The sequence below is a fragment of the Streptomyces sp. ID05-26A genome, assembly GCF_033794685.1.
Classification (GTDB): Bacteria; Actinomycetota; Actinomycetes; order Mycobacteriales; family Pseudonocardiaceae; genus Lentzea.
Genome location: NZ_JARAYZ010000002.1, coordinates 1 through 57,256, shown reverse-complemented (window position 1 = coordinate 57,256; position 57,256 = coordinate 1). Strand labels below are relative to the sequence as shown.

54 protein-coding genes and 2 pseudogenes (1 of these 56 cut by a window edge) are annotated in these 57,256 nt (G+C 70.3%); 34 read left to right on the top strand and 22 right to left on the bottom strand.

Annotation, left to right across the window (positions count from 1 at the left end):
* The 3 genes in view from PV646_RS15975 to PV646_RS15965 are tightly spaced (at most 4 nt apart) and all read left to right on the top strand, a layout consistent with a single transcriptional unit that may run on beyond the window.
* On the top strand, positions 1 to 479 hold the end of the coding sequence (locus tag PV646_RS15975) for an SLC13 family permease (RefSeq protein ID WP_500342522.1). It extends 907 nt beyond the left edge of the window; the window shows 479 of its 1,386 coding nt (coding positions 908-1,386); the start codon falls outside the window, past its left edge; the stop codon is at positions 477 to 479.
* Between the two features lie 4 nt (positions 480 to 483).
* Positions 484 to 1,890, top strand: a complete 1,407-nt coding sequence (locus tag PV646_RS15970; RefSeq protein WP_500342520.1) for an acyl-CoA synthetase — start codon at positions 484 to 486, stop codon at positions 1,888 to 1,890.
* On the top strand, positions 1,874 to 3,241 hold the full coding sequence (locus tag PV646_RS15965; protein WP_500342518.1) for a carboxyl transferase domain-containing protein: 1,368 nt from the start codon (positions 1,874 to 1,876) through the stop codon (positions 3,239 to 3,241). Before PV646_RS15970 ends, PV646_RS15965 begins: the two co-directional genes overlap by 17 nt.
* On the opposite strand, the gene PV646_RS15960 is transcribed toward PV646_RS15965, so the two are convergent.
* From PV646_RS15960 to PV646_RS15940, 5 genes are read right to left on the bottom strand one after another with little or no spacing between them, the layout of a single operon-like run.
* Entirely contained in the window at positions 3,223 to 3,387 is a 165-nt protein-coding gene (locus PV646_RS15960; protein ID WP_500342517.1) for a hypothetical protein, read from the bottom strand. The two genes, PV646_RS15965 and PV646_RS15960, sit on opposite strands and share 19 nt — an antisense overlap.
* A gap of 16 nt (positions 3,388 to 3,403) precedes the next feature.
* Entirely contained in the window at positions 3,404 to 3,706 is a 303-nt protein-coding gene (locus tag PV646_RS15955) for a hypothetical protein (protein WP_500342516.1), read from the bottom strand.
* Positions 3,703 to 4,881, bottom strand: coding sequence for a cation:proton antiporter (locus tag PV646_RS15950; RefSeq protein ID WP_500342515.1), 1,179 nt, complete (start codon positions 4,879 to 4,881; stop codon positions 3,703 to 3,705). Before PV646_RS15950 ends, PV646_RS15955 begins: the two co-directional genes overlap by 4 nt.
* Positions 4,882 to 4,885: 4 nt before the next feature.
* Complete coding sequence (locus tag PV646_RS15945; RefSeq protein WP_500342514.1) at positions 4,886 to 5,359, bottom strand: cation:proton antiporter regulatory subunit; 474 nt, start codon at positions 5,357 to 5,359, stop codon at positions 4,886 to 4,888.
* 9 nt (positions 5,360 to 5,368) lie between these two features.
* Entirely contained in the window at positions 5,369 to 6,016 is a 648-nt protein-coding gene (locus tag PV646_RS15940; RefSeq protein WP_500342512.1) for a response regulator, read from the bottom strand.
* Positions 6,017 to 6,181: 165 nt separating this feature from the next.
* Between PV646_RS15940 and PV646_RS15935 the strand changes: the two genes are divergently transcribed.
* Positions 6,182 to 7,363, top strand: coding sequence for an RNA-guided endonuclease InsQ/TnpB family protein (locus PV646_RS15935; protein ID WP_500342510.1), 1,182 nt, complete (start codon positions 6,182 to 6,184; stop codon positions 7,361 to 7,363).
* Between the two features lie 28 nt (positions 7,364 to 7,391).
* On the opposite strand, the gene PV646_RS15930 is transcribed toward PV646_RS15935, so the two are convergent.
* Positions 7,392 to 8,342: a HAMP domain-containing sensor histidine kinase gene (locus tag PV646_RS15930; protein ID WP_500345015.1), complete on the bottom strand. Its 951-nt coding sequence runs from the start codon at positions 8,340 to 8,342 to the stop codon at positions 7,392 to 7,394.
* 400 nt (positions 8,343 to 8,742) lie between these two features.
* On the opposite strand from PV646_RS15930, the gene PV646_RS15925 reads away from it, so the two are divergent.
* Positions 8,743 to 8,904, top strand: coding sequence for a hypothetical protein (locus PV646_RS15925; protein WP_500342509.1), 162 nt, complete (start codon positions 8,743 to 8,745; stop codon positions 8,902 to 8,904).
* Here the strand turns inward: PV646_RS15925 and PV646_RS15920 are convergent.
* Positions 8,882 to 9,535 (bottom strand): winged helix-turn-helix transcriptional regulator, encoded by a 654-nt coding sequence (locus tag PV646_RS15920; protein WP_500342508.1) that lies wholly within the window; start codon positions 9,533 to 9,535, stop codon positions 8,882 to 8,884. The genes PV646_RS15925 and PV646_RS15920 overlap by 23 nt on opposite strands.
* Positions 9,536 to 9,654: 119 nt before the next feature.
* Here PV646_RS15920 and PV646_RS15915 point away from each other — a divergent pair, with 119 nt between their 5' ends.
* Entirely contained in the window at positions 9,655 to 10,872 is a 1,218-nt protein-coding gene (locus PV646_RS15915; protein ID WP_500342506.1) for an MFS transporter, read from the top strand.
* On the opposite strand, the gene PV646_RS15910 is transcribed toward PV646_RS15915, so the two are convergent.
* Positions 10,859 to 11,440 (bottom strand): helix-turn-helix domain-containing protein, encoded by a 582-nt coding sequence (locus PV646_RS15910; RefSeq protein WP_500342504.1) that lies wholly within the window; start codon positions 11,438 to 11,440, stop codon positions 10,859 to 10,861. The two genes, PV646_RS15915 and PV646_RS15910, sit on opposite strands and share 14 nt — an antisense overlap.
* A gap of 67 nt (positions 11,441 to 11,507) precedes the next feature.
* Here PV646_RS15910 and PV646_RS15905 point away from each other — a divergent pair, with 67 nt between their 5' ends.
* Positions 11,508 to 12,458: an alpha/beta fold hydrolase gene (locus PV646_RS15905; RefSeq protein ID WP_500342502.1), complete on the top strand. Its 951-nt coding sequence runs from the start codon at positions 11,508 to 11,510 to the stop codon at positions 12,456 to 12,458.
* On the opposite strand, the gene PV646_RS15900 is transcribed toward PV646_RS15905, so the two are convergent.
* The 5 genes from PV646_RS15900 to PV646_RS15880 form a co-directional block, all read right to left on the bottom strand.
* The gene (locus PV646_RS15900) at positions 12,448 to 13,920 is read right to left on the bottom strand and encodes an amidase (protein ID WP_500342501.1); all 1,473 of its coding nucleotides are present in this window, start codon (positions 13,918 to 13,920) and stop codon (positions 12,448 to 12,450) included. The genes PV646_RS15905 and PV646_RS15900 overlap by 11 nt on opposite strands.
* 4 nt (positions 13,921 to 13,924) lie before the next feature.
* Positions 13,925 to 14,776: an alpha/beta fold hydrolase gene (locus PV646_RS15895; protein WP_500342500.1), complete on the bottom strand. Its 852-nt coding sequence runs from the start codon at positions 14,774 to 14,776 to the stop codon at positions 13,925 to 13,927.
* An 11-nt stretch (positions 14,777 to 14,787) separates the two neighbouring features.
* Positions 14,788 to 16,179: an amidase gene (locus PV646_RS15890; RefSeq protein ID WP_500342498.1), complete on the bottom strand. Its 1,392-nt coding sequence runs from the start codon at positions 16,177 to 16,179 to the stop codon at positions 14,788 to 14,790.
* Entirely contained in the window at positions 16,176 to 16,751 is a 576-nt protein-coding gene (locus PV646_RS15885) for a TetR/AcrR family transcriptional regulator (RefSeq protein WP_500342497.1), read from the bottom strand. The genes PV646_RS15890 and PV646_RS15885 overlap by 4 nt, the downstream gene beginning before the upstream one ends.
* Before the next feature lie 195 nt (positions 16,752 to 16,946).
* Positions 16,947 to 17,876 carry a patatin-like phospholipase family protein gene (locus PV646_RS15880; protein ID WP_500342496.1) on the bottom strand — a complete coding sequence of 310 codons (930 nt, stop codon included), beginning with the start codon at positions 17,874 to 17,876 and terminating at the stop codon, positions 16,947 to 16,949.
* Between the two features lie 217 nt (positions 17,877 to 18,093).
* Here PV646_RS15880 and PV646_RS15875 point away from each other — a divergent pair, with 217 nt between their 5' ends.
* From PV646_RS15875 to PV646_RS15860, 4 genes are read left to right on the top strand one after another with little or no spacing between them, the layout of a single operon-like run.
* On the top strand, positions 18,094 to 19,704 hold the full coding sequence (locus tag PV646_RS15875) for an ABC-F family ATP-binding cassette domain-containing protein (RefSeq protein WP_500342494.1): 1,611 nt from the start codon (positions 18,094 to 18,096) through the stop codon (positions 19,702 to 19,704).
* Positions 19,697 to 21,289 (top strand): ABC-F family ATP-binding cassette domain-containing protein, encoded by a 1,593-nt coding sequence (locus PV646_RS15870; RefSeq protein WP_500342492.1) that lies wholly within the window; start codon positions 19,697 to 19,699, stop codon positions 21,287 to 21,289. Before PV646_RS15875 ends, PV646_RS15870 begins: the two co-directional genes overlap by 8 nt.
* Positions 21,290 to 21,296: 7 nt before the next feature.
* A complete protein-coding gene (locus PV646_RS15865) occupies positions 21,297 to 22,142 on the top strand; it encodes a hypothetical protein (RefSeq protein ID WP_500342489.1) in 846 nt (281 codons plus the stop codon).
* 48 nt (positions 22,143 to 22,190) lie between these two features.
* Complete coding sequence (locus PV646_RS15860; RefSeq protein WP_500342488.1) at positions 22,191 to 22,940, top strand: DUF899 family protein; 750 nt, start codon at positions 22,191 to 22,193, stop codon at positions 22,938 to 22,940.
* Here PV646_RS15860 and PV646_RS15855 read toward each other — a convergent pair whose 3' ends face one another.
* Positions 22,941 to 23,504: a class I SAM-dependent methyltransferase gene (locus PV646_RS15855; RefSeq protein ID WP_500342486.1), complete on the bottom strand. Its 564-nt coding sequence runs from the start codon at positions 23,502 to 23,504 to the stop codon at positions 22,941 to 22,943. It lies immediately after the preceding gene.
* Positions 23,461 to 23,679: a hypothetical protein gene (locus PV646_RS15850; protein ID WP_500342482.1), complete on the bottom strand. Its 219-nt coding sequence runs from the start codon at positions 23,677 to 23,679 to the stop codon at positions 23,461 to 23,463. Before PV646_RS15850 ends, PV646_RS15855 begins: the two co-directional genes overlap by 44 nt.
* A 109-nt stretch (positions 23,680 to 23,788) precedes the next feature.
* On the opposite strand from PV646_RS15850, the pseudogene PV646_RS15845 reads away from it, so the two are divergent.
* The 4 genes and pseudogenes from PV646_RS15845 to PV646_RS15830 all read left to right on the top strand — a co-directional run.
* A pseudogene (locus PV646_RS15845) lies at positions 23,789 to 24,010 on the top strand (hypothetical protein); the annotation flags it as partial.
* 97 nt (positions 24,011 to 24,107) lie between these two features.
* On the top strand, positions 24,108 to 25,424 hold the full coding sequence (locus PV646_RS15840; RefSeq protein WP_500342479.1) for a cytochrome P450: 1,317 nt from the start codon (positions 24,108 to 24,110) through the stop codon (positions 25,422 to 25,424).
* A gap of 111 nt (positions 25,425 to 25,535) precedes the next feature.
* The gene (gene tnpB, locus PV646_RS15835; RefSeq protein WP_500342476.1) at positions 25,536 to 26,888 is read left to right on the top strand and encodes an IS607 family element RNA-guided endonuclease TnpB; all 1,353 of its coding nucleotides are present in this window, start codon (positions 25,536 to 25,538) and stop codon (positions 26,886 to 26,888) included.
* A 159-nt stretch (positions 26,889 to 27,047) separates the two neighbouring features.
* The gene (locus PV646_RS15830; RefSeq protein WP_500342474.1) at positions 27,048 to 27,974 is read left to right on the top strand and encodes a hypothetical protein; all 927 of its coding nucleotides are present in this window, start codon (positions 27,048 to 27,050) and stop codon (positions 27,972 to 27,974) included.
* Between the two features lie 49 nt (positions 27,975 to 28,023).
* Here PV646_RS15830 and PV646_RS15825 read toward each other — a convergent pair whose 3' ends face one another.
* Positions 28,024 to 30,501: an FtsX-like permease family protein gene (locus tag PV646_RS15825; protein WP_500342473.1), complete on the bottom strand. Its 2,478-nt coding sequence runs from the start codon at positions 30,499 to 30,501 to the stop codon at positions 28,024 to 28,026.
* Between the two features lie 3 nt (positions 30,502 to 30,504).
* Entirely contained in the window at positions 30,505 to 31,236 is a 732-nt protein-coding gene (locus PV646_RS15820) for an ABC transporter ATP-binding protein (protein ID WP_500342470.1), read from the bottom strand.
* A gap of 234 nt (positions 31,237 to 31,470) precedes the next feature.
* On the opposite strand from PV646_RS15820, the gene PV646_RS15815 reads away from it, so the two are divergent.
* From PV646_RS15815 to menC, 12 genes are read left to right on the top strand one after another with little or no spacing between them, the layout of a single operon-like run.
* Positions 31,471 to 32,847 (top strand): serine hydrolase domain-containing protein, encoded by a 1,377-nt coding sequence (locus PV646_RS15815; protein ID WP_500342468.1) that lies wholly within the window; start codon positions 31,471 to 31,473, stop codon positions 32,845 to 32,847.
* Positions 32,844 to 33,695: a serine hydrolase gene (locus PV646_RS15810; protein ID WP_500342466.1), complete on the top strand. Its 852-nt coding sequence runs from the start codon at positions 32,844 to 32,846 to the stop codon at positions 33,693 to 33,695. The genes PV646_RS15815 and PV646_RS15810 overlap by 4 nt, the downstream gene beginning before the upstream one ends.
* Positions 33,692 to 35,260, top strand: coding sequence for an ABC transporter substrate-binding protein (locus PV646_RS15805; RefSeq protein WP_500342464.1), 1,569 nt, complete (start codon positions 33,692 to 33,694; stop codon positions 35,258 to 35,260). The genes PV646_RS15810 and PV646_RS15805 overlap by 4 nt, the downstream gene beginning before the upstream one ends.
* A complete protein-coding gene (locus tag PV646_RS15800) occupies positions 35,257 to 36,204 on the top strand; it encodes an ABC transporter permease (RefSeq protein ID WP_500342463.1) in 948 nt (315 codons plus the stop codon). The genes PV646_RS15805 and PV646_RS15800 overlap by 4 nt, the downstream gene beginning before the upstream one ends.
* Entirely contained in the window at positions 36,204 to 36,380 is a 177-nt protein-coding gene (locus tag PV646_RS15795) for a hypothetical protein (protein WP_500342462.1), read from the top strand. The genes PV646_RS15800 and PV646_RS15795 overlap by 1 nt, the downstream gene beginning before the upstream one ends.
* Positions 36,368 to 38,194, top strand: a complete 1,827-nt coding sequence (locus PV646_RS15790) for a dipeptide/oligopeptide/nickel ABC transporter permease/ATP-binding protein (protein WP_500342461.1) — start codon at positions 36,368 to 36,370, stop codon at positions 38,192 to 38,194. Before PV646_RS15795 ends, PV646_RS15790 begins: the two co-directional genes overlap by 13 nt.
* Positions 38,191 to 38,898, top strand: a complete 708-nt coding sequence (locus PV646_RS15785; RefSeq protein ID WP_500342459.1) for an ABC transporter ATP-binding protein — start codon at positions 38,191 to 38,193, stop codon at positions 38,896 to 38,898. The genes PV646_RS15790 and PV646_RS15785 overlap by 4 nt, the downstream gene beginning before the upstream one ends.
* Entirely contained in the window at positions 38,895 to 39,926 is a 1,032-nt protein-coding gene (locus PV646_RS15780) for a dipeptidase (RefSeq protein ID WP_500342457.1), read from the top strand. Before PV646_RS15785 ends, PV646_RS15780 begins: the two co-directional genes overlap by 4 nt.
* Complete coding sequence (locus tag PV646_RS15775; RefSeq protein ID WP_500342455.1) at positions 39,923 to 43,144, top strand: LpqB family beta-propeller domain-containing protein; 3,222 nt, start codon at positions 39,923 to 39,925, stop codon at positions 43,142 to 43,144. The genes PV646_RS15780 and PV646_RS15775 overlap by 4 nt, the downstream gene beginning before the upstream one ends.
* Positions 43,141 to 44,205 (top strand): M20 family metallopeptidase, encoded by a 1,065-nt coding sequence (locus tag PV646_RS15770; protein WP_500342453.1) that lies wholly within the window; start codon positions 43,141 to 43,143, stop codon positions 44,203 to 44,205. Before PV646_RS15775 ends, PV646_RS15770 begins: the two co-directional genes overlap by 4 nt.
* The gene (locus tag PV646_RS15765) at positions 44,202 to 44,999 is read left to right on the top strand and encodes a GNAT family N-acetyltransferase (protein ID WP_500342452.1); all 798 of its coding nucleotides are present in this window, start codon (positions 44,202 to 44,204) and stop codon (positions 44,997 to 44,999) included. Before PV646_RS15770 ends, PV646_RS15765 begins: the two co-directional genes overlap by 4 nt.
* Positions 44,996 to 46,096 carry an o-succinylbenzoate synthase gene (menC, locus tag PV646_RS15760; RefSeq protein WP_500342450.1) on the top strand — a complete coding sequence of 367 codons (1,101 nt, stop codon included), beginning with the start codon at positions 44,996 to 44,998 and terminating at the stop codon, positions 46,094 to 46,096. Before PV646_RS15765 ends, menC begins: the two co-directional genes overlap by 4 nt.
* Before the next feature lie 212 nt (positions 46,097 to 46,308).
* Here the strand turns inward: menC and PV646_RS15755 are convergent, their stop codons facing one another.
* Positions 46,309 to 47,628, bottom strand: coding sequence for a glycosyltransferase (locus PV646_RS15755; RefSeq protein WP_500342448.1), 1,320 nt, complete (start codon positions 47,626 to 47,628; stop codon positions 46,309 to 46,311).
* A 196-nt stretch (positions 47,629 to 47,824) separates the two neighbouring features.
* On the opposite strand from PV646_RS15755, the gene PV646_RS15750 reads away from it, so the two are divergent.
* Positions 47,825 to 49,447, top strand: coding sequence for a glycosyltransferase family 4 protein (locus PV646_RS15750; protein ID WP_500342447.1), 1,623 nt, complete (start codon positions 47,825 to 47,827; stop codon positions 49,445 to 49,447).
* Here PV646_RS15750 and PV646_RS15745 read toward each other — a convergent pair.
* A complete protein-coding gene (locus PV646_RS15745; protein WP_500342446.1) occupies positions 49,439 to 49,819 on the bottom strand; it encodes an NAD(P)-binding protein in 381 nt (126 codons plus the stop codon). The genes PV646_RS15750 and PV646_RS15745 overlap by 9 nt on opposite strands.
* Entirely contained in the window at positions 49,816 to 50,127 is a 312-nt protein-coding gene (locus PV646_RS15740; protein ID WP_500342445.1) for a DUF3099 domain-containing protein, read from the bottom strand. Before PV646_RS15740 ends, PV646_RS15745 begins: the two co-directional genes overlap by 4 nt.
* A 158-nt stretch (positions 50,128 to 50,285) precedes the next feature.
* On the opposite strand from PV646_RS15740, the gene PV646_RS15735 reads away from it, so the two are divergent.
* The 3 genes from PV646_RS15735 (at position 50,286) to PV646_RS15725 (ending at position 52,183) form a co-directional block, all read left to right on the top strand.
* A complete protein-coding gene (locus PV646_RS15735) occupies positions 50,286 to 50,828 on the top strand; it encodes a hypothetical protein (RefSeq protein WP_500342444.1) in 543 nt (180 codons plus the stop codon).
* A 103-nt stretch (positions 50,829 to 50,931) separates the two neighbouring features.
* Positions 50,932 to 51,516 carry an RNA polymerase sigma factor gene (locus tag PV646_RS15730; protein ID WP_500342442.1) on the top strand — a complete coding sequence of 195 codons (585 nt, stop codon included), beginning with the start codon at positions 50,932 to 50,934 and terminating at the stop codon, positions 51,514 to 51,516.
* On the top strand, positions 51,503 to 52,183 hold the full coding sequence (locus PV646_RS15725; protein ID WP_500342440.1) for an anti-sigma factor domain-containing protein: 681 nt from the start codon (positions 51,503 to 51,505) through the stop codon (positions 52,181 to 52,183). The genes PV646_RS15730 and PV646_RS15725 overlap by 14 nt, the downstream gene beginning before the upstream one ends.
* A gap of 106 nt (positions 52,184 to 52,289) precedes the next feature.
* Here PV646_RS15725 and PV646_RS15720 read toward each other — a convergent pair whose 3' ends face one another.
* Positions 52,290 to 52,508 carry a ricin-type beta-trefoil lectin domain protein gene (locus PV646_RS15720; RefSeq protein WP_500342438.1) on the bottom strand — a complete coding sequence of 73 codons (219 nt, stop codon included), beginning with the start codon at positions 52,506 to 52,508 and terminating at the stop codon, positions 52,290 to 52,292.
* A 191-nt stretch (positions 52,509 to 52,699) separates the two neighbouring features.
* Entirely contained in the window at positions 52,700 to 53,068 is a 369-nt protein-coding gene (locus PV646_RS15715; RefSeq protein ID WP_500342437.1) for a hypothetical protein, read from the bottom strand.
* An 868-nt stretch (positions 53,069 to 53,936) separates the two neighbouring features.
* Between PV646_RS15715 and PV646_RS15710 the strand changes: the two genes are divergently transcribed.
* The 3 genes and pseudogenes from PV646_RS15710 to PV646_RS15700 form a co-directional block, all read left to right on the top strand.
* Positions 53,937 to 55,316, top strand: coding sequence for a TIGR01777 family oxidoreductase (locus PV646_RS15710; RefSeq protein WP_500342435.1), 1,380 nt, complete (start codon positions 53,937 to 53,939; stop codon positions 55,314 to 55,316).
* Positions 55,317 to 56,099: 783 nt separating this feature from the next.
* Positions 56,100 to 56,408: pseudogene (locus tag PV646_RS15705) on the top strand (DUF3099 domain-containing protein).
* Positions 56,409 to 56,559: 151 nt separating this feature from the next.
* On the top strand, positions 56,560 to 57,256 hold a 697-nt coding region (locus PV646_RS15700; protein WP_500342434.1), incomplete at its 3' end, for a cytochrome b.

Genomic DNA, 57,256 nt, shown 5'->3' with positions numbered 1-57,256 from the left:
TGTGGCCAGAGACCTCGAAGCAGGCGATCAACCAGATCACCTGGCCGACCGTGCTGCTGATCTGCGGCATCCTCACCTACGTCGCCGTGCTGCAGACGATGGGCACGATCAAGTGGGCGGGCGACTCGGTGGCCGGTGTCGGCGCTCCCCTGCTCGCCGCCCTGCTGATCTGCTACATCGGCGCGATCGTCTCGGCGTTCGCCTCGTCGGTCGGCATCATGGGCGCGTTGATCCCGCTGGCCGTGCCGTTCCTGCTGCAGGGTGAGGTCAGTGCGATCGGCTTGATCGCGGCTCTGGCGGTGTCGGCGACCGTGGTCGACGTGAGTCCGTTCTCCACCAACGGCGCCCTGGTGCTGGCCGGCGCGCAGGACGTCGACCGCGACAAGTTCTTCAAGCAACTGATGGTCTACGGCGGGATCATGGTCGCGGCAGCGCCGCCGCTGGTGTGGCTCGCCCTCGTCGTCCCGGGAATCTGGTGAGTCCATGTTCGCCTTGCAGTCCGACCGCGTCGCCCTCCGCTTCGGCGACCGCAGCCTCACCCACGCCGAACTCGCTGCCTGCGCCGGTGCCCTGGCGCAGCAGCTGTCCGGCCTCCCCCGAGTCGCGGTGTGGGCGACGCCCTCACTGGAGACCTGCGTCGCGGTGGTCGCCGCCCTGCTCGCCGGGGTGCCCGCCGTGCCGCTCAACCCCAAGGTCGGTGAACGCGAACTCGCGCACATCGTCGCCGACAGCGCTCCCGCGAACGTCCTCGCCGCGCCCGGGGTCGCGCTTCCGGCGGGCCTGGACTCCGTGCCACGCCGGGACGTCACACTCGACGGGGGTGGTGCCGAGCCGTTCGCCGAACCGGGCGACGAGGCTCCCGCGCTGATCGTCTACACCTCCGGCACGACCGGGGCGCCGAAGGGCGTCGTGCTGCCGCGCCGTGCGATCACGTCCACTCTGGACGCCGTCGCCCAGGCCTGGGAGTGGACCTCGGAGGACGTGCTGGTGCACGCGTTGCCGTTGTTCCACGTGCACGGGCTGATCCTCGGCGTGCTCGGTCCGTTGCGACGCGGCGGCACCGTGCACCACCTGGGCAAGTTCTCCACCGACGCCATCACGGCGGCGCTGGCCGACGACGCGACGATGATGTTCGGCGTCCCGACCATGTACCACCGCATCGCGGAGGAGGTCGGGCTGGACGGCGATCTCGCCCTCCAGCTGAGCAGCGCACGGCTGCTGGTGTCGGGTTCGGCGGCGTTGCCGGTGCGCGACCACGAACGGATCGCCGCCGCGACAGGGCAGCGCGTCGTCGAGCGGTACGGCATGACCGAGACCCTGATGAACACCAGTGTCCGCGCGGACGGCGACCGCAGGCCTGGCGCGGTCGGCCTGCCGCTGCCGGGCGTCGAGGTGCGGCTGGTCGACGACGCCGGTCTGACGCTGGACGACGCCGGCGCGATCGGCGAGATCCAGGTGCGCGGCCCGAACCTCTTCACCGAGTACCTCAACCGGCCCGACGCCACCGCGGAGGCGTTCGCGGACGGCTGGTTCCGCACCGGGGACGTGGGCACGCGCGACGAGGACGGTTACTACCGCATCGTCGGGCGCAAGGCCACGGACATCATCAAGAGCGGCGGGTACAAGATCGGCGCGGGTGAGATCGAGAACGCCCTGCTGGAACACCCCGCAGTGAAGGAGGTGGCGGTGACCGGCGAGCCCGACGACGACCTGGGCGAGCGGATCGTCGCCTGGGTGGTGCCCGCCGGTGCCGAACCCTCCTCCTCCGAACTCGCGGACCACGTGGCCCGCCTGCTCACGCCGCACAAGCGGCCTCGGGTGGTGCGGTTCGTGGAGTCGTTGCCGCGCAACGACATGGGCAAGGTGATGAAGCGTGCCCTGCGGACGTGAGGCGGCCCGCGACCTGATCGGGAGGCTGGCGTCGTCGTTCGCGGAGCTGCCGGGCGAGCCGCTGTCCGAAGTGGACGGTTCGCCTCGGTGGCCCGGCACCGACGGGCCGCTGGGCTGGGCCGGCTACGACGACCAGCTCTCCCGCGCAGCGGCGCTGACGGGCGAACACGAGTCCGTCGTGTGCGGCACCGCCCGCATCGGAGAGGTGAGCGCGGTCGTGGTCGCGTTCGAGTTCGGCTTCCTCGGCGGCTCGCTGGGCACCCGCACGGGCGCCCGCATCGAGCAGGCCTTCGTCCACGCCCGCGAGCACCGGCTGCCGGTCGTGTCGCTGGTCGCGACGGGCGGCAGCCGCATGCAGGAGGGCACGCTCGCATTGATGCAGCTGCCCCGGATCGCGCGTCAGATCACGCTGACGCGCGCCGCCGGGCTGCCGCACGTCGCCGTGCTGCGCGATCCCACCACCGGCGGCGGCTGGGCGACCCTGGGCGCGGGTGCCGACGTCGTGCTGGGGCTGCGCGGCGCTCAGGTCGGGTTCGCCGGGTCACGGGTGCGGCCGCCGGGGTACTCGGTGACGCAGCAGTTCGCGGCCGGTCTGGTCGACCAGTTGCTGCCGTCCGACGAACTGCGCGACAGGCTGGGACGCTGGCTGCGGCTGCTCACCACCCCCGGTGACACCGCTGAGGTGCCGGGAGCGCTGGGGCAGGCGACGGTGCCGGCGACGGGCTGGGACGCGGTGGTGAACGCTCGCGCGCTGGGGCGGCCGCGTGCGAAGCAGTACCTCCAGGCCTACTTCGACTGGCACGAGCCGATCAACGGCGACCGCGCCGGTGGCGTCGATCCCGGTGTGCTGTGCGGGTTCGGGCAACGCGGCGGCCGGACCGTCGCCTACGCGGCGCAGTGCGGCACGGCCACGCGACCGGCCGGGTTCCGGACGGCGGCACGGCTCGTGCGGCTGGCGGACCGGCTGGGGATCCCGGTGCTGACGCTCGTCGACACACCGGGCGCGGCCAACGACGCGGCCGCCGAGAAGGCCGGGGTGGGTGCGGCGATCGCCGACATGTTCACCGCGATCGCCGAGGTGAGCGTGCCGGTGACGACGCTGCTGATCGGTGAGGGCGGGTCCGGTGGCGCGCTGGCGTTCGCCGCACCGGATCGGCTGTGGGTGACGCCGGACAGCTATCTCGCGGTGATCTCACCGGAGCTGGCGGCCGCGATCCTCAAGCGGGAGCCGGGACAGGCGCGGCAGACGGCCGGCGAGTTGCGGTTGCGGCCGCAGGACCTGGTCGAGCTGGGCGTGGCGCAGGGGATCGCCCAGCTCGACCAGTCCGCCGATCAAGCCACAGCGATGTAGAGAAACGCCAGAAGCGAACTCGGGACGCAGATCGTCACGAGCCCGACGACGCCGTAGAACGGCTCTTTCTTCTGGACCATCGCGGCCAGTGCGGCGATGCCGATGGCGATGGACGCGATGAGCAGCACAAGGACGACGTACGACATGGAAGGTCCTCAAGGGTCAGGGGTGTGTGGAGTCGGATGCCGCCCTGTGCGGCGGTGCCCGGCTCGACCGGTGACCTTCAGTCGCTGTCTCGACGCTCTGGGCGGCGGCCACCACGACCACGGCCCGTCCCCGGGGTGTGCGGGGACCGGTCGCCGCGCCGGCCAACGCCCAGCAGGCGTCCGGAGACCCCGTGGTGTGCACGTGGACGGCCGAGACCGGGGCGTTGAGCCCCGATCCCGGCTGGTCGGCGGTGGTGTCGCGGGTGCTCGTGCCGACGAACGCCAGCAGCAGGGCCAGCAGGAGCGCCGGCCACCTCACTGAGTGACTGCCTGCTTGCGTCGCAGGAAGAACTCGCCGACCGGTTCCACGAAACGCGCCGCGATCGGGCCGATGATCGCCATCAGCAGCACGTACGCGGTGGCGAGCGCGGCCAGTTGCTCGTTGACGTGCCCGGAGGCGACGGCGAGACCGGCGATGACGATCGAGAACTCGCCTCTCGCGACCAGAGCCGCACCCGTTCTGGCCCGGCCCATCAGTCCGATGCCCTGGCGGCGTGCCGCCCACCAGCCCGTCGCCACCTTCGTGGCCGTCGTGATGACGGCCAGCAGCACGGCCATGCCCAGCACCGGCGGGATCGAGCGCGGGTCGGTGTTCAGGCCGAACACCACGAAGAACATCGCGGCGAACAGGTCTCGCAACGGTTCCAGCAGGCGCGTCGCGTTCTCGGCCGTCGAGCCCGAGATCGCGATGCCGAGCAGGAACGCCCCGACCGCGGCGGACACCTGCAGTTCCGAGGCGATGCCGGCGACGAGCAGCGCGGAGCCGAGGAGCTTGAGCAGGAACACCTCGTGGTCGGGGCTGTCCACGATGGCCGAGATGAACCGGCCGTACTTCAGCGCCACCACGAGCACGATGGTGATCGCGAGCAGCGAGATGCCGACGGACGTGAGCCCGCCCCAGAAGCTGACGCCCGCGAGCACGGCGGTGAGCACCGGCAGGTAGACCGCCATCGCCAGGTCCTCGAAGACCAGCACCGAGAGGATCACCGGCGTCTCGCGGTTGCCCAGGCGGCCGAGGTCACCGAGGACCTTGGCGATGATGCCGGACGACGAGATGTACGTGACGCCCGCCATCGCGAGCGCGCCGACCATGCCCCAGCCGAGCATCAGCGCGACGATCGCGCCGGGTGCCGCGTTGAGCACGATGTCGAGGACACCGGCCATCCACGACTTCTTCAGGCCGGTGGTGAGCTCCGATGCCGAGTATTCGAGTCCCAGCAGGAGAAGCAGCAGCACCACGCCGATCTCGCTGGCGAGGTGCGTGAAGTTCTCGATGCCGTGCAACGGGATGAGGCCGCCGGAGCCGAACGCGAGGCCACCGACCAGGTAGAGCGGGATCGGCGAGATGCCGAACTTCCAGGCGACGCGGCCGAGCAGTCCCAGTCCGAAGAAGACCGCGCCCAGTTGGATGAGCGCGATCGTGGTGTCGTGCACTGGTTCAGCCGCCCGTCAGGATGTCCGCGGCGGCATCGAGGCCCTCCGCGGTGCCGACGACGACCGCGAGGTCGCCGTTCTCGAACAGGAAGTCGGGACCGGGTGACGGGTGCGCGTTGCCCGCGCGCACGACCGCGACGATGGACGCGCCGGTGCGGGTGCGCAGCGCCGTGTCGCCGAGCGTGCGCGTCGAGAACGCCGTGACCGGCAGCTGACGGGTCGTGATCCCGGTGATGTCGGCGTGCTGCCGGGCGAGCTTCGAGACGAGCTGCGGCGCCCCGAGCAGCCCGGCCAGCGTGCCCGCCTCCTCCGGCGTGAGCGGGATCGACGCGGCGGTCGTGTCGGGATCGTCCTGTTTGGACATGATCAGCTCGAACTTGCCGTCGCGGTAGGAGATCACGCCGATCCGGCGGCCGGAACGGATGGAGAAGTCCTGCCTGACCCCTATGCCGGGCAGGGGCGTCACTTCGACGTTCACTCGAGTGTCCTAGGGTTCGATGAGCCCGGCGCGGATCGCGTACCGGGTGAGTTCGAGGCGGTCCTTGAGCCCGAGTTTCTGCAGCAGGTTGGCCCGGTGCCGCTCGACGGTCTTGACGCTGATCACGAGCATGTCCGCGATCTCCTTGGAGGAGTGGCCCTCCGCGACCAGCTTGAGGATCTCCTCCTCGCGATCGGTGATCGCCTTGGCCGGGAAGCCACCGCCCTCCTTGGCGCGGTCGAGGTAGTTGCGGATCAGGGAGTTCACCGCGCCGGGGTAGAGGAACGGCTCGCCGCGCATGGCACTGCGGCACGCCTCCACCAGGTCGCGGTCGGCGACGGACTTCAGCACGTACCCGGACGCGCCGGCCTTGAGCGCCTCGAAGAAGTACTGCTCGTTGTCGTACATCGTGAGGATCAGGATGCGGAGGTCCGGTTGCAGCCGGGACAGCTCCCGCGCGGCCTGCAGCCCGGTCAGCCGGGGCATGGCGATGTCGAGGATCGCCAGGTCCGGCTTGTCCTGCTTGGCCCTGCTGATCGCCTCCGCGCCGTCGCCGGCCTCGCCGACGACCTCGAGGTCGGGTTCGTTGTCGAGGATCATCCGAACGCCGCGGCGGACGAGCGCGTGGTCGTCCGCGAGCAGGATGCGCACGGTCATCTGAAGTCCTTCGAGTAGATCCTGTCCTTCAGGGTAGGAAGGAATCGGACCGCTATGGAGCAGAGCGGGTAGAAGTAGTTGTTTTGTTGCCTGAGCGAAGCTGTGCGTCACCAGCTGCATTCTGTTCCACAGTGGACTGATAGTTTGTGTGCTGTGTGTGGGCAGGTGAGGCGGGCGTTCAAGTTTCGCTTCTATCCAACTGAAGCACAGGCTGTGGAGTTGTCGCGCACGTTCGGTTGTGTCCGCACGGTGTACAACCTGGCGTTGCAGGCTCGCTCCGAAGCGTGGGCGCAGCGTCGGGAACGGGTTGGCTACGAGGCCACGTCGACGTTGCTGACCGCCTGGAAGCGCACCGAGGAGTTGGCGTTTCTGTGCGAGGTGTCGTCGGTGCCGTTGCAGCAGGCGTTGCGGCATCTGCAAGCGGGGTTCGGCAACTTCTGGGCGAAGCGTGCCCGCTACCCTAGGTTCAAGTCGCGGAAGAAGTCGCGCGCTTCGGCGGAGTACACACGCTCGGCGTTCCGCTGGCGTGATGGGACGCTGACACTCGCGAAGATGGCCGAGCCGCTGGACATCCGCTGGTCGAGGTCGTTGCCCGAAGGGGCGAGGCCCTCGACGGTGACCGTGTCGCGGGATGCGGCAGGGCGTTGGTTCGTGTCCCTGCTGTGCAAGGACCCGAGCGCGACATCGATGCCCGCCAGCGATGCGGTGGTGGGCATCGATGTCGGTCTCGACCACCTGCTGGTGCTGTCGACCGGGGAGAAGATCGGCAATCCCCGGCACGAACGCCATGACCGGGAACGCTTGGTCAAGGCACAGCGGGCCCTGTGCCGCAAGCAGAAGGGCAGCAACAACCGGGCCAAGGCTCGCGTCAAGGTCGCCCGCGTGCACGCCCGGATCACCGACCGGCGCACCGATTTCCTGCACAAGGTCACCACTCGGCTCGTGCGTGAGAACCAAACGCTCGTGATCGAGGATCTGGCCGTGTCGAACATGGTCGGCAACCGTCGCCTGGCTCGTGCGATCAGCGATGCGGGCTGGCGGCAGTTCCGGCAATTTCTGGAGTACAAGGCGGCCTGGTACGGGCGGGACGTGGTCGTAGTGGATCGCTGGTTCCCGTCGTCCAAGCTGTGCTCCGCATGCGGCACGATCGCAGCAGCGATGCCGTTGCACGTGCGCACGTGGACCTGTGGCTGTGGAGCGCCCCATGACCGGGACGTGAACGCGGCACGCAACATTCTGGCCGCCGGGCTGGCGGTGTCGGTCTGTGGAGTCGATGTAAGACCTCAACGGAACCCTCCGGGCGGGCAGTCGGTGACGAAGCAGAAAACCCTGCGGCGCGAGCCGTAGGAATCTCCCTCGTTTACGAGGGGAGAAGTCAATCGCTCTCCCCCTTCGCCTTGACGGTCAGTCTGACCTCGGTGCCGGTCGTCGTCGGACCCACTGCGAGGTCGGCCCCGACCAGCAGCGCGCGTTCCCGCATCCCCCGGATGCCCGCGCCCTCCTGGCTGTCGCCGATCCCCCGGCCGTTGTCGCGCAGTCGTAGCTCCACTTCGGACGTTCTGGACGTCAGGCTGAGTTCGATCTCGTCGGCGTTCGCGTGCCGGACGGTGTTGGTGAGCCCTTCCTGCGCGACGCGGTAGACGACCAGTTCGGTCTCGGCGTCCAGCGCGGGCAGGTTCTTGTCGAACTTGCGCTTGATCGTGAGCCCGGCCGGTTCGCCGATCTCCCTGGTGAGCGCCTTGAGCGCGCTGACCAGCCCCAGCTCTTCGAGCACCCCGGGCCGGAGCCTGCGCGCGATCCGGCGGATCTCGTCCAGCGTGCTGCGCGTGGTCTCCTGCACCTGGTGCAGTTCCTCGCGGGTCTCCTGCGGCGACTGGTCCGCAACCCGCTTGAGACTGAGCAACACCGCCGTCAGCGACTGCCCGACCTCGTCGTGCAACTCCTGCGCCACCCGCCGCCGCTCCGACTCCTGAGCGGACAGCGCGATGGCCGAGCTGTACCCGCGCTCGGTCTCGAGCCGGTCGATCATGCTGTTGAACGTGGTGATCAGCTCGGCGATCTCCCCGTGCCCGGTGGCCTGCAGGCGCGGCCCGGGCTTGAGCAGGTCGATGGTGGTCATGGCCCGCGTCAGCCTGCCCAGCGGCGCCAGCCCCACCCGGATGAGCACGGCGTTGGCGATCAGCATCACCACCAGCCCGGCAGCCAGCACCACGACCTCGCGCAACGGCGCCGGCGTCGACACCGTCGCGGGCCCGAACACGAGCAACATGGCCGCGATGACCAGGACCAGGGCGTTGAGCAGGAAGATCCGCCCGAACAACGACACGCGCGCCGCCTCTCCGTGATCACTTCCCGCCACGCCTGCGAGGCTGACGGGCGAGGGCGCCACGTGTCCATCCGTGGCAACACCCATGTTCGCGGGGTTGGGGTGGGTGTGCCGGTCGGCGGGGTGCGGGAGGGGCCGGGGTGGGGATGGTCACGCCGGGTGGAGTGACGTGGGTCTCCGGGGCGGTGGCGGGTGGCGGGTGCCGGGGCGGTGGCGGGTGCCGGGGCAGCGGCGAGTGGCGTGGCGGTGGCCCAGGGCGTGCGGAGGTAGGGCTGACACTCACGACCGGCGCACATCAGCGGCCGGACCCCGCCCACGTTGGGTGCCGTGACGGATCGCCAACCCGGACAAAGCGGACGCACGATGGAGTCTGACGCCCTCGACCCCCAGGAGGCGCCCGATGACCCCCACGCCCACCCGCCGCCGCACCCGCACGTGGCCGTTCCACCTGGTCGCGCTGACCCTGGTAGCCGCCGGGCTGCTGATCCCGCACGCCCTGCTGATCGCCGCCGGCCTGATCCTGTCGGGCGCGGTCGAGCTCAGCCCACGCGTGGAACGGTGAACACCCGCAGGAACGTGCCGAGCAGCTTCCGGTCGCCGCTCAGTTCGACCTCGCCGTCCCGCATCGCCCCGACGATCGCGCGGTAGGACGACAGCACGCCGTCCTCCAGTGACACGGTGACGGTCAGGTCGGGCCCGGCCGGGGCGGGGCCGAGGCCCGTGAGCAGCGAACCGTCGTCCAGCACCGCGTGCACCACCACGTCGCGCACGTGGATCTCCCACGACGCCGTCATGCCGACCGCTTCCAAAGGCTGGAAGACGGCGCGCAGGTTCAGCACCATGCCTTCCGGCGTGACCACGTCGCCCTCCTGCGGTTCGCCCAGTTGTGTCGCGCCCCAGCGGGCCAGCGACAGCAGGGCCGGCTCCAGCGACTGACCCACCGGGGTCAGGGCGTAGACGACGCCGCGCGCGGGCGCGGGGGCCACCTGGCGTTCGACGATGCCTGCCTGTTCCAGCTCCTTGAGGCGGGTGGCCAGGACGTTCGTCGGGATGCCCGCCAGGCCCGTCTGCAGCTCCGTGTAGCGGCGCGGCCGGACGATGAGGTTGCGGACGATCAGCAACGCCCAGCGCTCGCCGACCAGTTCCAGTGCGCGGGCGAGGCCGCAGTACTGGCCGAAGTCACGTCGCTTCATGCCCAAACCATAACAAGCTTGCACAAAGCTAGCCAACTACGTGACTAGAAGCTCACTTGCAAAAACGAAGTGAGCGGGTTTACGGTCGTCGCACCAACCCCGAACCTGAAGGAAGTGCGATGACCGCACTGCTCGAACGCACCGACACGGCCGTGCGCAGGCCGTTGCTGTCACGCGGTGTCGGTTTCGCGGGCATCTCGGCCGCGATGGTCGTGATCCTCGTGGCGGCCGGCGCGCCGACTCCGTTGCTGCCGATCTACCAGCACCAATGGGGGTTCGCGCCGTGGGTGCTGACCCTCGCGTTCGGCATCTACGCGTTCTCGTTGCTCATCGCGATCCTGGTGATCGGGTCGCTGTCCGACTACGTGGGACGGCGGCCGCTCATGATCGCGGCGCTGGCCGTCGACCTCGTCGCGATGGTGATGTTCCTGTTCGCGCCGAGCATCGGCTGGGTCATCGCCGCACGGGTCGTGCAGGGTGTTGCGACCGGTGCGGCTTCCAGTGCGCTCAGTGCGGCGGTTGTCGAGCTTGCGCCTGAGAAGTTCAAGAAGCTCGGCGCGCAGATGACGAGCATGGCGCCGCTGGGCGGGCTGGCGATCGGTGCGCTCTTCGCGGGGCTGCTGGCCGAGTTCGCGACCGACGCGGCGTTCGAGGTGTGGCTGGTGCTCGCCGTCGTCATGGCGGCCGGGACGCTCTTCGCCGTCTTCACGCCGGAGACCGCCACGCGCAAGCCGGGTGCGGTGGCGTCGCTGAATCCCCGCATCTCACTTCCGGCGCAGGTGCGCAGGCTCTACTGGACCTCGGTCCCCGGCATCGTCGGCGGGTTCATGACCATGACGGCGTTCATGGGGCTCGTTCCCGCGCTGCTCGTCGCGGTGTTCGCCGTGAAGAGCCCGATCATCGGTTCACTGCTGGCCTTCGTCGCGCTCGGAGCGTCCACCGTGGCCTCCGCGTTCACGAGCAGCGTCAAGGCTCCGGCGCTGAGGCTCGGTGGCACGGTCGCGATGGTCGTCGGCGCGGTCCTCTTCATCGGCAGCATCGGCGCCACCTCGCTGCCGTTGCTGTGGGCGGCCGCGATCGTCGGCGGTGGCGGGATCGGCGCCTCGTTCGCCGGGACCACCCGCGGGCTCGTGCCCGAGGTCGCCCCGCACGAACGCGCCGGGTTGTTCACCGCGATCTTCTTCGTCGGTTACCTCGCGATGGGCAGCGCGGCGATCGTCGCGGGGGTGTTCATCGGTGTCGTCGGCGCGGTGACGATGGCGATCGGGTACGGAGTCGTCGTCGCGGTCGTGGCGCTCGCCGGCGTGGTCGGCACGGTGCGCCTCAACCGGAGGTGATCCGGTCGGCGTGGACGTGCGTGCGCACCCCCTGGGGGTCGAACAGGATCAGCAGTTCGACCGCGCCGCCGTCCGCGCTGCCCAGCCAGTGCGGCTTCGCGGTGTCGAACTCCGCGGCCTCGCCGGGCGGCAACGTCAGGTCGAGGTCGTCCAGCACCAGCCGCAACCGTCCGTTGAGGACGTAGAGCCACTCGAAGCCGTCGTGCGTCTTCAAGGCCGGCGACAAAGGTTCGGGCACCGCCGGGATGAGCATCTTGAACGACTGCACCCCGCCAGGCCTGCGCGACAACGGAACGAACGTCATGCCGTACTTGTGGATCGGCTTGAGGTGGATGCGCGGATCACCGGTCCGCGGGGCGCCGACGAGGTCGTCCAGCGGCACGTCGTAGACGCGTGACAACGGCAGCAGCAACTCCAGGGTGGCCCGGCGCTGCCCGCTCTCCAGCCGGGACAGGGTGCTCTCGGAGATCCCGGTGGTCGTCGCGAGGTCGGCGAGCGTGATGCCGCGATGCCGGCGCATCGCCCGCAGCCGCGCGCCCACGCCGTCGAGGACGTCTTCGGTGTTCACGAGGCTGAGCTTGCCACACTGGCAAGTTTTCGTGCCACAAACAGCAACCACGTTCCACGCTGACGGCATGGAACGCCTAGTGCTCGCCGTCCTGCTCCTGATCACCGCCTGCTCCACCGCGGAAACCCCGTCGCACGCCACCGTCACCGAGAACGACCCGGTGTTCCAGCAGACCTTCCGGCACGAGTTCACCGACGTCGACGGTCTGCGGATGCACTACGTGAAGGGCGGCACCGGCAGCCCCGTCGTGCTGATCCACGGCTGGCCGCAGACCTGGTACGGCTGGTGGCCGATCATGCCCGCCCTCGCCGAACGCCACACCGTCTACGCGCTCGACCTGCCCGGCCTCGGCGACAGCACCGGCACGCCGAAGAGCTACGACAAGGCCACGCTCGCCCGGCACGTCCACGCGCTGACCGGCAAACTCGGCCTGCGGAACCCCTCCGTCATCGGCCACGACCTCGGCGCCGCCGTCGCGTTCCAGTACGCCAGCCAGTTCCCCGGCGACACCGCTCGCCTGGGCTACCTCGACCTGCCGCTTCCCGGCCCGGCGATCGACGCGCGCACGTACCGCGGCCTGAGCTGGCACATCGCGTTCCACACGCAGCCCCAGGTCCCCGAGACCGTCGTCCAGAACGACGTCCGCGACTACCTCGAGCTCTTCTACCCGCAGGTCTCCTACCAGGGCAGCGCTTTCGGCGGCACGTCGACCACGTCTCCGTTCGACGACAAGGAGATCGACGAGTACGCGCGCACCTACAGCCGAACCTTGAAGAACGGCTTCGAGCTCTACCGCGCCCTCGACCAGGACGTCCGCGACACCGAGGCCGCCCAGCCCGTCCAGGCCCCGACCCTGGTCATGGCCGCGGAAGGCCAGGCCGAGGCGATCAAGGGCACGGCGGCCCTGCGGATGACGAACATCGTGCGCTCGCTCGACGTCCCGAACGCGGGACATTGGCTGGTCGAGGAGAACCCGGAGTTCGTCACCGCCGAACTGCTGCGCTTCCTCAGCTCATGACCGGGAACCGGTCGGCCCACGGCAGCGCCTCTTCCAGCTGCGCCGCCAGCTTGATCAGCACCGCCTCCCCCGCCAGCGGCGCCACGAACTGGACGCCGAGCGGCAGCCCGTCCGCCGTCCAGTGCAGCGGCAGCGAGAGCGCGGGCCGGCCGGTGATGTTCGCGAGCTGCGTGTACGGCACCCAGCCGAGGTTGTCGGTGATCATGTCGTCGACGATCTTCGTGTGCTTGAGGAACCGGGCCGTGCCGGTCTTGAGCAGCGCGTCGGTCGCCCGTTGCAGCGGCACCGGCAGGTCGAACTGGCCGACCTTCGGCGGCGGGGTCGCGAGCGTCGGCGTCAGCAGCAGGTCGTAGGACTCGAAGTACGTGCTGAGGCGGCGGGTGTGCTCGTGCCGCCGCTGCACCGCGTCCACGTAGTCGACGCTGCTCGTGGCCCGTCCCAGCGCGGCCATGAGCAGCGTGTCGCGTTCGAACGCGACGTCCGGCGCCCCGGTCAGGCGCTTCGCGTCGGCGACCTTCCACGCGAGGTTCACGAACCACGTCAGCAGGAAGTCCTTGGCCAGCACCGCGTCGTCGAACGGCGCCTGCGGCAGTTCCTCGACGTGGTGGCCCAGCTCGGTGAGCACGCGGACGGCGGACGCGACGGCCGCGACCGCCTCGGGGTGCGGGTTCGGGTTGATCGCCGACGGCACCCGCACGCCGATCCGCAGCTTGCCGGGCTCCTGGCCGACGTAGGAGGCGAACGGCTCCGGGGGTAGCGCGGGCGAGTACGGCCCGGCGGGCTCACCACCGCAGATGACGTCGAGCATCGCGGCCGTGTCGCGGACCGTGCGCGAGACGACGCCCTGCACCGCCGCGCCGTGCATCATCTCGGCGGTCTCCGGCCCGAACGGCGTGAGGCCACGCCCCGGCTTCAGCCCGACGAGCCCGCAGCACGCGGCGGGGATCCGGGTCGAGCCACCGCCGTCGTTGGCGCCCGCGCACGGCACGATCCCGGCGGCGACCGCGGCGGCCGACCCGCCCGACGACCCGCCGGGAGTCCGCTCCAGGTCCCACGGGTTGCGCGCGGGACCCCACGTGACCGACTCGCTGATCGCCTTCGCGCCGAACTCCGGCAGGTTCGTCTTGCCGAAGATCACCAGGCCAGCGTCGATCCAGCGCTGCACGACCGTCGAATGAGCGGCGACCTTCAACGCCTTCAGCGAGTTCGACCCGTTCGAGGTCGGCAGGCCCGCGTAGTCCTGGCCCAGGTCCTTGATCAGGAACGGCACGCCGGCGAACGGACCGGTGAGGTCGTCCGACGGTTCCGCGGGCACGTCCCGGACGATCGCGTTCAGTCGCGGGTTCACCTCGGCGGCACGATCCCGTGCCACCGCGAGGAGTTCAGCCGCGGACACCTGCTTGTCCGCGACGAGCCGGGCCAGCCCGGTGGCGTCGTACTTCCGGTACTCGTCGAAGTCCACGCGCTCAAGGTAGCTGCTCGGCCACCCCGAAGACGGTTTCCCGCACCACCGCCGGTGTTTCCTGGGGGATGAGGTGCCCCGCGTCCTCGACGACGATCATCCTGCCCCGCGGGGCGGCGTCCATCAGGGCGGCCGCGCACTGGTTGAACAGCGGGCGCCACTTCGCCATGCCCCGCTCGACCACCCCCGCCTGCAGGCAGACCGTCGGCACGTCCGGGGTGCCCTTCTCCTGCACGCGGCGCAGGACGGGCAGCGCGGACGCGATCTGCGCGGCCTCCCTGCTGCCCGCCTTCATCGCCCGCGCGGTGGCGTAGTCGCGCGTCATGGCCTCCACGTCGGCCGCGGAGATCTCCGGCGAGACGCCGTTGCGGAACGTCTGCCGCTGGATCAGCCCCTTGCCGCCCACCCGCGCCAGCAACGCCATGAAACCGAAGAACCGCGCCGCGACCTTCGCGTTGCGCGTCGACATGATCTCGGCGAGCGTCGCGTCCACGAACACCATCCCGGCCACGCGTTCCGGGAACCGGTCGGCGAACACCCGGATGATCGGGCCGCCCCAGCTGTGCCCGACGAGCAGCACCGGTGCGGTCTCGCCGAGGGCGTCGAGCAACGCCGTCAGGTCGTCCACGATCCGGTCGAGCGTGCGGTCGTGCGGGTCGACGTCACTGCCGCCGTACCCCGCTCGGTCGTAGGACAGCGTGCGGTACCGGGCGCTCACCTCGCGCTGGGTGTGGATCCAGGACGAACCGGGTGCGCTCATCCCGGCCTCGAAGACGACCAGCGGTCCGGGCCCCTCCCCCGCCACGACCGCGCGGATCGCCCGCCCGTCCGGCAGGGTGACGCTCTTCTCGTGCATCGTGACGCCTTTCACCGGTGCCAGCTCGGAGGGTGGAGCTCGTCCCACAGCGCCGCGCTTTCCAGCTGTGCGGCGAGAGCGAGCAGTTCGGCGTCCCGGCGGTTGCGGCCGACGAGGTGCACGCCGTGCGGCAGCCCTTCGGCGTCCACGTGCGACGGGAGCGAGATCGCGGGCACACCGGCGAGGTTCGCCCATGGCGTGTAGCAGGACCACTTCAGCATCAGGTCGGCCTCGTCGCCGGTGTAATAGCCGATCGGAACGGGCGCACCGTTCGTCGTGGGCGTGAGCACGACGTCATAGTCGTCGACCGCGGCCAGGAACGCGCTGGCGTAGCGGGCGAGCAGGGTCTGGGCGGAGACGATGTCGTTGGCGGACAACGTTTCGTCGACGTCGAGGAGGAGGCGGGAGTACGGCCGCAGCAGGTGGGTTCGTTCCGGCGGCACCACCAGGCGGGCAACCGCGCCCACCTGGTAGGCGAACCAGACCAGGACTGCGCGGCTCACGGGCTCGTCCCAGCGCGCGGGCAGCGGGATCTCCCGCACCTCGTGACCGAGGCCGGTGAGCACCTCCGCGGTCCGCCGCACGGCCAGTTCCGCCTGGGGATGGGCACTCTCGCCAGTGCCGGGGTCAGTCCACATCGCGACCTTGAGCCGGCGCTGCAACACCGAGCGGAAGCCACCCTCGTGACGCCACCCGTACAGGTCACCCGGCGCGGGCGACGCCATCACGTCCAGCAGCAACGCCGCGTCCTCGACCGTGCGCGCGATCGGACCCTCGGTGCTCGCGAGGAGGAACGACGTGGCGGGCGCCGAGCTCACCAGGCCGCGGCTCGGCTTCATCCCGACCAGGTGGCAGGTGGCCGCGGGCGTGCGGATCGAGCCCGCGCCGTCGCTGGCGTGCGCCACCGGCAGCAGTCCCGCCGCGACCGCCGTGGCCGCGCCACCGCTGGATCCGCTCGAATAACGCGTTGGGGCGTAAGGGGTAACGGCCGGATTCGGGGTGACGTCGTTCTCGGTGTAACAGCTCGCGCCGAACTCCGACGTGTTCGTCTTGCCCAGCACGACCACCCCGGCCCGCCGCAGCAGCCCGACCGTCCACGAGTCCTCCACCGGCACGTACTCCGTCAGCGCTGCCGACCCGAAAGTCGTGCGGATCCCCGCCGTGGCGGCGAGGTCCTTGATGCCCAGCGGCAATCCGAGCAGCGCGGCCTCATCCCCCTGCGCCAACCGCTCGTCCGCGCGGTCTGCTTCCTCCAGCGCCTTCTCGTTGAGCGTGACGAACGCGCCGAGATCCGCGTGCCGTTCGATTCGAGCGAGGTAGTGCTCGGTCAGTTCGCGGGAGCTGATCTCCTTGGCGCGCAAGGCGGACAGCTGTTGCGCGGCCGTGAGTTCGTGCGGGCTCATGGTTTCACCGAGGCCCCGGTCAGCAGGCGGTGCACCGACCACGTGACCACGTCGAGTTCGTCGGACGTCAGCGGCGTGCCACCGAACATCCGCCGGTGCATCAGCGGGCCTTCGAGCAGGTTGCCGACGAACGGCAGCTCCGGCACCTCGGCGATCTCCCCACGCCGCACAGCGCGTGCGATCGCGTCGACCAGCGGCTGCGACCGCCGCGAGACCAGCGCGCGGAACGTCCGCTCGGCCTCGCCGTCCCCGCGCAGATCCGCGAGGAAGCCGACCAGGCCGTCGTTCCAGGGCTCGTTCCAGGCCCCGGCCAGGTCCTCCGCGAACGCCCTGAGGTCGCCGTGCAGCGTGCCGGTGTCCGGGTCCGGCACGGGCGGCAGGTACGCGTCGAGCACGTCCGCGACCAGCCGCACCTTGCTGCGCCAGCGCCGGTACACGTCGGTCCGGTGCGCCCCCGCCTGGGCCGCGACCTGCGTCAGCGTCAGCGCGTCGTAGCCGTGCGAGGTCAGCAGCGACCACGCGGTCGCCAGCAGCCGCTGTTCGAGCTCGGGATCCCGCGGTCGCCCCGCCACCGGCAGCCCTCCAATTCGCAACAGGTTGTTGCGATACCGTAGAGCGGGCGGCGGGCCCGCACAAGGGTGGTCGGCGGCGTGGCTCGCGGGCGGCGGGCCCGCACGTGGGCAGTCAGCGACGTGACTCGCGGCCGCCATGCCCACACGTGGGCGGTCGGCGGCGTGCTCGCGGCCGGCCTGTCCGCACGCAGGCGGTTAGCGGCTCATCTCGACGGCGGCCAGGTCGCGCATCGCCGCCGCCACCCCCACGTCCAGCGCGTCCTGCATGACCTGCGGGCGCCGTTCCGTCCGCCCGATCACCGCGCTCCCGAGCGGCGGCCTGATCTGCAGGCACGCCGGATGCGTGGCGAGCAGTTCCTCGTCCTGCGCCCGGATCTCCTCGCGGCGCAACCAGTTCGCCACGACTCCGGGCGCGTGCCGGGCGAACCAGCGCGACAGCACGAAGCGCTCGCTGCGGGACGGCGGCATGCCCTGGGACTCGTCCTCGCGCCGCGTGCGCAGGGCGACGACGTGGGTGGCGCCCTGCGAGACCGCCGTGCCGACGGGGATCGTCTCGCTCAGCCCGGCGTCGACGTACGGGCGTCCGTCGATCATCACCGGGTCGCCCGCGAGGAACGGCATGGCGGCCGAGGCCCGCAACGCGGTCTGCAGGCTCAGCTGGTCGCGGATGTGCGCGTGCAGGTCGACCGCATCACCGGTGAGGCCGTCCGTGGCCATCGGGTGGAACTCGACGGGGTTGTCGAGGATCTCCTGGAACCCCATCGGGTGGACCTCGGTGTAGATGGTGTGGACGAGGTGCCGGGTGTCCACGACCGGGCGACGGCTGAAGGCGCGGCGCGGGTTGATCGTCGTGCGCATGACGGCCGGGTCCCACCACGCGTGTTTGCTGCGGTCGGCACGGCCGCAGAGCAGCCAGGCCGCGTTCAGCGAGCCCGCCGAGCTGCCGTAGACGGCGTCGAACAGGGGCAGCAGCCCGAGGCGTTCGATCGCGACGGTCATGCCGCTGGAGTAGACACCGCGTGAGCTCCCGCCTTCGACGAGCAGGACCAGGCGAGAGTCGTCCTTCCGTTGCCCTGGAACGCTTTGGTGCTGCCTGCGCTCGCGCAGCAAGTCGAGAACGGTCATGCCGAAACCCTATCTGCGCGGTTCCCGCGGCGCTGCTACTGTGGATGGCGAGATCAACCGTCTCCTCTAGGAGTTCGACGTGCTGGTGGGTGAAGACGACATCTCAGGGTGAGCCCTGGATGTGCCAGGCCATCGATCGCTGGTGGCCATCTCGTCGTCCCCTTTTCCGCACGCGCGGTCGTGCCGCGCGCAGCACATCTTTCGAGGTCTCACACCCATGTCCGACGCATTCATCGTCGTGTCCTCCCTGTCCTTCTCGTGGCCGGACGACACCCCTGTGTTCGACGGCCTGTCCGTCTCGGTGCCCGGCGGGCGCACCGGTCTCGTCGCCCCGAACGGCGCCGGGAAGTCGACGCTGCTCAAACTCGTGGCGGGAACTTTGGCGCCATCCGAGGGCACCGTGTCCGTCGAGGGGGTCCTCGGCTACCTCCCGCAGGACCTGCCGCTCACCGCCGGGCTGACCGTGGCCGAGGTGCTCGGCGTCGCGGACGTGCTGCGCGCCATCGCGGCCGTCGAGTCCGGTGACGTCGGCGAGGAGCACTTCACCACCATCGGCACCGACTGGGACCTGGAGGAACGCACGCGCGCCCAGCTCGACCGGCTCGGGCTCGGCGACCTCGCGCTCGACCGGGTGCTCGGCACGCTGAGCGGCGGGCAGGTCATCTCGCTCGGGCTCGCGGCGCAGTTGCTGAAGCAGCCGGACGTGCTGCTGCTCGACGAACCGACCAACAACCTCGACCTGGACGCCCGGTACCGGCTCTACGACGTGCTCGACGACTGGCGCGGGTGCCTGCTCGTGGTGAGCCACGACCGGGCGTTGCTCGACCGGATGGACCGGATCGCGGAGCTCGACGGCGGGGAGGTCCGCTTCTACGGCGGGAACTTCTCCGAGTACGAGGTGGCCGTGGCCGCCGAGCGCGAGGTGGCGGAGAAGAACGTCCGCAGCGCCGAGCAGGAGGTCAAACGCGAGAAGCGGGAGATGCAGCAGGCCCGCGAACGTGCCGCGCGCCGGGCGTCCAACGCGCAGCGCAACCTCTCGAACGCGGGGCTGCCCCGCATCTTCGCGGGCAACATGAAGCGGAGCGCGGAGGTGTCGGCGGCCAAGGCGGACGGCACGCACGCGGCCCGCCTCGGCGCGGCCCGGTCGAAGCTCGACCAGGCCGAGCGGGCGGTGAAGGACGAGCAGAAGATCAGCCTGGAGCTGCCGCAGACGGCGGTGCCCGCCGGACGGACGTTGTTCCTCGGCTCGGACATCCGCGTGCGCGAATTGTTCTCGGGCCTGGACTTCGCGATCCGGGGCCCGGAACGGATCGCGCTGGCCGCACCGAACGGCGCGGGCAAGTCGACGCTGCTGCGGGTGGTCCACGGTTCCCTCACGCCGGACAGCGGTGACGTGAAACGGGCCGACGGCCGGGTCGCGTACCTGTCGCAACGGCTGGACCTGCTCGACGACTCCCGCACGGTGGCGGAGAACCTGGAGGCGTTCGCCCCGGCGATGCCCCCGGCCGAGCGGATGAACCTGCTGGCGCGCTTCCTGTTCCGCGGTGCCCGCGCGCACCTGCCGGTCGGGGTGCTCTCCGGTGGCGAACGGCTGCGGGCGACGCTGGCCTGCGTCCTGTTCGCCGAGCCCGCGCCGCAACTGCTCCTGCTCGACGAACCGACGAACAACCTCGACCTGGTCAGCGCCGGGCAGCTGGAGAGCGCGCTCAACACGTACCGGGGCGCGTTCGTCGTCGTCAGCCACGACGAGCGGTTCCTGAGCGAGGTGAGGATCGACCGCCGGCTGCGCCTCGAGGGCGGCAGGCTGCTGGAGGCCTCGCATGGCTGAGGCACTGGTCGCCACCGAGCTGGTGCGCGGGTTCGGCGGCAGGCGGGTGCTCGACGGGGTGTCGCTGACCGCGGCACCCGGCCGGCGGATCGGGCTGATCGGCGAGAACGGCGCGGGCAAGTCGACGTTGCTGCGCCTGCTCGCGGGCGTCGACCAGCCCGACGGCGGTGTGGTCACGCGCCCGCACGACCTCGGGTTCCTGCACCAGGAGATGCCGTTCCCGGACTCGGCGACCGTCTCGGACGTGGTGGACGACGCCCTGTCCGAGGCACGCGCCGACCTGGCCGAGCTGGAACGGCTGGGCGCGCTGGTCGCGGACCCGGCGTACCTGGAGGAGTACTCGGAACGCCTGGAACTGGCCCAGCTGCACGAGGCCTGGGACGCGGACCGCCGGGCCGGGATCGTCCTCGGTGGACTCGGGCTCGGCGAGGTGACCCTGGACCGCACGCTCGGGTCGTTGTCCGGTGGTGAGCGGCGCCGCCTCGACCTGGCCGCGCTGGTGATCCGGCGGCCGGCCGCGTTGCTGCTCGACGAACCGACCAACCACCTCGACGACGACGCCGCGGCGTTCCTGGAGGAGCAGCTGCGGTCGCTGCCCGGTGTCGTGGTGCTGGCGAGCCACGACAGGGCGTTCCTCGACGCGGTGTGCACCGACCTGGTCGACCTCGACGAGACGGTGGACGGGCCGGTGCGGTTCGGCGGCACGTACAGCGAGTACCTGCGGCAGAAGCGCGCCGACCGCGACCGCTGGGAACGCCGGTACGCCGAGGAACAGGAGGAGTTGTCCCAGGTGCGCGAGTCGCTCGGACTCATCGCGGGACAGGTCGCGCCGAACCGGACCATGCGCGACAGCGACAAGATGGGTTACGGCGTGCGCGCGAACCGCGTGCAGAGCCAGATCTCCCGCCGCGTCCGCAACGCCACCCGGCGCCTCGAGGAGCTGGAACGCCACGCCGTGCCCGCTCCCCCGCGCCCGCTGCGGTTCGAACCCGACGTCGTGGCGGTGCAGGCAGAGGACCTGGTGTCGTTGCGGAAGGTCCGGGTGCCCGGACGGCTCGCGCTCGACCTCCTCGACGTCCGTGACGGCGACCGGCTGCTCGTGACCGGCCCGAACGGCGCGGGCAAGTCGACGTTGCTGCTCGTGCTGGCCGGGATGCTGGAGGCCGCGGGTGTGCGGCGGCAACCCGGCGTTCGCATCGGACTTCTCGACCAGGACACGTCGTTCGCGAACCCCCGCCTCACCCCGCGAGGCACCTACGGCCGCGCGCTCGGCGCCGAACGGGTCGCCCAGGTGCCGCTGGAATCGTTGGGGCTGCTGCACAAGTGGGACCTGGGCAAGCCCGTCGGCACGTTGTCCGTGGGCCAGCGACGCCGTCTCGCGCTGGCGTTGCTGGTGGCCGACCCACCGCACCTGCTGCTGCTCGACGAGCCGACCAACCACCTGTCGCCGACGCTGTGCGACGAGCTGGAGGACGCGCTGGGGCCGGGGCCGGGCGCGATCGTGGTCGCGAGCCACGACCGATGGCTGCGTCGGCGGTGGCGGGGCGCCGAGATCGGGCTAACTCGCTGGACCGGCGCCGGATGATGGTCCGGTGGTGGTGTTCGAGTGCGTGGCGTGCGGTGCGACGCTGACTGATGCGCTGAGGCAGGTCGACCGGCCCGACCACGAGCACTACGAGTGGGCGAACAGCACCGAGTTCACGCCGTCACTCCTGCCGCCGGGCACCTATGCCGCGCAGGGCGACTTCCTCGTCGGCCCCGGTGACGCGCGTGGCCTGTCCTGGATGGACGAACACCCGGAGGGCTGGTGCTGCGGGGTGGACGGACCTGACCCGAATCTCGCCTGCGCGTGCGGGCAGCCCGTCGCCACGCGGGTGGACGACTGTTCACGGTGGCAGGTGGTGCGGTTCGCGCCTGGTGCCGTGCGGGCGGGCGGCGAGCCGGAACCGGTGCGGCCGTGGGAGGCGTTCGACTGGGACGAAGTGCCGCTGACCGAGAGCGAGCTGTGGTGGCCCCGCCGCGTGGGGATCGCCGCCGGGGTCGCTCTCGCCGGGGTGCTGCTCGCGGCGGAGGACGCGCGTGTGGTCGCCGCGGCCGGGCCGGTCGCCGACCTGTTCCAGAGCCATCTCGACGCGCGGACGCCGGGCGGACCTCCCAGAACCCTGGCTCTCGCCGGGCCGGGTCTGACCGCCAGGGCCGACCTCCTGCTGGTGCCCCGGCATCCGCAGACCGGCGAGGCCTGGCCGGTGCCCGGGACGGCCGTGCCGATCTCGGCGGAGCTGTGGCGGTGGCTCGCGAACGACGTACCGGCGCCTCTGCCGAGGACGGGCGGCCAGTGGGAGCCCTACTTCCGCCACGACCCGCTGCCGAGCCGTCCGAAAGAACTGTGGCTCGACACCGGTGCCGCGCGGCGGGAGATGTCGAAACGACGGGCCTAGCTTCGACGCAGGTGTGGAAGGACGACCACACACCACGGAGGACTGACCATGACCGGACGCCCGCCCGTCACCGACCTCGCCACCTGGCAGCAGGCCCGGGACGCGCTGCTGGTCCGCGAGAAGGCCCACACCCGCGAGGGCGACGCGATCGCGGCCGAACGCCGGAAGCTGCCGATGGTCGAGTTCGACGGGAAGGTCGAGGTCGTCGGCGCCGACGGGCCCGTGCCGTTCATCGACCTCTTCCAGGGCCGCGACGAGCTCGTCGTCTACAAGCACATGTGGTGGGACGGCGCGCCGCACCAGGGGCAGTGCGAGGGCTGCACGCACGTGCCGTGGCACTTCGACAACGCCGCCTACCTCAACGCGCGCGGGGTGTCGTTCGCGATGCTGACCACCGGCGCGTGGGACGAGATGGCGGCGTTCGTCGAGTTCATGGGCTACACGCAGCCCTGGTACTCGGTGCGCGGAGTGGACGGTCCCGCCGGCGGCGAGATGGGCTACCTGACCAGCTACCTGCGGGACGGCGACCGCACGTTCCTCACCTACTCCACGACCGGGCGCGGCTGCGAGCGGGTCAACGGGTCGCTGAACCTGCTCGACATGACCGTGCGCGGGCGCGGCGAAGCCTGGGAACAGCACCCGGAGGGCTGGCCGGAGGCGCGGCAGGCCGGGTGGTTCTGGCGGACGAACGCGGACGGCGAGTCGAGCTGGGGTGAGGACAGCAGGCCCGTGCCGCAGTGGACCCGGCCGGGTGCGGCGGCGGTCGAGACCCTCGGCAGGCAGGGCCACTGCCACTGATCAGCGCGGTCTGGTCGCGGTGGCGAGGACGCGGTGCTTCCGGTCGAACGTGGCCAGGACGCTCCGCGCCTCCTGCTGCATCGACACCATCGCGGGGTCGTCGGGCGCGTCGGTGGCGAGGGCTTCCTCCCACATCCGCTTCTCGTGCTCGCGCCAGGCGGGACGGTCGGTCACCTCGACGTCGGTGAACCCGGCGTCGGGGAGCTGGCGGGCGAGGTCGAGCTCGCGGAACCGGTGCCAGACACGTTCGTCGGCGGGGTCGACCGGCTGCCAGCAGGTGATGGCCAGCCGGCCGCCGGGTCGCAGGACGCGCAGGCACTCCCGCAGCGCACCCGGCTTGGACTCGGCGAACTGCAGCGCGTCGACCACGAGCACAGCGTCCACAGAGGAGGAGCTCAAGCCTGTGGCGGCGAGCGTGCCGACCCGGAAGTCACCGCCGCCGCTGCTCTTCCTGGCCTGCTCGACGGCCACGGCGGAGAAGTCCACCCCGACCAGCCGGCACCCGGTGCGGCGCGCGATCTCAAGCCCGTACCCGCCGCGGCCGCACGCCAGGTCCAGCAGCACGCGGCCTTGCCCCAGGGCGCAACGCCGCCACGACCTCGTCGAGGCCGGTCCCGCCGAGCAGGCTGGTCGAGTCGAGGTGCGGCGGGAGGCCGAGCGTCCGCCGCACCAGGTCGTCGGCCAGCGGCGACGCGGCCCGGTCGGCGTACCAGCGATCGAAGTCCTCAGCGCTCGTCACGGGGCAGACATTGCCAGAACGGCGGGCGCCCGCGCGCGGGGGTTGATCAGCGAGCTCGTGCGCGACGTCACAGACCCGATTCTTCGGGGAGTCCGCTGACCGGAGGGCCGAATGTGTGGGGACGACCCGCGATCCGGACCTGTCGCCGAACGCGCGGTACCTGAGTTCGATCTATTTGGGAGGATCGGCGCCCGGCACGCTCATCCGTGCCGGGCAAGTCCAGGCGCACGGACACATGGCGAGGTTGACGCTCCGTACCGTTTCGAACGCCCTCCGCACCGCCCGCACCGGTTCTGATCGACATCTGGACCAAAGTATGACGGCGCGTTAGGCCCAGGGATGACGCGAGGAAGCGGCACCGTCGTTATTGTCCGTTCCGACGGACATCATCAGCTCGTAACCCCTTTCCGCCGAAAGGCAGCCGCGTCATGTGGGAAGTTCTGCAGTCAGCGACCGACGTCCGGTCGCGCGTGACCGAGTGGATGGGGAAGCGGTTCCTCGCGCACCTCAGCAAGACCGGGTTCGACCTCGAGTCGTCCTGGTTCGTGCCTTCTCGCGTGCTCGCCCCGCTGCGGCGCAACGGGTTGGACCCGGTGCCGGAACTGGCGCGGATGCAGGCGCACGGGCCGGTCACGCGGCTGCCGCTGCCGGTCACGGTGTGGCTGGTGACTGGGTACGAGGCGTCCAAGCAGGTGCTGGTGGACTCCGAGGCGTTCAGCAACGACTTCGGCCACCTGCGCGAACTGGGGCTCTTCTCGGACGAGGCACCGGGCGGACTCGGGTTCAGCGACCCGCCGGAGCACACGCGGCTGCGCAAGGTGCTGACGCCGGAGTTCACCATGCGGCGGCTCTCCCGGCTGGTGCCGCGGATCGAGCAGATCGTGGCGGACCAGCTCGACCTGATGTCCATGAAGGACGGTCCCGTCGACCTCGTCGAGCACTTCGCGATGACGGTCCCTGCGCTCACGATCTGCGAGCTGCTGGGCGTGCCCGCGAGTGAGCGCGAGGAGTTCCAGCGGCGCAGCGTCTCGCGGTTCGACCTCGGCGGCGCGGCCACGACGTCGCTGTCGGCCGTGTCCGAGTCGATCGTCTACTTCCGGGAGCTCGTACAGGCCCAGCGGCGCAACCCGACCGACGGGCTGCTCGGCGAGCTCGTCCGCAAGCACGGTGACGACCTGGGCGACGACGAGCTGGCGGGCCTCGCGGACGGGCTGCTGACCGGCGGGTTCGAGACGACGGCGAGCATGATCTCGCTCGGCGCGCTCGCGATGCTGCGCGACCCCGGCCTGCGCGAGCAGGCGCTCGGCGACGAGAAGGCCGTGAACGGCCTGGTCGACGAGCTGCTGCGGCACCTCAGCGTCGTGTCGGTGGCGTTCCTGCGGATCGCGCGGCACGACATCGAGGTCGCCGGGACGAAGATCAAGGCGGGCGACATCGTGGCCTGCTCGCTGTCGCAGGCGAACCGCGACCCGAGCGCGTACCCCTCCCCGGACGTCATCGTGCCGGAGCGGGCGGCGGGCCAGCACCTCGCGTTCGGCTACGGCGCGCACCGGTGCATCGGTGCCGAGCTCGCGAAGATGGAGCTGCGGATCGCCTACCCGGCGCTCGTCAAGCGGTTCCCGGAGATGCGCCTCGCGGTCGCGCCGGGCGACCTGTCGTTCCGCAAGCTCTCGATCGTCTACGGCCTGCATTCGATGCCGATGCACCTCGGCACTCAGCCCAGTCCGGTGCAGCACGTTCTCTAACAGAGGCGCGTGGGGGATTCGGAACTGCTCGGTGGTTGGGGCGTGTGTTCGTCTGTGAGCTGGGATGCCCGTTCGCACTGATGGGAACAGGCGTTCGATAGTGTGTCGTGTGTGATCCAGGCGTACCGGTTCGCGCTGGACCCTGGCCCCGCTCTGGAGCGGGCGTTGCGGTCGCATTGTGGTGGCCAGCGGCGTGCTTTCAACTGGGGTCTGGCGCGGGTGAAGGCGAATCTCGACCAGCGGGCCGCGGAGAAGACCTATGACCTCAGCGAAACGCAGCTGACTCCGTCGGTGTCGTGGTCGGCTTACGGTCTGCGTAAGGACTGGAACCAGGCCAAGGACATGGTCGCGCCGTGGTGGGCGGAGAACTCGAAGGAAGCCTATTCGTCGGGCCTGGCCAACCTGGCGACCGCCTTGGGCAACTGGGCCGACTCCAGGAAGGGCACACGGAAGGGTCGCGGGCTCGGGTTCCCCCGGTTTAAGGGGAAGCGGGCTGGTTTGTCGTGCCGGTTCACCACCGGTGCGTTCGGTCTCGCCGAAGATCGTCGGCATGTGAAGCTGCCCCGTATCGGCCTGGTGCGCACCCACGAGTCAACCCGGAAGCTTGCCCGGCACGTCGCGCGTGGTACCGCCCGAATTCGCTCGGCCACTGTGTCGTACCGGTGCGGGCGGTGGTTCGTGGCGTTCTCCGTGGAGATCACCCGCGCCGACCCCGCGCCCGTGCGGCCCGGCAGCGTAGTGGGTGTCGACCTGGGCGTGACGTCACTGGCCGTGCTGTCGACCGGCGAGACCGTCGCGAACCCGCGGCACCTGGACGTGGCGCGGCGGGAGCTGCGGCGCCTGCAGCGCCAGGCCGCCCGCCGCACCGGCCCCGACCGGCGTACCCGCCAGAAACCCTCCGCCCGGTGGCGCAAGACTCAGGCGCGCATCACACGGCTGCACTCCGCGATCACGAATGCTCGCCGTGACGGGCTGCACAAGCTCACCACCCGGCTCGTGCGCACCCACGGAACAGTCGTGATCGAGGACCTGAACGTGGCCGGCATGCTGCGCAACCGACGGCTGGCCCGGCACATCGCCGGGGTCGGCATGGCCGAGCTGCGCCGCCAGATCGAGTACAAGGCCGGATGGGCGGGCGTGCGCGTGCACGTCGCCGACCGGTGGTATCCCTCCTCCAAGACGTGTTCGGACTGTGGTGTGGTGAAAGCCAAACTGCGCCTGTCCGACCGCCTGTATCGCTGCGACGCGTGTGGTCTGGTCCTGGACCGTGATCTCAACGCCGCACGCAACCTCGCCGCGCTCGCGCACCGCGAGACGTCCTCCCCGAGTTGCGGGGCGACGGTAAACGAGCCCGCTGGAAACCTGCGTAAGACCCGCACCACGCGGGCAACGGGTACCGCCACGGGAAGACCCGCACCAACCAGTACGGGTCAACGCCGACGCCGCAAGGCGACGGCTGTCTGAACGTCGTGACCTCACGTTCACTCACACTTCAGGTAACGGATGGCCTGATACACCCAACTTTTTCGCAGTCGGAGTTGAGGGGTCATCCCTCATGCCTTCGCGCCGGCGTTCGAACAGTCTTTACCTACCAACGCATTCCGCGAACGGAAGGTAGAGACCATGATCCGCCAGGCCATCATCGCCGCCGCCACCCTCTCGACCATCGCCCTGCCGGCCGTGGCCGCAGCGGACCCGATCATCGGCCAGCCCGCGCCGTGCGTGAAGGTCGCCGACCTGGCCGGTGCGGACTTCTCGGTGAAGCAGTGCGGCGTCAGCGACGTCGACCAGTACCGCGCGGGTCTGGAGAACAACGGTGGCTCGTACTGCGGCCCGTCGTCGCTCTACAACGTGCTGCACCACTGGGCGCACAACCGGAACGCGCCGGTCGGGTGGCTGACCACGAAGGTCAAGAACCTCGACCCGAACGACCCCGCCGACCACAACGTGATCACCAACTCGATTGGGCGGATCGGCGTCGACGCGAAGTACACGAGCAAGGGCACGAAGCTCAGCAACCTGCGGACCGCGTGGACCATCGCGACCAAGCCCGCCCGGGACGCGGGCTGGAGCACCGCCACCGAGGGCATCAGCCCGCACGGGAACGCGGACTTCGGCGGCGACATGGCGAAGAAGCTGGCCCGCGGGCCGTTGCAGGTGCTCTACGGCCGTTACTCGGCCGGCCCGCAGAACAGCCTGCAGCGCGGTGGCGGCCACCTCGTCACGCTGACGGCGGTCGAGGGGTCGTTCGGCGGCAACACCGTGCAGGTCCGCTACACCGACCCGGCCAAGGCGGCCGACCACGGCGTGGGTGAGTACCTGAAGACGCAGTCCGCGACCGCGACGGTCAACGCGACGCTGACGAAGAGGTCCGTCTACGAGTACAGCCCGGTCACCGACAACCCGGACACCGACACGGACGAGAGCCTCACGCCGGGCACCTACCGCACGGTGACGCGCTGGCAGCTCACCACGGCGGGCTCGACGTCGACCACCACGGTGCTGGTGGAGGGCTTCAACTGGTTCGACATGGCCCCGCCCGTGGGCTGATGACCACGCACGACGAAGGCCACCCGGTGCCGGGTGGCCTTCGTCGTGTTCACTCGCGGGTGCCGATGGCGTCGATGGGTCTGGCGCGCAACGACAACCGGGTGGACACCCCGATCGACACGACGCCGAGCAGCGCGGCCCCGGCGAGTGCGCCCAGGTAGACGGGGATCGGGCCGTCGGGCAGGGGGCTTCCGGTGAGGCCGATCGCGAGCATCACCAGCGGGACCGCCGCCACCAGCGACCCCAGCACCGCGGCCAGTCCGACCGTGAGCAGCGCTTCGGTCCGCATCATCCGGACGATCTGGCGGCGTCCGGTGCCGACGAGGCGCAGCAGCGCGAACTCGCGGCGGCGGGCGGCCGTCGACATCACCAGGGTGTTCGACACGGAGATCGCGACGTACCCGAGGATCACGCCGACCGCGACCAGGTTGAGCAAGAACTGCGTCCGCTCGGCACTGCGGTCCTGCGCCGCCACCCGCTCGGTCACCTGCAGGCCCGGATAACGGCTGGTCAGGGCGTTGAGGGCGGTGGCGTCCGCGGCCTTGACCAGCACGGCGCTGTCCATGCCGGCCCTGGTGTGGGCGCGGGCGTCGGCGGCGGAGAGCACGTAGTCGCCGAACGCGAGGTCGTGCTCGTAGGTCGCGATGACCTTCAAGTTCGCCTGCTGACCGTCCGCGAACCAGAACTCCACCGTGTCGCCGACCTTCTTGTCCTCCCAGGAGGCGTGCGCGGCGCTCAACGCCACCGTGCCGGGCCGGAGGTCGTCGATGCTGCCGGACTCGACGCCCAGGTCGACCATGCCGCTCGCGGTGGCGTCCAGCCCGTTGGCAGGACGGCTCTGCACTTCGACGGTGTCCCCCGTCTTGCTGGCGGTGATCACCTGGGTGCGCACCAGCGACGTGGCGGTGCCGTCGTTGATCTGCCGGACGACCTCGGCGGGCACGCCCGTGACGCCGGTGATCACGTGGTCGGCGGTGATCGACCGCTCGGTCTGCTGCCGCACGGCGGCCGTGAGGGTCGTCTGGCTGTAGAAGTTGACCACCAGGAACCCGATGGCCAGCATCAACGGCGTGACCGCTGCCGCGAGCCTGCGCGAGTTCCTCGAGACGTTCGCCGAGGCCAGGTAGCCGCTCACGCCCGTCCTGGAGAGGGCGGGCGCGATCACCCGCACCGCCCCGCCGATCAGCCGCGGCCCGGTGAGCGTCAGCCCGATGATCAGCACGAGCGCCGCCATCACCGACATCGCCGCGCCGAGCTGCCCGCCGAGGAACAACGGCACCGCCGTCGCGCCGAGCCCGAGCGCCGTGAGGCCCCAGCCGAGGGCGAGCCGGACCTTGCCGACGTCCCGCTTCTGCACCGCGGCCTCGCCGAGCGCCTCGACGGGGTTGATCGACGACGGCCTGCGCGCCGCGCTCCAGGCCGCGAGCCTGGCCGCGCCCACACCGATCAGCAGGGCCGCGACCAGCGGGATCGGGCTGATCGAGAGCGCGAAGTCTGCCGGTACGACGCCGATCCTCGCGAACGCGGCCCGCAGGCCCTGGCTCACCCCGATGCCGAGCAGGCTGCCGAGCACACCGGCGACCACCGAGACGACCGTCGTCTCGACGCCGATCAGCCTGCGGATCTGCCGCGGCGTCGCGCCGACGGCCCGGAGCAGCGCGAACTCGCGGCGGCGTTGCTCGACGGTGAGCGCGAGGGTGCTGGCCACGACGAAGATCGCGACCAGGACCGCGTACCCGCCGAACGACCCGGCCAGGATCGCGAGGATCGACTTGGTCTGGCTGACGTCGTCGAACTCGGCGGCGCTGCGGTCGGCGCCGGACGACACGGTGACGTGGTCGCCGGCGAGGGCGTCCTCGATCCGCTGCGCCGAGGCACCCAGCACACCGATGGCGCTCACTCGGTCGGGGTTCCCGGCGAGCTCGGCAGCCGTGGCCTCGCTGAAGAAGAGGGAGGCCTGGCGTGCCGCACCGGCCGCCTCGGCGACCCCGGCCACGCGGTAGGTCACGGGAGCCGAGCGGGTCATCACCCGCACCTCGCCGCCGACGCCGACGCCCGCCTCGGCCGCCAGGCCCGAGTCCAGGACCACCTCGCCCTGCTGCGGCGCGTTCCCCTCCTTCACCGTGAACGGCGCCAGCACGGCGGAGTCCCAGTTGTGACCGAAGGACGGCTTGGCCGCGAGAGGCTGCCCGTCCTTCCCGACCACCACGGCCGGGAACGTCTGCTCGGGAACGGCTCGCGCACCCGGCACGGCCGCGATCTTCGCGACCAGCGAGGCGGGCAGGGACGGCTGTTCGGCGGCGTGTTCGAACGCCATCACGTCGCCGCCGGGTGGCCGCACGGTCCGGTCACCCGTGACGACCACGTCGGCGGCCGCGTAACGCTGGGTCGGGACGCCACCGCGCAGGCCCGACTCCATCAGGATCCCGCAGGCCGCGACGAGCGCGGTGCCGCACAGGACGGCGACGAACGCCCCGATGAACCCGCTGGTGCGGGCCTTGACGGTCTGCCAGGCGAGGGTCAGCACCGCTCACCACTCCCCGAGGTGCGTCATGCGCTCGGCGACCTTCTCGGGCGTCGGCGAGACCAGCTCGCCCGCCAGCCGTCCGTCCGCCAGGAACAGCACGCTGTGCGCGGCCGAGGCCGCGACGGGGTCGTGCGTGACCATCAGAACGGTCTGCCCCATGTCGTCCACAATGGACCGCAGCAGGCTCAGCACCTGGTGCGCCGTCCGGGAGTCCAGCGCGCCGGTCGGTTCGTCGGCCAGCACGACCTCGGGCCGGGCGACCAGGGCGCGGGCGATCGCGACGCGTTGCTGCTGGCCGCCGGACAGTTCGGCCGGGAGCCGGTCGAGCCGCCCGTCGAGGCCGACGCGGCCGACGATCTCGCGCAGCCAGCTCCGGTCCGCGGCACGTCCGGCGAGGCGCAGCGGCAGGGTGATGTTCTGCTCGACGGTCAGCGACGGCAGCAGGTTGTAGGCCTGGAAGACGAAGCCGATCCGGTCGCGCCGGACCTGCGTCAGCGCGGCCTCCTTCAGCCCACCGAGGTCGGTGTCGCCGAGCAGCACGCGGCCGGACGTCGGCCGGTCCATGCCCGACGCGCAGTGCAGGAAGGTGCTCTTGCCCGAGCCGGACGGTCCCATCACGGCGGTGAACGTGCCCCGCCGGATGGCGACGGTGACCTCGTCCAGCGCGGTGACGGCACCGCCTCCCGAGCCGTACACCTTCCGCACCGCCTGCAGCGACAGCGCGTCTGCCCTCATCACGTTCTCCTTGGCTCGCAACGACTTCTGGCCAAGAAGTTAGTTCCGGACGGGTGGGCGGATCGATCACGCAGGCTGCCGGGACCGAGGTGGAGCAGGCTCTACCCCCGAGTGGGTTCGTCGGCGCGGACAGATCACGGAGGTCAGATTCGTCGGGCGCGACGAGGTGGCCGTGAGGGCGCCGAACCTAGCGTTGCCGGTGACCGGAGTCACGTCGACCTGGATGAGGCGCGGATGTCCAAGCTCAACGAGATCAACGACTGGCTGCAGGAGAACCTCCCGCGACTGGTGGCCGAGCACGGGGTGCCGGGCGCGGCGGTGGCCGTCACCGTCGGCGACGACGTGGCCGAGGCCGCGGCCGGGGTGCTCAACAAGAACACCGGCGTCGAGACGACGACCGACTCGGTGTTCCAGATCGGGTCGATCACCAAGGTCTGGACGACCACGCTCGCGATGCAGCTCGTCGACGAGGACCTGCTCGACCTCGACGCGCCCGTGCGGGACTACCTGCCCGAGTTCCGCATCGCCGACGAGGACGCCGCCGCGCGGATCACGGTGCGGCAGTTGATGAACCACACGTCCGGCTTCGAGGGCGACCTCTTCACCGACACCGGACGCGGTGACGACTGCGTGGAGAAGTACGTCGCCACGCTGCACGACACGCCCCAGCTCTTCGCGCCCGGCGAGATGTTCAGCTACAACAACGCCGGCTACTGCGTGCTCGGCCGGATCGTCGAGGTGCAGCGCGGCAAGTCGTACGACGACTGCCTGCGCGAGCACCTGTTCGCGCCGCTCGGCCTCACCCACGCCGCCGCGGACGCGTACGAGGCGATCCTGCACCGCGCCGCCGCCGGGCACCTCACGCACGACGAGGAGGCCGGGCCGCAGGTGGCGCCGGTCTGGGCCCTGGTCCGCTCGAACGCACCGGCCGGGTCGATGCTCGCCATGAGCCCGCGCGACCTGCTGAAGTTCGCGCGGACGCACATGAACGACGGCGCCGGCGTCCTCTCGCCCACCAGTGTCGAGGCCATGCGGCAGGTCCAGGTGCAGGTGCCCGACCTGGCGTTGATGGGAGACGCGTGGGGCCTGGGCTGGGAGCTGTTCCACTATCCACAGGCGACGGTCATCGGCCACGACGGCGGCACGATCGGGCAGAACGCGTTCCTGCGGCTGGTGCCCGAGCACGGCGTCGCGGTGGCGTTGCTGACCAACGGCGGCAAGACCATCGACCTGTACCAGGCGATCTTCCGGCACGTGCTGCGCGAACTCGCCGGCGTCGAGTTGCCCGCGATGCCCGAACCGGCCTCGGAACCGGAGCGCGTCGACGGCGAGCGGTACACCGGCGTGTACGTCTCGGCGGTCGGCGAGCGCGTGGTCACCCAGGACGAGGACGGCCGGATCTGGATGGAGGTCATCCCGAAGGGGATCATGGCCGAGCTGAGCCCGGAGTCCGCCGGGAAGACCGAACTGGTGCCGTGGCGCGACGACACGCTCGTCGCCGCCGAGCCCGTCATGGGAATCCACATGCCCCACGCGTTCGTCGGTGACGACGGCAACGGGCGGGCGCTGTTCCTGCACACCGGCCGTGCGGACCGCCGGGTGGCCCGGTGATCGCGGAGGCCTTCGCGGAGGCGGGCGTGGAGGGGTTCGTCCACGCCCGCGAGATCGGGGTGGACGGTCGCGAGTCCGGGCACGGCGCGGACGAGCCGGTGGTGCTGGCGTCGGTGTTCAAGATCCCGGTCGCCGTGGCCTACGCGGCCGAGGTGGCGGCGGGACGCCTCGACGAGACCGAACGGACGCGCGTCACGTCCCGCTACCGCATCGGCGGGATCGGCACGGCCGGGTGTGCCGACGACGTCGAGATGAGCTGGCGCGACCTGGCGTTGTTCATGATGACGATGAGCGACAACGCCGCGACCGACGTCGTCTTCCACCGGGTCGGGCAGGCCGCCGTCGACGCGGTGGTGGCCGGGCTGCCGCGGACCCGGATCCTGGGCTGCTGCGAGGACCTGTTCGCGTCGGTGGTCGCGGACCTGGGCACCGAGGACGTCGAGGAGGCGTTCACCGATCCCGTTCTGGTCCCGAAGCTGTCCATTGTGGATCCCGCACGCACGACTTCCTCGACACCGAGGGAGATCACGACGTTGCTCGACGCCATCTGGACCGACCGCGCGGCCGCACCCGAGGCGTGCGCGCAGGTCCGGTCGATCATGGCCCAGCAGATCTGGCCGCACCGGCTCTCCTCCGGCTTCCCCGCCGACGTCCTGGTCGCCGCCAAGACCGGCACGCTGCCGACCGTCCGCAACGAGGCCGGCGTCGTCACCTACCCGGACGGCCGCGGCTACGCCGTCGCGGTGTTCACCCGCTCGCAGTCGCTCGACCTGCGCAACCCCGCCGCCGACGCGGTGATCGGCCGGGCAGGACGCCTCGCCGTCGACGAGATCCGGAGGACGTCATGAAGCGTGCGGTGGCGGTGCTCGCGGCCGTGGTCCTGGCCGGCTGCGGAACGTCGGCCCAGTCCGGCGGCCAGGACCTGGCCGAGGGCAGGACCTTCACGATGTCGGTCGGTGCCGATCCCGGCACGCTCGACCCCGCGCTGACGGTGCTGTCGGTGGCGCGGCAGGTCGGGCGGTTCCTCTACGGCAGGCTGATCGAGCGCACGTCCAGCGGTGACATCGTGGCCGGGCTCGCCGAGAAGTGGGAGGCGACCGTCACGACGGCGACCTTCACGCTGCGCCAAGGAGTCACGTGTGCCGACGGGGCACCGCTGACCGCCTCGGACGTCGCCGCGAACATCACCTTCGTCGGCGACCCGAAGAACAACTCGCCGCTGGCCGGGCTCCAGGTCGCCCCCGGCACGACGGCCACGGCGGACGACGCGAACCGCACCGTCACGGTGACCTCCGGCGCGCCGGACGCGTTCCTGCTGACCAACGCCGGCACGCTGCCGATCGTGTGCGCCAAGGGCTTGAGCGACCGCTCGCTGCTCGCCAAGGGCGAGCAGGGCACCGGCATGTTCAAGATCTCCGAGATCGTGCCCAACGACCACTACACCCTGGAGCGGCGCAAGGACTTCGCGTGGGGCCCCGGTGACTGGCAGAAGGACCAGCAGGGCCTGCCGGACAAGGTCGTCGTGCGGGTGATCGCGAACGAGACGACGGCCGTGAATCTCTTCCTGTCCGGTCAGCTCACCGCCGCCACCGTGGCGGGCCCGGACCAGGAACGCCTGCTGGCCCAGAAGCTCGACCACGTCGACAACGCCACCCCTCTGGGCACGCTGACGTTCAACCAGGCCGACGGGCACCCCGGCCAGGACCCCGCGGTGCGGCGCGCACTCGTCCAGGCGCTCGACCTCGCCCAGGTCGGCAAGGTGCTCACCAACGGCAAGGGCAGGCCGTCCAAGACCCTCGTGACGGTGGAACCCCGGCCGTGCACCGGGGACAACGTGGGCCCGAACGTGCCCGCCTTCGACAAGGCGGCCGCCTTGAGCGCGCTGGACTCGGCGGGGTGGCGGGCCGGAGCGGACGGCACGCGGGCCAAGGACGGCAGGCAGCTGACGGTGAAGCTGCTCCAGCCGACCGTCCTGGGCCCGACGCTGACGGCGACCGCCGAGCTGGTGCAGCAGGCGTGGCAGGGAATCGGTGTGCGCGTGGAGATCGCACCGGCCGACGCCGCGGGCATCAACCAGACGTTGTTCGGCACCGGCGCGTGGGACGCGTCGATGGTGCCGCTGACGTTGTCGCTGCCGAGCCAGTTCGTCCCGTTCGCCTCGGGCCCGGTGCCGCCGCAGGGCGTGAACTTCGGCCACATCGACAACGCGGAGTTCGCCGCGGCGTCGAAGCAGGCCGCGTCCCTGGCCGGCGCGGAGGGCTGCGAGCACTGGAACAAGGCCGAGGCCGCCCTGGTCCGCGACGCCAGCTTCGTGCCGTACTACGACGCCGTCGTGCCGACGTTCGTGAAGGGCGCGAAGTTCACGATCAGCGACAGCCTCGACCCGACCTCGATCCGGATGCTGGCCTCATGACGGGCTGGGCCCCGTTCGCCCGGCGGCGGGCACTCCGCTTCCTGACCTCGCTGTGGGTGCTGGTGACCGCGGCCTTCCTGATGATCCACCTGATCCCGGGCGACCCGGTCCGCGAGTCCCTGGGGCTCGCGGCACCACCGGACCTCGTCGCGGCCCGCCGCGCCGCGCTGGGCCTCGACGACCCGTTGCCCGTGCAGTACTGGCACTACCTGAGTGGCCTGTTCCGCGGCGAGTTCGGCACGTCGCTGATCAGTGGCACCCCCGTGGCGTCGCTGATCAGCGACCGCCTGCCCGCCACCGTGCACCTGGCGGTGCTGGCGTTCCTGGTCGTGGTCGTCGTGGCGGTGCCGGTGGGCGTCGGGATGGCGGTGCTGACCAAGGGCGGCCGCCGGCGTGGCGGCGAGCTGGCGTTCACCTCGTCCAGCGTGGTGCTCGCGGCGATCCCGGAGTTCCTGCTCGCGGTCGGGCTCGTGAGCCTCTTCGCGGTGCAGCTCGGGTTGTTCCCCGTGGCGGGCAACGACGCGTCCGGCTCGTGGGTGCTACCCGTGCTGGCCCTCGCGATCGGACCGGCCGCGGTGCTCGCCCGGATCGTGCGGGTGGAGCTGCTCTCGGTGCTGGGCAACGACTACGTGCGCACCGCCAGGGCCAAGCGCCTGCCGGCCCGGCTGGTGTACGTGCGGCACGCGCTGCCCAACGCCGTCACGGCGACGCTGACGCTGGGCGGCATGATGCTCGCCGCCCTGGTCGCGGGGACCGTGCTGGTGGAGAACGTGTTCGCGTGGCCGGGGCTCGGGTCGACCATCGTCGGCTCGATCCAGCAGAAGGACTACCCGGCGGTGCAGGGCATCGTGCTGGTGTACGGGGCCGGGGTGCTGCTGGTGAACCTGGTGGTGGACGTCGTGCTGGCGATGCTCGATCCGCGTTCGACGATCAGGGAGGCGTGATGCGCCCGGTTCCCCACCCGCTGGGCATGCGGCCCGAACTCAGGGGAGGCGTGATGCGCCCGGCTCTGCACCCGCGGTCCTCTGTGGACTCCCCGAGAAGTCTCGCGCGCCACCCGGCCGTCCCCTGCTCCCCCGGCACGAACCTCGCCTCCGGGGAGGCCGCGTGCGCCGCCTGACCGTCCTCCGCTCCCCCGTCGGCGCCACGTCCGCCGCCCTCCTCGCCGTCCTCATCGCCCTGGCGATCTTCGCCCCGATCCTGTGGGGCGACCGCGCCGCCGCCATCGACACCGACGCCCTCCAGCAGGGCCCGTCCGCCGACCACCTGCTCGGCACCGACCAACTCGGCCGCGACATCTTCTACCGAGTCCTCGTGGCCACCCGGCTCACCATCGGCCTCGCGCTGCTGGCGACCGTCATCGGCGTGACGACCGGGCTGCTCCTCGGCTCGATCCCCTCGGTGCTGCCGAGATGGGCGGCCCGGATCGTCACGTCCGGCGTCAACATCGCCGTCGCGTTCCCCGGACTGCTGCTGGCCCTGTTCTTCGCCGTCATCTTCGGCACCGGCACGATCGGCGCGGTGCTGGCCATCGCGTTCGCGATCACGCCGTCGTTCGCGCGCCTCACCCAGACGCTGACGGCCTCGGTGAGCGGACGCGACTTCATCGCCGCGGCGAAGGTGTGCGGGGTGGGCCGGTTCCGGTTGCTGACGCGGCACGTCCTGCCCAACATCGCCGAGCCGCTCGTCATCAACGCCACGCTCGCGGCCGGGTCCGCGCTGACCGCGTTCGCGGGACTGTCGTTCCTGGGGATCGGGGTGCAGGCGCCCTCCTACGACTGGGGGCGGTTGCTCGGCGAAGGCCTCAACCGCATCTACGTCTCCCCCGCGCCCGCGCTGGGGCCGGCGATCGCCGTGGTGGTCGCGGGGCTGGCGTTCAACCTGTTCGGTGAGGCCGCCGCGGCAGGTCACCGGAACCAGCAGCGAGGCGCGGTGACGCCGAAACCGCAGTCCACCGGCACAGAACCCGAGGCTGGGCTGCTGACCGTGCGGAACCTGCACGTCACGTTCCCCGGTGGGGTCGCGCCGGTGCGCGGGGTGTCGTTCACCGTCCACAACGGAGAGATGATCGGCGTGGTCGGTGAGTCCGGGTCGGGCAAGAGCCTCACCGCGCTGGCCGTCTCGCGGCTCGTCGAACATCCCGGCGTGGTCACCGCGGACACGTTGCAGTTCAACGGGAAACCGCTCGAGCAGACACCTGACCGTGAGCTGGGCACACAGCTGGCGATGGTGTTCCAGGACCCGATGACGTCGTTCAACCCGACCAAGCGGATCGGACGGCAGCTCGCCGAGGTGTCCGAGGTGCACCAGGGGTTCACGCGCAAGGCCGCGCTCGGCAAGGCGGTCGACCGGCTCAGGGCCGTGCGCATCCCGGAACCGGACCGGCGGGCCGGGCAGTACCCGCACGAGTTCTCCGGCGGCATGCGGCAGCGGGCGATGATCGCGATGGGGCTGATGGGCGAACCGCAGCTGGTGATCGCCGACGAACCCACCACCGCGCTCGACGTCACGGTCCAGAAGGAAGTGCTGAAGCTGCTGGCGCGCATCAGGAAGGACCGCAGTGCCGCGGTGCTGCTGATCAGTCACGACATCACCGTCGTCGCGCAGACCTGCGACCGCGTGCTCGTGATGTACGCGGGCCGGATCGTCGAGGAACTGCCGACCGACGAGTTGTTCACGGCCGCGCGGCACCCGTACACGACGGCGTTGCTCAAGGCCGTCCCCGATCTCGACACGGACCGGGACGCGCCGCTCGCGGTCATCCCCGGACGGCCGCCGGAGCCCGGTGAGATCGGCAGGGGCTGTCCGTTCGCACCGCGCTGCCCGCTCGCCGACGACCAGTGCCGGGAAGTGGAACCCGAACTCACGACCTTCGCGCCGGACCACCGGGTCGCGTGCTGGAAGTCCGAGAGCGAACTGGCAGGTGTCCGATGAACGCACTCGTCTTCACCAACGTCACGGTCCGCTTCGGCCACCACACGGCCGTCGACGACGTCAGCCTCACCGTGCCGTCCGGGCAGGTCGTGGGACTCGTCGGCGAGTCGGGGTCGGGCAAGTCGACGCTCGCCGCCACCGCGGTCGGCCTGCGGAAGCCCACCAGCGGCCACGTCACGGCCGACGGCAGGGTCCAGATGGTGTTCCAGGACCCGTACTCGTCCCTCGACCCGCGGATGAGCATCGGGAACTCGATCGCCGAGGCAATGCCCAAGCGCAAGGACAAGAAGGCCGAGGTCGCGCGGCTGCTCGAACTGGTGAACCTCGACCCCGGCCGGGCCACCTCGCTGCCGGCCAGGCTCTCCGGCGGGCAACGGCAACGGGTCGCGCTCGCCAGGGCGCTGGCCGGGCAGCCGAGGGTCGTCATCGCCGACGAGATCACGTCCGCGCTCGACGTGTCGGTGCAGGGTGCCGTGCTGAACCTGGTACGCGACCTGCAACGACAGCTCGGCCTCTCCATGCTGTTCATCTCGCACAACCTCGCGGTCGTGCGGTACGTGAGCGACCGCATCGCCGTCATGAAGGAAGGCACGATCGTGGAGGAAGGGCCCGCGGGACAGGTGCTCGAGGATCCACGACACGAGTACACGCGCGAGCTGCTCGCGGCCGCGCCGAGGCGTCACACCAGGCTGGAGGCTTCATGATCGACGATCTGCACGGGAGCAGCGTCGTCGCGGACACCCACAACGACCTGCTGGACGCCATCGCGCACCGGCCCGTCGAGCGGTGGGTGCCGCACTTCCGGGAGCGGTGGCTGCCGCAGTTGCACGCCGGCGGGGTGAACCTGCAGGTGCTGCCGGTGTTCGTCGACGACGTCTTCCGGCCGGAGGGCGCGCTCAGGCAGACCCTGCGGATGATCGAGGCCGCCCACCGCATCGCCGAGGCGAGCCCCGAGACCCGGCTCTGCCACGACGCGGCCGACATCGACGAGGCCCTCGCGCACGATCAGATCGCGCTCGTGCTCGCGCTGGAGAGCGCGCCGGGCGTCGGCGAGGACGTCGAACTGCTGGAGACCCTGTACCGGCTCGGCGTCCGGATCGCGTCGCTGGCCCACTTCGGCCGCACCGCGCTGGCCGACGGCAGCGGTGAGGACGGCACCGGCAGCAGGCTGACCAGGGCGGGTGTCGCCGCGCACGCCGAGATGGAACGCCTCGGCATGATCTTCGACGTCAGCCACCTGGGCGCGGCGGGCGTCGAACACGTGCTGGAGCTCTCGACCCGTCCGGTGATGGCGACGCACTCGTCGGCACGGGCCTTGCGCGATCACCACCGCAACCTGACCGACGCCCAGCTCAGGGGCATCGCGGACAACGGCGGCGTGGTGTGCGTGAACTTCTTCGCGCCGTTCCTGCACGAGTCCGACTTCACGATCGACCGCCTGATCGACCACATCGAGCACATCGCGGGTGTCATGGGCGTGCGCCACGTCGGTCTCGGCCCGGACTTCGTCAAGGAGGTCCTGGAGGACGTCACCCCACCGTGCTGCGAAGCGCAGTTGATCGAGGGCGTCCCGACCGATCGATTCCTGCCAGGGTTGGAGGGGCCGGCGGGTCTGCCGCTGGTGACCGAGGCACTGCAGAAGAGGGGATGGCCCGAGGACGACGTCGTCCGCGTCCTGGGCCAGAACGTGCTCGACCTGTTTCGTTCCGAGCTGAGGGGATCCGCCACGTGACCACCATCGAAGACCTGTACGGCCACGCGCTGCCGGAACAGCCCGCCGTCTCGCCCGACGGATCCGAGATCGTCTACGTCCTGCGCACCACCGACCGCGAGAACGACCGCGACGAGCGCGCGCTCTGGCGGGTCGTGAACGGCACCGCGAAGCAGCTCACCAGGGGCAAGGCCGACACCTCACCGGCCTTCTCCCCGGACGGGAAGCTCGTGTTCCTGCGCGCCCAGGACGGCCCGGCCCAGCTCTGGCTGCTCGACGGCGAGCCGGAGAAGCTCACAGACCTCCCGCTCGGCGCGGGGGCGCCGGTGTGGAGCGAGGACGGCACGAAGCTCGCGTTCACGGCACCCGTCGACATCGCCGACGCCTCCGCGCCGATCGTCACGAGCCGTCTCGACCACAAGGCCGACGGCGCGGGTTACCTGCGCAGCGTCCGCGCCCACGTGCACGTCCTCGACCTGGAGACCCGCGAGGTCCGGCAGATCACCAGCGGCGACTGGCACGCCAACAGCCCGTCGTGGTCCCCGGACGGCACCCGGCTCGCCTTCACGGCGGCCCGTGACGAGGACGCCGACCTGTCGTTCCGCGTGCCGGTGCACGTCGTCGCGGCCGACGGTGCGAAGGAACCGGAGGTCGTCGGTCTCGCCGACGGACAGGCCGCGACCGTCACGTGGACCGACGCCGGTCTGCTCGTCATCGGACGCACCTCCGCCGACGCCGGGCACCTCGACCTGCTGCTCCTGACCCTGGACGGCGAGGTGCGCAGCCTGTCCTCGCCGCTCGACCGCAACGTCATGGCCGGCATGGTGGGATACCCCGGCGGACTGCCCGTGCAGCGTGACGGCGAGGTGCTGTTCTGCGCCCGTGACCGGGGCTGCACCCAGCTCTACGCCGTCGATCTGGACGGCGGCGAGCCACGCCTGGTGCTGGGCGGGGAATCCCGTCTGGTGGCCGGGCTCTCGGTCGCCGGGGACACCGCGGCCATCGTCCTGGGCACGCCCACCTCGTACGGCGAGATCGCCACCGTCGACCTGACCACCGGCGAACCGACCGTCCACACCGGACACACGAAGGTCGAGCCGTTCGTCCGCGAGGACCGCGAGTTCACGATCTCGGACGGCACCGTCGTGCACGGCTGGCTGGTCCGCGACCCCGAGCGCACCGGCCCGTTGCCGCTGCTGCTCGACATCCACGGCGGCCCGCACAACGCGTGGAACGGCACGGCCGACCCGGTGCACCTCTACCACCAGGTGCTGGCACAGCAGGGCTGGGCGGTGCTGCTGCTCAACCCGCGCGGCAGCGACGGCTACGGCCAGGACTTCTACCGGGCCGCGCTCGGCGCGTGGGGCAAGGCCGACGCGAAGGACTTCCTCGAGCCGCTGGACCAGCTGGTGGCCGAAGGTCTCGCCGACCCGGCGAAGCTCGCCGTCACCGGCTACAGCTACGGCGGCTACATGACCTGCTACCTGACCAGCCGCGACCCGAGGTTCGCCGCCGCCGTCGCGGGTGGTGTGGTCGCCGACCTGACGAGCATGGCCGGCACGTCCGACGGCGGGCACTACCTGACCGCGCTGGAACTGGGCGGCACCGGCGACCACCTCGCGGAGTTGTCCCCGTTGACGCGCGTGAACGACGTCCGCACGCCGACGCTGGTCTACCAGGGCGCCGCCGACGACCGGTGCCCCGTGGGCCAGGCCGAGCAGTGGTTCACCGCGCTGCGCCAGAACGACGTGCCGGCGAAGCTGGTGCTCTACCCGGACGAGTCGCACCTGTTCATCCTCAACGGCAAGCCGTCGCACCGCGAGGACTTCAACCGCCGCGTCGTCGACTGGGTGCGCGAGCACGTGGAGAACCGCAAGCCGCTCGACCAGAAGCACTGGCAGCGCAGGCTTTCCGCGCTCGCGAAGAAGCACGACCTGCCCGGCGCCGCACTCGGCATCCTGTACAAGGGCGAGACCCTGCAGGCGCACCACGGCGTGCTGAACCTCTCGACCGGCGTCGAGGTCACCGACGACACGATCTTCCAGATCGGGTCGATGGGCAAGGTGTGGACGACGACGGTCGTCATGCAGCTCGTCGACGAGGGCCTGATCGACCTCGACGCGCCGATCGCCGACGTGTTGCCCGAACTGAAGCTCTCGGACGCCGTCGTGCAGCAGAAGGTGACCATGCGGCACCTCCTCACGCACACCAGCGGCATCGACGGCGACAACTTCACCGACACCGGCCGCGGTGACGACTGCCTGGAGCGCTACACGGAACTCCTCGCCGACGCGGCGCAGAACCACCCGCTCGGCGCGACCTTCTCCTACAGCAACGCCGGTTTCGTGCTCGCCGGCCGGGTGATCGAGAAGCTCACCGGCAAGACGTGGGACGTGGCGATGCGGGAGCGGCTCTACGAACCGCTGGGCCTCACCCGCGCGGGCACGTTGCCGGAGGAGGCGTTGCTGCACCGCGCCGCCGTCGGTCACGTGACCAAGGACGAGAAGCTCGAACCGGCACCGGTGTGGATGCTGCCGCGCTCGCTCGGCCCCGCCGGCACGATCTTCGCCTGCGCCGGGGACGTGCTGAAGTTCGCGGCGATGCACCTCCGCGGCGGGCTGGCCGAGGACGGCACGCGCGTGCTGTCCGAGGAGTCCGCGGCGGTGATGACCGAGAAGCAGACCGACGTGCCCGATCCCGAGGCGCTGGGCGACTCGTGGGGCGTCGGCTGGATCCGGTTCGGCTGGGACGGGCAGCGGCTGATCGGCCACGACGGCAACACCATCGGGCAGTCCGCGTTCCTGCGCATCCTGCCCGAGCACGACCTCGCGGTCACGTTGCTGACCAACGGCGACACGGCCCGCGAGGTGTACCTGGAGCTGTACAAGGAGATCTTCGCGGAACTGGCGGGCGTCGACATGCCGATGCCGCGGCAGCCCGCCGCCGAACCGCCCGCCGTGGACAACTCGCGGTACGCGGGCAGGTACGAGCGGGCCTCCATGCGGCTCGACGTGGTCGAGGGTGAGAACGGGCTGCAGCTGGACGTGACGCCCACGGGTCCGATGGCCGGCATGTTCCCCAAGCCGCCCGCGGTCGACCTCGTGCCCGCGGGTGACGACGTCTTCCTCTACCTGTGGCCGGATTCGAAGAGCTGGTCCTCGCTGGTGTTCTACTCGCTGCCGACCGGCGAGCAGTACGTCCACATGGGCGTCCGCGCCACTCCGAAGGTGTCCTCATGAACCTGCTGAACGACATCGAGCGGCTCGTGTCCTGCGAGTCGCCCTCCACCGATCTGGCCGCGGTCGCCCGCAGCGCGAAGGTCACCGCCGAGGTGGGTGCCGCGCTGCTCGGGGCCGAGCCGGAACGGATCGTGCTCGACGGCCGCACGCACCTGCGCTGGCGGCTGGGATCGGGACCGCGCAAGGTGTTGCTGCTCGGCCACCACGACACGGTGTGGCCGCTCGGCACGCTGGACCGGATCCCGTTCAGCGTGCGGGACGGCGTGCTGCGCGGGCCGGGCTGCTTCGACATGAAGACCGGCGTCGTGATGATCTTCCACGCCGTCGCGGCGCTGGGTTCTCCCGACGGGGTAACGGTTCTCGTCACCGGCGACGAGGAGATCGGCTCGCCGTCGTCGCGCGGGCTGATCGAGACCGAGGCCGTGGAGCACTCGGCCGTCCTCGTCTGCGAGGGCTCGGCGGACGGCGGCGCGCTGAAGACCGAGCGCAAGGGCACGTCGATGTACGAGGTGACACTGCACGGCCGCGCCTCGCACGCCGGGCTGGAGCCCGAACGCGGGGTCAACGCGACGATCGAGGCGGCGCACCAGATCCTGGCGGTGTCGCTGCTGGCCGACGCCGGACTCGGCACCACCGTGGTGCCGACCGTGCTGTCGTCCGGTACGACCACGAACACCGTTCCCGCGCAAGGGAAGTTCATGGTGGACGTGCGCGTGCGGACCCTCGACGAGCAGTCCAGGGTGGACGAGGACATGAAGGCACTCAAGGCCGTGCTCGACGACGCGAAGGTCGAGGTGGACGGCGGCCCGAACCGCCCGCCGATGGAGCTTTCGGCGTCCGGGGCGTTGTTCGACCTCGCCTCCCGGCTCCTGCCGGGGATCACGCAGGCCGCGGTCGGGGGCGCGTCCGACGGCAACTTCACCGCGGGTGCGGGCGTGCCGACGCTCGACGGACTTGGCGCCGTCGGAGGTGGGGCGCATGCTGAGCACGAGCACGTGCTGGTGTCGGAACTCGTCCCGCGCACCGAACTGCTCTCGGCGCTCGTGAGGGAGCTGACATGACGTTGGTCAAACACGACGTGGTGGTCCGTCAGCTCACGGACTACGCGGAACTCCTTGCCACACAAAGGCTGTACGAGTCGATCTGGCGATCGGACACCACTCCCCCGGTGACCGCCGAGCTGCTGCGGGCGATGACCAAGGCGGGCAGCTACGTCGCGGGCGCGTTCGACGGTGACGCCCTGGTGGGTGCCTGCATCGGGTTCTGCTCGCCCCCGGCCGCCGGCGCGTTGCACAGTCACATCGCCGGGGTGGCGGCAGGCATGCGCGGCCGCAACGTCGGGTACGCGCTCAAGCTCGACCAGCGGACGTGGGCGCTCGAACGCGGGATGACCGAGGTCACCTGGACGTTCGACCCGCTGGTGCGCCGCAACGCGTACTTCAACCTGGGCAAGCTCGGCGCGCACGCGACCGAGTACCTGCCTGACTTCTACGGCCACATGGACGACGACATCAACGGCGGCGGCGAGACCGACCGGCTGCTGATCAGCTGGCGGATCGCCTCCCCCGAGGTCGAGTCCGCGTGCGCCGGACAGCCGCGGACCGTCAGCGCGACGGGCGTGGTCGGGCTCGGCATCTCCGAGGACGGCCTGCCCGTGCCCGGAGTCTGTTCGGGCAGCACGGTTCTCGTCGCCGTGCCCGCCGACATCGAGACGCTGAGGGCCACGAACCCGGCCGCAGCACAGGAGTGGCGCTACGCCGTGCGGGAGGTGCTCGGCGGGCTGCTCGCCGACGGTGCCACCGTCACCGGGTTCGACAGGTCGGGCTGGTACGTCGTGGAGAGGAGCAGTTCGTGAAGCTGGACGGGGTGGAGATCCGCTGGGTCGAGATGCCGCTGAAGTCGCCGTTCCGCACCTCGTTCGGCACGCAGACCGTGCGGCAGCTGATGGTGCTGCGCGCGGTCACCGACGAGGGCGAGGGCTGGGGCGAATGCGTCGCGATGGCCGACCCCGTGTACTCCTCCGAGTACATGGAGGGCTGCGCGGACGTGCTGCGGCGGTTCCTGATCCCCGCGCTGACCGGCCCGATCGACGGCACCTCGGTGGCGCCCAGGGTCGCCCGGTTCCGCGGGCACCGGATGGCCAAGGCAGCGCTGGAGATGGCGGTGCTGGACGCCGAACTGCGTGCGCGTGGCGTGTCGTTCGGCCGTGAGCTGGGCGCCGTCCGCGACCGGGTGCCGTGCGGGGTGTCGGTCGGGATCATGAACTCGATCCCGGAACTGCTGGACGCCGTCACCGGATACGTCGACGAGGGCTACCAGCGGATCAAGCTGAAGATCGAGCCCGGCTGGGACATCGCGCCCGTCCGAGCGGTGCGCGAACGGTTCGCGGACGTCCTGCTGCAGGTCGACGCGAACACCGCCTACACCCTCGGCGACGCAAGGCACCTCGCGAAGCTCGACCCGTTCGACCTGCTGCTGATCGAACAGCCGCTGGACGAGGAGGAACTGCTCGCGCACGCCGAGCTCGCCAAGGTCGTTCAGACACCGATCTGCCTGGACGAGTCGATCACCTCGGCGTCGTCGGCGGCCGACGCGATCAAGCTCGGCGCCTGCCAGATCGTCAACATCAAGCCCGGCCGGGTCGGCGGTTACCTGGAGGCGCGGCGCATCCACGACGTCTGCGCGGCGCACGGGATCGCGGTGTGGTGCGGCGGGATGCTCGAGACCGGCATCGGACGGGCCGCGAACGTGGCGCTGGCGGCGTTGCCCGGCTGCACGCTGCCCGGCGACACCTCGGCGTCCGACCGCTACTACCAGATGGACGTCACCCAGCCGTTCGTGCTGGAGGACGGGCACCTGACGGTGCCGACGGGGCCGGGGCTCGGGGTGACGCCGTTGCCGGACGCGCTGGACTCGGTGACGGTGAAGACGGAGTGGATTCCTGTGGCATGAACGCCGCGCTGACCTGCGGAAACACGACTCCCGCAGGTCAGTGCGACTCCGTTCGACCTCGTTGACGGACGTACCGGCACGGTCAACGCGCGGTTCTGCTCGTCCCAACTCGAACCTCTGGCGGTCGACAAGACCGCCCACTCATCATGCAGGCCGGGTTCTGCCGGACGACCATGTACACATGGCCGACACGGCGGAAGGCGCAGTGTGCGTCACCGGGATCTTGGAGCAGTTCCGCGCTCCAGGACCTCCAGCAGTCGTGCCGCTCCCCGAGCGGGGCCGGCCGCCCGAACGGCGTCACGCAAGCCGGCGAACGGTTCCGGCTCGTCCAGCAGCGACCGCAGCGCCTCCGTCACGTCTTCGGGCTCGAGGGTGTTGGGATCAAGACACACGCCCGCACCCGCACGCTCGGCGTCGTGGGCGATGCAGAACTGGTCGCTGGAGAACGGCAGCACCACCGCGGGAACCCCCGCCTCGAGACACTCGGTGAAGGAGTTGTTGCCGCCGTGGTGCACCATCGCGGCCATGTGCGGCAGCAACGCGCGCTGGGGAACGACGGATTCCACGACGACACGCGGATCTGCGGCGAGATCGGCAAGTTCGGCGACACGACCTCCTGCGGCGACCACCACGGTCAGGCCGGGAATCCGCAACGCGCCTCGGATCACCGTGCGCAACACGTCGTGCCGAGCGGACAGGAACGTGCCGAGCGCCACGAGCAGTACTCGGCGGCCTCGTACGCGGTCACGCCACACGTCGTCGAGCGGCTCAGGTGTCGTGCAGTGGCCGAGGAAGACCTGCTGTTGGCGCACCGGCAACGGCGGCAGCCAGGGCAGCTCCGGGTAGTTGATCACGGCAGCGTGAGGGGAGGTCAGTGCGAACGCGCGGGGCGGCACCGGCCGGGCAGGCGCGAAGTCGCGCAGAAACCCGGCGAACGCATCGGTGAGGGCGCGATCGGTGAGACGCACTTCCGCGGTCAGTTCCGTGAGCTCTTCCGGCGACGGGCGGACGGTCGACGGCCACGCCTGCGGCAGCCCGAAGAACTGGTCTTCACGGTTGACGAGATAGGTTGGATGCCCTGTGACATAAGACAAGAACGGCCGACCTGAGGCGTGCAGGGCCAGCGTGGTGGCGTAGTCGATCTGGTCGACGACGTACCAGTCAGGTTCAAGGGCGTCGTGCAGATCATTCAGATCGCGCATGACCTGTTCGGCCGCGACGAGCGGTTCGGCTCTGCGACGCCGTGTCTGCGCCAGCAGTGCCGCTGCGGCACCTCCTTTGGTGGCTTCGAGGAAAGCGGTGACATCGCTCTCCGAGCGGGTGTCCTGTGCGGTCCGCTCCGCTACCCCGTTGTTCGACTCGCGAGTGGTTCTCATTGCCACAAAAGGGATGCCGGGAGCGAGATCAGCGAACTCGGCACCGCAGGCGAACGTCACCTCACCCGCTCCCACCTCGCTCAACGCCGTCGCGAACACCGACATGGGCTGGGCGTGCGAGCGGAAAGGCGGACTGACAACGACAAAACGCGGCACCGGACTCCTCCTTGTTGGCAGAACTGGAAAACATTCGATCCGACCACCCCCTCCGGTTCGAACACCAGAGGTGCGGACACATCCAGAAGTACAGCGAGCACTGGAAACCCGGCGGGCAGGGAACGCTCTCTCGGCGCGAAGCCCTCGTGCCCTGATCGCATCCCTGACAAGCGATTCAAGTCCAACGACCTTCTCCATGGCGTGCGAACAGATCGCCACGACCGTGCGAGTGCACGGCGTCCGCGCGGTGACCACCGAGTTGCGCGGGGCGGTCCTATCCACAGAGGACGATGAGGCCAGGGCACGACTGCTCGACGCCGCCACGGTGCACCGCCTCGCCCCGCTGAACCCCGGCGAGGCACGCGCCGCCGCCTCGGGTCCGGTGTTGTGGCGCTACCTGGACGCGCTCGGCGAGCCAGTCGACGACGATCCCCGCTCCCCCTATGAAAAGCTGATGCTCGATCTTCTGCACGACGATCTCGCACTGCCCGTGGCACCGCCCGCTGCCGGACCGACGATCGCCCAGTCGATGCTCATCGGTGGAACCGCCCGGCCGGGTGAGGGCGCGAGCGGCGGGCTCACCGTGTTCCTCTCCTCGCTGGCGGACGCGTTGGTGCGGCGGCAGGACATCGGCCGTGTGGTCACCGTGGTGCTCGCGCCGGAACCGACCACCGTGACCGTGACGAAGAACGCCGATCTCGACCATTGGACGGTGCACGTGCCCGTCGACTCGCCGACAGCGCTCGGCCAGCCGGACATGGCGGTTCACCGGGCCGGGATCACGTGGTGGCTCACGAGACTCCTGCCGCGCTGCGGGTTGTCGCCGGACGTCGTGCACGTCCGCTATTCCGACGACGGCTCCCTCGCCGTGGCCGACGCCGCCCGTCTGCTCGACGCGAAGCTCGTGTTCACCGTCACGCCGGACCCGCACCGGCACCTGGCCGAGCGCCATCGGGAGGACGTCGCGGACCTCACCGCCATGCGGTTCGACCTGCACCGCGTGCGCGCCGCCGATCATCTCGTCGAGCGCGCCGACCAGGTGATCACCATCGGTGGCAGGCAGGACGAGGTGCTGACGCACTTTCCGCAGCTCGTGCCCTCCGCTCTGCTGGCACTGGAGGAAGGCATTTCGCCGGCGCCCCCTGCCTCCGGGCGGTCACGGATCACGGAGTTGTCCGCCCCCTCGGCACTCCCCCGGCTCTCCGCCTCCGCCGAGGGCCTTCCGGTACTGCTCAACGTGGGGCGGTTGCACCCGATGAAGCAGCAGCCCCTGCTGGTGCGGGCCTGGCTGGAGGCGGGCCTGCAGCACTCGACCGCACTGGTGATCATCGGCGGTTCCTCCACCGACCGGACACCGGACGAACAGGCGGTGCTCGACGAGGTGCTCGACCTCGCCCGTTCCGCTCCGTCCGCACGCGGACGACTGGCCGTCCTGTCCGCTTGGACGAACCACGACATCAGGGTGCTGCAACACGAACTGGCATCCGCGGCGCCAGCCTCCGGCTCTCCGCACGTCTACGCCTGCGCCAGCGCGAAGGAGGAGTTCGGCATAGCCGTGCTCGAGGCGATGGAGGCCGGGCTGCTCGCGGTCGGTCCGCAGCGCGGCGGTCTGCGTTGTTACATCGATCAGGGACACAACGGCTTCCTGGTCGACACGTCCACCTCGCGGTCCCTGGGCGAGGAACTGGCCCGCGTCGTCGGCCTGGGTCCCGCTGCCGCGCCGATCGCGGCAGCCGGCCAGAGGACCGTGCGTGAGCGGTTCCACATCGACGCCGTCGCGGAGCCGTTCGCGGCGCTCTACCGCCGGTTGTCAGACTGACCCGGTACGCACGAAGACCTCGTCAGCGCCAAGCCTGGTGAACAGGCCCTGGCTGCCGGGATCGCGAGCCGCGGCGACGATCGTCGCGGTCTTGTTGAGGGCGCGCACGGCCATGGTGATCAGCAGTCCGTCCAGGTCGACGGGGACGGCGATCACCACCCGTGTCGCGAGCGGCACCTCCGCCCGCCGCAACGCGCCGACATCCCTGCCGTTGCCCCGCGCGACCCTGGCGCCGTTGGCCAGCGCGCCGATCAGGGCGACCGGGTCGGGGTCGAGCACGAGGACGTCCGGGTTCCCGAGGTTCAACGGAAGATGTCGCAGCACGTCCATCGCCGCGTCCCCGTATCCCACCACCACGGTGCGATCGGTCATCGCGCTTCCTGGTCTTCATCGCTCGGCGTGAGCGCCCTCCGTGACGGCTGAAGTCGCTGTGGTGCTTCCGCCTTGCGCGGTGGCCGGTCATTGGCGATGAGGACGGCCATCCACGGCAACGGAACCGACAGCAGGATCAGGGCCAGCGCGAGCCACCAGATCTTCGCGAAGAGCACAGCCAGCACGACGCACGGTATGCGCAGGCTCATCATCAGGGCATACCGGCGCCGCCGTGCAGCGAGTTGCTCCTCGTAGGACGGGGCCGCCGAGGTGATCAATACGGGGCTTTCGCGTCGATGCGAGTTCACAGCCACACCTCCGTTGTCCTCTTTGGTTCGCATCGGAGGTTCATCGGGTTCGTGTCTGCTCCGTCACGTAAGAGATTTCGCGACTACTGCATCCACGGAGCCGGTACTGGTCGTACCCCTTCACGACCTGTTCCACACGACGGATGAGGAGTGCTTCCATGCGCAACCGCATGATCGCCGCAGCAGTCGCCTTCGGCATCGCCCTCGCCGGTGGCGCGGCGGTGACCGCACCCGCCACCGCCGCCCCTGTCTCCGCGACGGCCTCCAACGGCAAGGCGTGGGGCAACTTCTTCAAGGGCCGCACCGATCTGACGCTCGACCCCGCCGCCGCGGCGGCGCTGACCTCGTTGGGGGTCAAGGTGAAGCCGGTGTTCGCCGGCAGGACGGGAGGGGCGATCAGCTTCGCGATCGTCGGCGACCCGTCCGACGGCACGATCGAGCACATCGGCGGACTCGTGCTGCAGGCCGGGCACACCCGGTTGTACCTGACCAACTACACGATCGACCTCAACCGGGGTGTGCTGTCCGGTCTGGTGAACTTCAGGCAGCGCGCTGACCTGTTCACCATCGGTGCCGCGACGCCGCAGGGTGTCACGCTCGCTCTGACGCCCGGTGCCGCGTCGGTGCTGAACAGCACGTTCGGTGTCACCGCGTTCACCGCCGGGCTGGTCATCGGGTACGGCAACCCGGTGCTGCGCTGAGGCCTCCCCTGTCCGGGCGCGCCCACCACGGTGTGGGCGCGCCCGCCCCGCCCGTTGAGCGAACCTCGTCCGCGAGCCCTAGATTCGGTCAGGTGGTGCGATCTTGCCCGCGGGGGTCACCGTGCTGACCGGCGCCAGCGACACCGTCGACGAGACGACCAAGGCCTTCGTCGCAGGTGAGGAAGGCGCACTTCGAGCCGTCTACGAGCGCTACGCCCCAGCGGTGCTGCGGGTGGCCGCGTCGAGCCTGCCGTCACGCGCGGACGCCGAGGACGTGGTGCAGACGACGTTCGTGACAGCCTGGCGCAGCAGGGAGAGTTTCGACCCCGCCAAGGGCAGCCTGCTCGTCTGGTTGCTCACCATCGCCCGCCGCCGGTCGATCGACGTGCTGCGCTCACGCAGTCGTGACGAGCGCATCGTGAAGATGCTGCACAGCACCAGCGGCGGTGCCGAGTCCGACGAACCGGTGCGGCCCGAACGGGTGGTCGACCGGCTGGTGGTGCTCGAGGCGATCGGCGAACTGTCGCCCCAGCAACGACAGGTCCTGCTCCTGGCCTTCTACGATGATCTCACGCACGACCAGATCGCCGCGAGCACCGGCCTGCCGCTGGGCACGGTGAAGAGCCACCTGCGGCGCGGGATGGCCCGGCTCAGGCAGCGTTGGGAGGTGAACGGTGACGCACGCTGACCCCGACCTGCTCACGTTGCTGGCGCTGGGCGAACCGATGGCCGACGAGTCCACCGAGAACCACGTGCGCGCGTGCGCCGAATGCCGCTCGGAACTCGCCGCGCTCCGCGAAGTCGTCGACCTCGGCCGCGAGACCCGCGCGGAAGCCGACCTGCCCATGCCCTCCGACGACGTCTGGAAGCGCATAGCGGCCGAGACCGGGCAGGACACGGCTCCCGTCGTACCGCTGCACCGGCCACCGCGCCGCTGGCGCGCGTTACTCGCGGTGGCGGCCGTGGCGGCGATCGTCGGCGCGGCGGGCTCGATCGCGGTCGACAGGTTCCTCACGCCCGCGACCACCGAACAGGTTCTGGCACAGGTGGATCTGGCCCGGCTCGCGTCCGCTCCCGGCACCGCACGCGGCACCGCACGTGTCGTGCGCACCGCAGACCGCACGGTGCTGCGGGTCTCCGTCGACGGCATGCCCGCACCGGACGGCCTGTACCAGGTGTGGCTCTACGACGGCGCGGCCACGATGATCCCGCTGGGCGTGCTCACGAACGGCCAAGCCGACATGCCGGTACCGGACACCCTCGACCTCGAGACCTACCGCGTGGTCGACGTGTCCGCCCAACGGCTGGGCCAGCAAGAGCACGGAATCAGCATGCTCCAAGGATCACTGAGCTGAACCCGGCGAGCACGCGGCCCGCGACGCACCGTTCGCCCCGCACGGCTTCGTACGAGGCGAACGGCAACGGCCGCTGGTCACCGGGGCACGCCCCGGCGAAGGGCGACTACGGGTTCGCCTGCCAGCGCTGGTACCGCAGCTCGTTGCCCCCGAAGGGGCGCAGGAACTTCTCGCTGTCGTCCAGGCACGGCAGCGTCGCCTGGTTCTTGAGCCGGTAGACCGGGTGGCCGCGGTCCTCCACGAAGAAACTCTGGTACGTCAGCTTGTTGCAGCCGAAGGTCCGGAACCCTGCCTCGACGCTGTCGTCGAGGCACTTCCTCGTCATCTGGTTCATGAACCGCTGCGTGCCGTCCGCCCAGCGAGTGATGATCCACTTCTAGAACAAAGCGCGGCGAGGAATTGCAGATCGAGGGTGGCACCCCGCCGGATCCGTACGCGTTCCCCCAACGATCATCGACGGCAGCGGAATGGGAGCCCGGAGACGCTGATCGCATCTCCGGGCCGGCGGACGTGTGCTTAGGAGCTCTTCGCGCTCCAGGAACCACACGGATCGGGCAGGTTGTTGATGTTGGTGCACACCCGGAACTTCATACCGCTTGGCCGTCCGACCTGCGGATTTACGGAGCAGTCCCCGCTGACCGAGACGAGCGAGCCCGAGGTGACGTCCCCGGTCATCCTGCCGCAGTTCTGATCGGTGTTCCCATCGAACACGATCAGGCCCTCGACGTAGACCTTCTTGCCGTTGGTCGCCCTCAGCCTCCCGGTCATCGCACCACGGAACTGGCCCCACGCGGTGGCGGTAGCGCTGCCGGAACCGTCGTTGGCACTGATGTTCACCGTGCTCGCCGCTGACGCGGGACTCGCGGTTAGCACCAGCACCCCCACACCAACCATCGTGACCAGGCTCCGCCTGATTCCCACCTTCATCGCTATTGCTCCCCTCTAAGTACACCGCGATCGCGGCGCGCTTAGAGGTTCACGCCCAACACGACAACCTGGTTGGCCGCCAACCGGGTGACGGTAGAACACCATCGGGTGATCATGAACCGTGATTTCTGCGCAACTCACGCACGCCGAAGCCTTTGTTCCGCTGCTGGAGCGGTCCGAAGTTCGGTCGCCCTTCCTGGTCCAACCCGACGATCTCACCGTCGAGCACGGCGGTCCGGTGGTGCAGGCAGGTCGGGCAACAGCTCCATCTCAGGGAAACGTCCCATGAAGTCCAGGTCGTTGCGACTGATCAGCCGCATGCTCCGGCCCTGACGATGCGCCACACCCCGGTAGCCGTCCCACTACCCAGCCGTCGTCGGCCGGCACCTCGCCCGCAGATTCACCGCAGTGAGCGACGGTTTCTCCCCGCGAGTGCGGGGGTCCGACGGCCGAGATGCCGATGGCACGACCGAACTGTTCTCTCCGCGCGTGCGGGGGCGGTGCCGAGGAGTTCGCGCATAACGGTGAATAGGTCGGAGTTCTCCCCGCGCGTGCGGGGGTCTTCCGGCAACTGCCGAGCGTGGTGGTACGAGGCGAAGCTCTCCCCCGTCGTTGGTTCGGTGGCCAGAAGTGCGGCCGAGGGCTATGAAGGAGTTGTCGAGCGCTCAACTCGATCAGCTCGGACGAAGCAGGTCCACCGGATCTCATCAATCCGCCGCCAACACGAGACGCTGTCACGGCCGTGGACCACTCCTGCTCAATCGGTTCGGCGATCGGGATCGGCGACGCACGGACTCGGACGCGCCTCGCTCCAGAAGTCTTGAGGGTGGCATGCGCCATCAAGCGAAGACGAAAGGACGCACCTAGCGTTCTTTGTATGACCCTGATCTTTTCCAGCGTCGTCGACGCGCCTGTGGACGAGGTGTTCGCCTGGCACGAACGGCCCGGAGCAATCCATCGGCTCACGCCGCCGTGGCAGCCGGTCTCGGTTCGTCGAGAGGCGAGCAGCCTCGACGGCGGGCGTGCGATCCTCGGGCTACCGCTGGGGCTGCGATGGGGTGCTCGACACACCGGTTACTCGCCGCCTCACCGGTTCGTCGACGAACTCGATTCCGCGCCGTTGAGTTGGGCGCTCAAGTGGCGGCACACCCATGAGTTCGAACCGGAGAGCAGCCAGACGCGGATGACCGACCGGGTCGACACTCCCGTGCCCGGTGCGCTGCTGCGGTCCATGTTCGCCTACCGGCACCGTCAACTCGCCGCCGACCTGACCGCGCAGGCTGCCGCACGGGCTGCCGGCGACCAGCCGATGACCGTGGCGATCAGCGGTGGCAGCGGGTTCGTGGGAAGCGCCCTGTGGTCATTCCTCAGCACGGCGGGCCACCGGACGGTCAAACTGGTGCGCCGCTCTCCCGAAGGCCCGGACGAGCGCCGCTGGGAGCCCGATCGGCCCGCACCGGATCTGCTGTCCGGGGTGGATGCGGTGGTGCACTTGGCAGGCGCTTCGATCGCCGGCCGGTTCACGGAGTCACACCGACGGGCGATCCGCTCCTCCAGGATCGGGCCGACTCGTGCACTCGCCGACTTGGCCGCCGCCAGTGGCGTACCGGTCTTCGTCAGCGCTTCGGCCATCGGGTTCTACGGCGCGGACCGCGGCGACGAGGAGCTCACCGAGAACAGTGAGCGCGGTGAAGGCTTCCTGGCAGACGTGGTGACCGAATGGGAGGCAGCCACCGCTCCCGCCTCGGCGGCCGGCGTGCGGGTCGTCAACGTGCGCACCGGGCTGGTCCAGTCTCCCGAAGGCGGCACCTTGCGCCTCTTCCACCCGATGTTCGCGGCCGGCCTGGGCGGGCGGCTCGGTGACGGGCGCATGTGGCAGTCGTGGATCGGGATGGACGACCTGGTGGACATCTATCACCGTGCGCTCTACGACAACTCGCTCAGCGGACCTGTGAACGCCGTGGCGCCAGAGGCGGTGCGCAACCGCGATTACACGGCCACGCTCGCCAAGGTCTTGCGCCGCCCCGCACTGCTGCCCGTGCCGTCCTTCGGACCGCGATTGCTCCTGGGCGAGCAAGGCGCCCGAGAACTGGCTGAAGCGAATCAACTCGTCCGTCCCGCAGCGCTGACCAACGCTGGACACACGTTCCGCCATCCGAAGCTGGAGAGCGCGCTGCGTCATCTGCTGGGACGCGTCGAGGCTTGATACGTAGTGGCCTCTTGCCAATGGGGCCAGGTGAGGCGCCCTCGAGGAGGTCCCCGGCGGGCACCTCGTGTTTCGTTGCGATCGAAGAGCGTGTCGCAGGCGACACGCGGTCAGCCCGTTGCGCGCGGGTTGACTACCGCAGGGCGGGCTGTTCGGCAGAAGCAGGCTGCGTGTCCAAGGTCGAGCGTTGCAGGCGGGGTCGGATGCTCATAGTCCTGTCGCGCGTTGCTCCACGCGCTGCTGTCCCGCCTCAACGGTGGCGACGAAGCGGGCTGCGGTGGAGGTTGGGTCAGTCGTCCGTAACCGCCAGCGACCAGCACCAGCCGGCCAGTTCAGTAGCTACAGCGACGTCGGCGATCAGCACGTGTTCGCACCCCAGGTTGCAATCGATCCAGCGGTCGTGCAGCCGCCGGTTGCCGACGTCGCCGCGGATGGGGCGAGTTCCCAGCGCTCCCGCATGATCTTGCCGGGTGCGTAGCGGGCGCGTGGTGCCAGGCCGCTTCGACAAGCAGTCGCCGCGCGTAGGTGTTGCCAGTCTTGCCCAGGTCATCAGCCTCGGCGCTGTAACGGCTCCGATCGCATCAGCCGGGCAGCAGGCTGTGCGGCAGCGGTTCCACATCGATGCCGTTGCCGAGCCGTTCGCGGCGCTGTACCGCCGGTTGTGCAGCTGACCGGAACGCATGAAGAGGTTCTCCGCAGTCGGCCATCGGGCCTGGTGTGACGCATCAGGCATGAACCGGATCAGGCATGGCAGCGAATTCCTTGTGAGAACGGAGGTCTTCCATGAACTCCCCCCGTGGTGAACATCCTGTGCTGATCACTTCTGCCGCGCCGTCTTTCCAGGACCAGCTCGCGGCAAGGCAGCGCCGTTACGCCCTCATGATGAGCATGCGGATTCCCTGCATCGTGCTGGCCGTGTTGTTCGCGAACGTCTGGTAGCTGGCGCTCGGACTCATCCTGCTGTCCGTGCCGCTGCCGTGGATGGCGGTCATCATCGCCAACGACAGGCCGCCGCGCAAAGCGGAGAAGCCCCACAAGTTGACGCCGTCCAGGCGTGCGCTCACCGGCTCTGCTGAGAAGCACACTTCCTGATGAAGGACATCTCTCAGCTACTCGACCGCGACGACGATCCATCGTTGTGCGATGCACCCGGCGCTCGCCTAACGTTGAAAACGTACCGATCGACGATTGCCTGCAGCGTCTTCATCGAGGCTGTGGGTCCGGCGTTCTGGGAGCGGAAGTCATGAGTGCCATCACCACGCCGACGAAGCCGGCCAACGCGGCCGCGCGCGTCGCAGGGGCGGCGGCCAACGCTGCCGACGAGCGGTACCACGCGGCCTCTGGTCTGCGTAAGCAGCTGAACAAGGTCTTCCCGACGCACTGGTCGTTCCTGCTCGGTGAGATCGCGCTGTACAGCTTCATCGTCCTGCTGCTGTCCGGTACGTACCTCGCTCTGTTCTTCGACCCGTCGATGACCGAGGTCACCTACAACGGTTCGTTCGAGAACCTGCGCGGCATCGAGATGTCGCGGGCGTTCGCGTCCACGCTCGACATCTCGTTCGAGACGCGCGGCGGTCTGTTCGTCCGCCAGGTGCACCACTGGGCGGCGCTGCTGTTCATGGCCGCGATCGTCGTGCACATGTTCCGGATCTTCTTCACCGGCGCGTTCCGCAAGCCGCGTGAGATCAACTGGGTCATCGGCATCGTGCTGTTCATGCTCGGCGCGATCGAGGGCTTCCTCGGCTATTCGCTGCCCGACGACCTGCTCTCGGGCACCGGCCTGCGGGTCATGGCGGCGCTGCTGATCTCGTTCCCGGTCATCGGCACGTGGCTGAACTGGCTGATGTTCGGCGGGGAGTTCCCCGGCACGGACATCATCCCGATGCTCTACACCGCGCACATCCTGATCATCCCGGCGATCATCCTGGGTCTGATCGCGG

Bases quoted from the DNA above. Each gene is read 5' to 3' on its own strand.
- PV646_RS15840 (WP_500342479.1), top strand. From the start codon at position 24,108: ATGTGGGAAGTTCTGCAGTCAGCGACCGACGTCCGGTCGCGCGTGACC.
- PV646_RS15970 (WP_500342520.1), top strand. From the start codon at position 484: ATGTTCGCCTTGCAGTCCGACCGCGTCGCCCTCCGCTTCGGCGACCGC.
- PV646_RS15800 (WP_500342463.1), top strand. From the start codon at position 35,257: ATGACGGGCTGGGCCCCGTTCGCCCGGCGGCGGGCACTCCGCTTCCTG.
- PV646_RS15820 (WP_500342470.1), bottom strand. From the start codon at position 31,236: ATGAGGGCAGACGCGCTGTCGCTGCAGGCGGTGCGGAAGGTGTACGGC.
- PV646_RS15915 (WP_500342506.1), top strand. From the start codon at position 9,655: ATGACCGCACTGCTCGAACGCACCGACACGGCCGTGCGCAGGCCGTTG.
- PV646_RS15925 (WP_500342509.1), top strand. From the start codon at position 8,743: ATGACCCCCACGCCCACCCGCCGCCGCACCCGCACGTGGCCGTTCCAC.
- PV646_RS15895 (WP_500342500.1), bottom strand. From the start codon at position 14,776: ATGCACGAGAAGAGCGTCACCCTGCCGGACGGGCGGGCGATCCGCGCG.
- PV646_RS15735 (WP_500342444.1), top strand. From the start codon at position 50,286: ATGCGCAACCGCATGATCGCCGCAGCAGTCGCCTTCGGCATCGCCCTC.
- PV646_RS15765 (WP_500342452.1), top strand. From the start codon at position 44,202: ATGACGTTGGTCAAACACGACGTGGTGGTCCGTCAGCTCACGGACTAC.
- PV646_RS15870 (WP_500342492.1), top strand. From the start codon at position 19,697: ATGGCTGAGGCACTGGTCGCCACCGAGCTGGTGCGCGGGTTCGGCGGC.
- PV646_RS15795 (WP_500342462.1), top strand. From the start codon at position 36,204: ATGCGCCCGGTTCCCCACCCGCTGGGCATGCGGCCCGAACTCAGGGGA.
- PV646_RS15815 (WP_500342468.1), top strand. From the start codon at position 31,471: ATGTCCAAGCTCAACGAGATCAACGACTGGCTGCAGGAGAACCTCCCG.
- PV646_RS15905 (WP_500342502.1), top strand. From the start codon at position 11,508: ATGGAACGCCTAGTGCTCGCCGTCCTGCTCCTGATCACCGCCTGCTCC.
- PV646_RS15770 (WP_500342453.1), top strand. From the start codon at position 43,141: ATGAACCTGCTGAACGACATCGAGCGGCTCGTGTCCTGCGAGTCGCCC.
- PV646_RS15920 (WP_500342508.1), bottom strand. From the start codon at position 9,535: ATGAAGCGACGTGACTTCGGCCAGTACTGCGGCCTCGCCCGCGCACTG.
- PV646_RS15745 (WP_500342446.1), bottom strand. From the start codon at position 49,819: ATGACCGATCGCACCGTGGTGGTGGGATACGGGGACGCGGCGATGGAC.
- PV646_RS15860 (WP_500342488.1), top strand. From the start codon at position 22,191: ATGACCGGACGCCCGCCCGTCACCGACCTCGCCACCTGGCAGCAGGCC.
- PV646_RS15960 (WP_500342517.1), bottom strand. From the start codon at position 3,387: ATGTCGTACGTCGTCCTTGTGCTGCTCATCGCGTCCATCGCCATCGGC.
- PV646_RS15940 (WP_500342512.1), bottom strand. From the start codon at position 6,016: ATGACCGTGCGCATCCTGCTCGCGGACGACCACGCGCTCGTCCGCCGC.
- PV646_RS15875 (WP_500342494.1), top strand. From the start codon at position 18,094: ATGTCCGACGCATTCATCGTCGTGTCCTCCCTGTCCTTCTCGTGGCCG.
- PV646_RS15890 (WP_500342498.1), bottom strand. From the start codon at position 16,179: ATGAGCCCGCACGAACTCACGGCCGCGCAACAGCTGTCCGCCTTGCGC.
- PV646_RS15780 (WP_500342457.1), top strand. From the start codon at position 38,895: ATGATCGACGATCTGCACGGGAGCAGCGTCGTCGCGGACACCCACAAC.
- PV646_RS15880 (WP_500342496.1), bottom strand. From the start codon at position 17,876: ATGACCGTTCTCGACTTGCTGCGCGAGCGCAGGCAGCACCAAAGCGTT.
- PV646_RS15805 (WP_500342464.1), top strand. From the start codon at position 33,692: ATGAAGCGTGCGGTGGCGGTGCTCGCGGCCGTGGTCCTGGCCGGCTGC.
- PV646_RS15720 (WP_500342438.1), bottom strand. From the start codon at position 52,508: ATGACGAGGAAGTGCCTCGACGACAGCGTCGAGGCAGGGTTCCGGACC.
- PV646_RS15785 (WP_500342459.1), top strand. From the start codon at position 38,191: ATGAACGCACTCGTCTTCACCAACGTCACGGTCCGCTTCGGCCACCAC.
- PV646_RS15750 (WP_500342447.1), top strand. From the start codon at position 47,825: ATGGCGTGCGAACAGATCGCCACGACCGTGCGAGTGCACGGCGTCCGC.
- PV646_RS15830 (WP_500342474.1), top strand. From the start codon at position 27,048: ATGATCCGCCAGGCCATCATCGCCGCCGCCACCCTCTCGACCATCGCC.